Origin of the sequence: Paenibacillus sp. A14, assembly GCF_036864815.1 — a bacterium.
GTDB classification, from domain to species: Bacteria; Bacillota; Bacilli; order Paenibacillales; family Paenibacillaceae; genus Fontibacillus; species Fontibacillus sanfengchensis.
In genome coordinates this window covers 1-57427 of the sequence record NZ_JBAGJD010000011.1, presented here as the reverse complement: position 1 = coordinate 57427, position 57427 = coordinate 1, and the positions used below count along the sequence as shown (strand labels likewise).

At 52.1% G+C, this 57427-nt stretch carries 53 protein-coding genes, 11 tRNA genes, 2 rRNA genes and 2 pseudogenes (1 of these 68 cut by a window edge); 9 read left to right on the top strand and 59 right to left on the bottom strand.

Annotated elements, in window-relative coordinates:
• Positions 1–859: the 3' portion of a helix-turn-helix transcriptional regulator gene (locus tag V4U88_RS22385; RefSeq protein WP_334075466.1), read on the top strand. 107 nt of this gene lie to the left of the window's left edge; only the last 859 of its 966 coding nucleotides appear in the window; the start codon falls outside the window, past its left edge; its stop codon occupies positions 857–859.
• A 31-nt stretch (positions 860–890) separates the two neighbouring features.
• Here V4U88_RS22385 and V4U88_RS22380 read toward each other — a convergent pair whose 3' ends face one another.
• The 17 genes from V4U88_RS22380 to V4U88_RS22300 form a co-directional block, all read right to left on the bottom strand.
• On the bottom strand, positions 891–1514 hold the full coding sequence (locus V4U88_RS22380; protein ID WP_334075465.1) for a TVP38/TMEM64 family protein: 624 nt from the start codon (positions 1512–1514) through the stop codon (positions 891–893).
• A gap of 165 nt (positions 1515–1679) precedes the next feature.
• Positions 1680–2651, bottom strand: coding sequence for a ring-cleaving dioxygenase (locus V4U88_RS22375; protein ID WP_334075508.1), 972 nt, complete (start codon positions 2649–2651; stop codon positions 1680–1682).
• A gap of 23 nt (positions 2652–2674) precedes the next feature.
• Positions 2675–3133: a MarR family winged helix-turn-helix transcriptional regulator gene (locus tag V4U88_RS22370; RefSeq protein WP_334075464.1), complete on the bottom strand. Its 459-nt coding sequence runs from the start codon at positions 3131–3133 to the stop codon at positions 2675–2677.
• 480 nt (positions 3134–3613) lie between these two features.
• A complete protein-coding gene (locus V4U88_RS22365) occupies positions 3614–3841 on the bottom strand; it encodes a hypothetical protein (protein ID WP_334075463.1) in 228 nt (75 codons plus the stop codon).
• Entirely contained in the window at positions 3831–5216 is a 1386-nt protein-coding gene (locus tag V4U88_RS22360; protein ID WP_334075462.1) for a hypothetical protein, read from the bottom strand. The genes V4U88_RS22365 and V4U88_RS22360 overlap by 11 nt, the downstream gene beginning before the upstream one ends.
• A complete protein-coding gene (locus V4U88_RS22355) occupies positions 5213–5845 on the bottom strand; it encodes a putative phage tail protein (RefSeq protein ID WP_334075461.1) in 633 nt (210 codons plus the stop codon). The genes V4U88_RS22360 and V4U88_RS22355 overlap by 4 nt, the downstream gene beginning before the upstream one ends.
• Positions 5838–6896, bottom strand: a complete 1059-nt coding sequence (locus V4U88_RS22350) for a baseplate J/gp47 family protein (protein WP_334075460.1) — start codon at positions 6894–6896, stop codon at positions 5838–5840. The genes V4U88_RS22355 and V4U88_RS22350 overlap by 8 nt, the downstream gene beginning before the upstream one ends.
• Position 6897: 1 nt before the next feature.
• Positions 6898–7311 (bottom strand): DUF2634 domain-containing protein, encoded by a 414-nt coding sequence (locus V4U88_RS22345; protein WP_334075459.1) that lies wholly within the window; start codon positions 7309–7311, stop codon positions 6898–6900.
• The gene (locus V4U88_RS22340) at positions 7311–7778 is read right to left on the bottom strand and encodes a DUF2577 family protein (RefSeq protein WP_334075458.1); all 468 of its coding nucleotides are present in this window, start codon (positions 7776–7778) and stop codon (positions 7311–7313) included. The genes V4U88_RS22345 and V4U88_RS22340 overlap by 1 nt, the downstream gene beginning before the upstream one ends.
• On the bottom strand, positions 7778–8791 hold the full coding sequence (locus V4U88_RS22335; RefSeq protein ID WP_334075457.1) for an XkdQ/YqbQ family protein: 1014 nt from the start codon (positions 8789–8791) through the stop codon (positions 7778–7780). The genes V4U88_RS22340 and V4U88_RS22335 overlap by 1 nt, the downstream gene beginning before the upstream one ends.
• The gene (locus V4U88_RS22330) at positions 8788–9447 is read right to left on the bottom strand and encodes a LysM peptidoglycan-binding domain-containing protein (RefSeq protein WP_334075456.1); all 660 of its coding nucleotides are present in this window, start codon (positions 9445–9447) and stop codon (positions 8788–8790) included. Before V4U88_RS22330 ends, V4U88_RS22335 begins: the two co-directional genes overlap by 4 nt.
• Entirely contained in the window at positions 9447–11402 is a 1956-nt protein-coding gene (locus V4U88_RS22325) for a phage tail tape measure protein (RefSeq protein WP_334075455.1), read from the bottom strand. The genes V4U88_RS22330 and V4U88_RS22325 overlap by 1 nt, the downstream gene beginning before the upstream one ends.
• A 19-nt stretch (positions 11403–11421) precedes the next feature.
• Positions 11422–11583, bottom strand: coding sequence for a hypothetical protein (locus V4U88_RS22320; protein ID WP_334075454.1), 162 nt, complete (start codon positions 11581–11583; stop codon positions 11422–11424).
• A gap of 26 nt (positions 11584–11609) precedes the next feature.
• The gene (locus V4U88_RS22315; protein WP_334075453.1) at positions 11610–12008 is read right to left on the bottom strand and encodes a phage tail assembly chaperone; all 399 of its coding nucleotides are present in this window, start codon (positions 12006–12008) and stop codon (positions 11610–11612) included.
• 126 nt (positions 12009–12134) lie between these two features.
• Entirely contained in the window at positions 12135–12569 is a 435-nt protein-coding gene (locus tag V4U88_RS22310; RefSeq protein WP_334075452.1) for a phage tail tube protein, read from the bottom strand.
• Positions 12570–12608: 39 nt separating this feature from the next.
• Positions 12609–13676 carry a phage tail sheath subtilisin-like domain-containing protein gene (locus V4U88_RS22305; protein ID WP_334075451.1) on the bottom strand — a complete coding sequence of 356 codons (1068 nt, stop codon included), beginning with the start codon at positions 13674–13676 and terminating at the stop codon, positions 12609–12611.
• Entirely contained in the window at positions 13673–14149 is a 477-nt protein-coding gene (locus V4U88_RS22300) for a hypothetical protein (RefSeq protein WP_334075450.1), read from the bottom strand. The genes V4U88_RS22305 and V4U88_RS22300 overlap by 4 nt, the downstream gene beginning before the upstream one ends.
• Before the next feature lie 262 nt (positions 14150–14411).
• Between V4U88_RS22300 and V4U88_RS22295 the strand changes: the two genes are divergently transcribed.
• Positions 14412–14999 carry a response regulator transcription factor gene (locus V4U88_RS22295; RefSeq protein ID WP_334075449.1) on the top strand — a complete coding sequence of 196 codons (588 nt, stop codon included), beginning with the start codon at positions 14412–14414 and terminating at the stop codon, positions 14997–14999.
• Here V4U88_RS22295 and V4U88_RS22290 read toward each other — a convergent pair.
• The 4 genes from V4U88_RS22290 to V4U88_RS22275 all read right to left on the bottom strand — a co-directional run bounded on the left by V4U88_RS22290 (position 14986) and on the right by V4U88_RS22275 (position 20188).
• Positions 14986–16461 (bottom strand): sensor histidine kinase, encoded by a 1476-nt coding sequence (locus V4U88_RS22290; protein ID WP_334075448.1) that lies wholly within the window; start codon positions 16459–16461, stop codon positions 14986–14988. The two genes, V4U88_RS22295 and V4U88_RS22290, sit on opposite strands and share 14 nt — an antisense overlap.
• 34 nt (positions 16462–16495) lie before the next feature.
• Positions 16496–17794, bottom strand: a complete 1299-nt coding sequence (locus V4U88_RS22285; RefSeq protein WP_334075447.1) for an MFS transporter — start codon at positions 17792–17794, stop codon at positions 16496–16498.
• 68 nt (positions 17795–17862) lie between these two features.
• The gene (locus tag V4U88_RS22280) at positions 17863–19026 is read right to left on the bottom strand and encodes a winged helix-turn-helix domain-containing protein (RefSeq protein WP_334075446.1); all 1164 of its coding nucleotides are present in this window, start codon (positions 19024–19026) and stop codon (positions 17863–17865) included.
• Between the two features lie 421 nt (positions 19027–19447).
• A complete protein-coding gene (locus V4U88_RS22275; RefSeq protein WP_334075445.1) occupies positions 19448–20188 on the bottom strand; it encodes a ThuA domain-containing protein in 741 nt (246 codons plus the stop codon).
• A gap of 171 nt (positions 20189–20359) precedes the next feature.
• Between V4U88_RS22275 and V4U88_RS22270 the strand changes: the two genes are divergently transcribed.
• Positions 20360–21259, top strand: a complete 900-nt coding sequence (locus V4U88_RS22270; protein WP_334075444.1) for an AraC family transcriptional regulator — start codon at positions 20360–20362, stop codon at positions 21257–21259.
• A gap of 171 nt (positions 21260–21430) precedes the next feature.
• Here V4U88_RS22270 and V4U88_RS22265 read toward each other — a convergent pair whose 3' ends face one another.
• From V4U88_RS22265 to V4U88_RS22225, 9 genes and pseudogenes are all read right to left on the bottom strand, one after another.
• On the bottom strand, positions 21431–23605 hold the full coding sequence (locus tag V4U88_RS22265; RefSeq protein ID WP_442951907.1) for an ATP-dependent helicase: 2175 nt from the start codon (positions 23603–23605) through the stop codon (positions 21431–21433).
• Between the two features lie 2 nt (positions 23606–23607).
• On the bottom strand, positions 23608–24129 hold the full coding sequence (locus V4U88_RS22260) for a GNAT family N-acetyltransferase (RefSeq protein ID WP_334075442.1): 522 nt from the start codon (positions 24127–24129) through the stop codon (positions 23608–23610).
• Between the two features lie 59 nt (positions 24130–24188).
• Positions 24189–24519: pseudogene (locus V4U88_RS22255) on the bottom strand (YnfA family protein).
• Positions 24520–24695: 176 nt separating this feature from the next.
• Positions 24696–24869 (bottom strand): hypothetical protein, encoded by a 174-nt coding sequence (locus tag V4U88_RS22250; protein WP_334075441.1) that lies wholly within the window; start codon positions 24867–24869, stop codon positions 24696–24698.
• Positions 24870–24942: 73 nt separating this feature from the next.
• Positions 24943–25767, bottom strand: a complete 825-nt coding sequence (locus V4U88_RS22245) for a class I SAM-dependent methyltransferase (protein WP_334075440.1) — start codon at positions 25765–25767, stop codon at positions 24943–24945.
• A 16-nt stretch (positions 25768–25783) separates the two neighbouring features.
• Positions 25784–26149 (bottom strand): MmcQ/YjbR family DNA-binding protein, encoded by a 366-nt coding sequence (locus V4U88_RS22240; RefSeq protein WP_334075439.1) that lies wholly within the window; start codon positions 26147–26149, stop codon positions 25784–25786.
• A complete protein-coding gene (locus tag V4U88_RS22235) occupies positions 26146–27066 on the bottom strand; it encodes a ketopantoate reductase family protein (protein ID WP_334075438.1) in 921 nt (306 codons plus the stop codon). Before V4U88_RS22235 ends, V4U88_RS22240 begins: the two co-directional genes overlap by 4 nt.
• A 22-nt stretch (positions 27067–27088) precedes the next feature.
• A complete protein-coding gene (gene thrS / locus V4U88_RS22230; RefSeq protein ID WP_334075437.1) occupies positions 27089–29002 on the bottom strand; it encodes a threonine--tRNA ligase in 1914 nt (637 codons plus the stop codon).
• A 546-nt stretch (positions 29003–29548) separates the two neighbouring features.
• Positions 29549–30118, bottom strand: a complete 570-nt coding sequence (locus tag V4U88_RS22225) for a cysteine hydrolase family protein (protein WP_334075436.1) — start codon at positions 30116–30118, stop codon at positions 29549–29551.
• A 185-nt stretch (positions 30119–30303) separates the two neighbouring features.
• On the opposite strand from V4U88_RS22225, the pseudogene V4U88_RS22220 reads away from it, so the two are divergent.
• From V4U88_RS22220 to hydG, 4 genes and pseudogenes are all read left to right on the top strand, one after another.
• Positions 30304–30486, top strand: a pseudogene (locus tag V4U88_RS22220) (alcohol dehydrogenase catalytic domain-containing protein); the annotation flags it as partial.
• A gap of 463 nt (positions 30487–30949) precedes the next feature.
• Positions 30950–31774 (top strand): formate dehydrogenase accessory sulfurtransferase FdhD, encoded by an 825-nt coding sequence (fdhD, locus tag V4U88_RS22215; protein WP_334075435.1) that lies wholly within the window; start codon positions 30950–30952, stop codon positions 31772–31774.
• A gap of 122 nt (positions 31775–31896) precedes the next feature.
• Entirely contained in the window at positions 31897–32973 is a 1077-nt protein-coding gene (gene hydE / locus V4U88_RS22210) for a [FeFe] hydrogenase H-cluster radical SAM maturase HydE (protein ID WP_334075434.1), read from the top strand.
• Positions 32974–33090: 117 nt separating this feature from the next.
• Positions 33091–34506 carry a [FeFe] hydrogenase H-cluster radical SAM maturase HydG gene (hydG, locus tag V4U88_RS22205; RefSeq protein WP_334075433.1) on the top strand — a complete coding sequence of 472 codons (1416 nt, stop codon included), beginning with the start codon at positions 33091–33093 and terminating at the stop codon, positions 34504–34506.
• 88 nt (positions 34507–34594) lie between these two features.
• Here the strand turns inward: hydG and hydF are convergent, their stop codons facing one another.
• The 8 genes from hydF to V4U88_RS22165 form a co-directional block, all read right to left on the bottom strand.
• On the bottom strand, positions 34595–35860 hold the full coding sequence (hydF, locus tag V4U88_RS22200; RefSeq protein WP_334075432.1) for a [FeFe] hydrogenase H-cluster maturation GTPase HydF: 1266 nt from the start codon (positions 35858–35860) through the stop codon (positions 34595–34597).
• Positions 35861–35890: 30 nt separating this feature from the next.
• Positions 35891–37297, bottom strand: coding sequence for an aspartate ammonia-lyase (locus V4U88_RS22195; protein WP_334075507.1), 1407 nt, complete (start codon positions 37295–37297; stop codon positions 35891–35893).
• Positions 37298–37319: 22 nt separating this feature from the next.
• Positions 37320–38360: a GTP 3',8-cyclase MoaA gene (gene moaA, locus V4U88_RS22190; protein ID WP_416367287.1), complete on the bottom strand. Its 1041-nt coding sequence runs from the start codon at positions 38358–38360 to the stop codon at positions 37320–37322.
• Positions 38361–38386: 26 nt separating this feature from the next.
• Positions 38387–38971, bottom strand: coding sequence for a 4Fe-4S dicluster domain-containing protein (locus tag V4U88_RS22185; protein ID WP_334075430.1), 585 nt, complete (start codon positions 38969–38971; stop codon positions 38387–38389).
• Positions 38968–40365 carry a [FeFe] hydrogenase, group A gene (locus V4U88_RS22180; protein ID WP_334075429.1) on the bottom strand — a complete coding sequence of 466 codons (1398 nt, stop codon included), beginning with the start codon at positions 40363–40365 and terminating at the stop codon, positions 38968–38970. The genes V4U88_RS22185 and V4U88_RS22180 overlap by 4 nt, the downstream gene beginning before the upstream one ends.
• A 32-nt stretch (positions 40366–40397) precedes the next feature.
• Positions 40398–40988: a 4Fe-4S dicluster domain-containing protein gene (locus tag V4U88_RS22175; RefSeq protein ID WP_334075428.1), complete on the bottom strand. Its 591-nt coding sequence runs from the start codon at positions 40986–40988 to the stop codon at positions 40398–40400.
• Positions 40985–43129, bottom strand: a complete 2145-nt coding sequence (gene fdhF / locus V4U88_RS22170) for a formate dehydrogenase subunit alpha (RefSeq protein ID WP_334075427.1) — start codon at positions 43127–43129, stop codon at positions 40985–40987. The genes V4U88_RS22175 and fdhF overlap by 4 nt, the downstream gene beginning before the upstream one ends.
• A gap of 133 nt (positions 43130–43262) precedes the next feature.
• Positions 43263–43613, bottom strand: a complete 351-nt coding sequence (locus V4U88_RS22165) for a Na-translocating system protein MpsC family protein (protein ID WP_334075426.1) — start codon at positions 43611–43613, stop codon at positions 43263–43265.
• Positions 43614–43963: 350 nt separating this feature from the next.
• Here V4U88_RS22165 and V4U88_RS22160 point away from each other — a divergent pair, with 350 nt between their 5' ends.
• Complete coding sequence (locus V4U88_RS22160) at positions 43964–44143, top strand: DUF3006 domain-containing protein (protein ID WP_334075506.1); 180 nt, start codon at positions 43964–43966, stop codon at positions 44141–44143.
• A gap of 185 nt (positions 44144–44328) precedes the next feature.
• Here the strand turns inward: V4U88_RS22160 and V4U88_RS27075 are convergent, their stop codons facing one another.
• A complete protein-coding gene (locus V4U88_RS27075; protein WP_416367286.1) occupies positions 44329–44565 on the bottom strand; it encodes an IS3 family transposase in 237 nt (78 codons plus the stop codon).
• Here V4U88_RS27075 and V4U88_RS22155 point away from each other — a divergent pair.
• The gene (locus V4U88_RS22155; RefSeq protein WP_334075425.1) at positions 44455–44769 is read left to right on the top strand and encodes a hypothetical protein; all 315 of its coding nucleotides are present in this window, start codon (positions 44455–44457) and stop codon (positions 44767–44769) included. The genes V4U88_RS27075 and V4U88_RS22155 overlap by 111 nt on opposite strands.
• 73 nt (positions 44770–44842) lie before the next feature.
• Here the strand turns inward: V4U88_RS22155 and glmS are convergent, their stop codons facing one another.
• From glmS to V4U88_RS22055, 20 genes are all read right to left on the bottom strand, one after another.
• Positions 44843–46675 carry a glutamine--fructose-6-phosphate transaminase (isomerizing) gene (gene glmS, locus V4U88_RS22150; protein WP_334075424.1) on the bottom strand — a complete coding sequence of 611 codons (1833 nt, stop codon included), beginning with the start codon at positions 46673–46675 and terminating at the stop codon, positions 44843–44845.
• A 659-nt stretch (positions 46676–47334) separates the two neighbouring features.
• A complete protein-coding gene (gene glmM / locus V4U88_RS22145) occupies positions 47335–48699 on the bottom strand; it encodes a phosphoglucosamine mutase (protein ID WP_334075423.1) in 1365 nt (454 codons plus the stop codon).
• Between the two features lie 127 nt (positions 48700–48826).
• Positions 48827–50308 carry a CdaR family protein gene (locus V4U88_RS22140; RefSeq protein ID WP_334075422.1) on the bottom strand — a complete coding sequence of 494 codons (1482 nt, stop codon included), beginning with the start codon at positions 50306–50308 and terminating at the stop codon, positions 48827–48829.
• On the bottom strand, positions 50308–51132 hold the full coding sequence (cdaA, locus tag V4U88_RS22135; RefSeq protein ID WP_334075421.1) for a diadenylate cyclase CdaA: 825 nt from the start codon (positions 51130–51132) through the stop codon (positions 50308–50310). The genes V4U88_RS22140 and cdaA overlap by 1 nt, the downstream gene beginning before the upstream one ends.
• Before the next feature lie 239 nt (positions 51133–51371).
• Positions 51372–51989, bottom strand: coding sequence for a zf-HC2 domain-containing protein (locus V4U88_RS22130; RefSeq protein ID WP_334075420.1), 618 nt, complete (start codon positions 51987–51989; stop codon positions 51372–51374).
• Between the two features lie 136 nt (positions 51990–52125).
• The gene (gene sigW, locus V4U88_RS22125; protein WP_211373383.1) at positions 52126–52701 is read right to left on the bottom strand and encodes an RNA polymerase sigma factor SigW; all 576 of its coding nucleotides are present in this window, start codon (positions 52699–52701) and stop codon (positions 52126–52128) included.
• A 257-nt stretch (positions 52702–52958) separates the two neighbouring features.
• Positions 52959–55754 (bottom strand): phosphoenolpyruvate carboxylase, encoded by a 2796-nt coding sequence (ppc, locus tag V4U88_RS22120; protein ID WP_334075419.1) that lies wholly within the window; start codon positions 55752–55754, stop codon positions 52959–52961.
• Between the two features lie 330 nt (positions 55755–56084).
• A tRNA-Gly gene (locus tag V4U88_RS22115) sits at positions 56085–56158 on the bottom strand.
• A gap of 9 nt (positions 56159–56167) precedes the next feature.
• Positions 56168–56244, bottom strand: a tRNA-Pro gene (locus V4U88_RS22110).
• A 34-nt stretch (positions 56245–56278) separates the two neighbouring features.
• A tRNA-Arg gene (locus V4U88_RS22105) sits at positions 56279–56355 on the bottom strand.
• Between the two features lie 6 nt (positions 56356–56361).
• A tRNA-Gly gene (locus V4U88_RS22100) sits at positions 56362–56436 on the bottom strand.
• Positions 56437–56441: 5 nt separating this feature from the next.
• Positions 56442–56525, bottom strand: a tRNA-Leu gene (locus V4U88_RS22095).
• 11 nt (positions 56526–56536) lie between these two features.
• Positions 56537–56609 (bottom strand) — tRNA-Lys (locus V4U88_RS22090).
• A 21-nt stretch (positions 56610–56630) separates the two neighbouring features.
• Positions 56631–56705, bottom strand: a tRNA-Gln gene (locus V4U88_RS22085).
• 9 nt (positions 56706–56714) lie between these two features.
• Positions 56715–56790 (bottom strand) — tRNA-Val (locus tag V4U88_RS22080).
• Positions 56791–56822: 32 nt separating this feature from the next.
• Positions 56823–56897: transfer RNA gene (locus tag V4U88_RS22075), tRNA-Glu, on the bottom strand.
• Positions 56898–56908: 11 nt separating this feature from the next.
• Positions 56909–56984: transfer RNA gene (locus V4U88_RS22070), tRNA-Thr, on the bottom strand.
• 3 nt (positions 56985–56987) lie between these two features.
• Positions 56988–57063 (bottom strand) — tRNA-Asn (locus tag V4U88_RS22065).
• 9 nt (positions 57064–57072) lie between these two features.
• A 5S ribosomal RNA gene (gene rrf, locus V4U88_RS22060) occupies positions 57073–57189 on the bottom strand.
• Between the two features lie 114 nt (positions 57190–57303).
• A 23S ribosomal RNA gene (locus V4U88_RS22055) occupies positions 57304–57427 on the bottom strand; the annotation flags it as partial.

Here is a 57427-nt window from a genome sequence, read left to right as displayed (position 1 = left end):
CAGGGACATGGATGCCTTGAGTGCGGCAGGTGTCCCCGTCTATGCGGAACGCGGGTCTTTGGGGGGATGGATGCTGGCGGAAAATTACCGGACCGGCTTAACCGGCATGGGGCGGGAAGAGATGCTGGCTTTGCTGGTTACGAGCCACGGGACCCTGCTCGGCGACTTGGGGATCGGCCGGCAGTCCTTGGAGACCGCTCGCCAGAAGCTGATGGCCTCTTCCTCTGCGGCACTGCGGCGGGATGCCGAAATGATCCGCCAGCGGATTCATATCGACGGGGCCGGCTGGCATGCCTCGGATGAAAAATTCGAATGGCTCTCCGTCGTTCAGGAAGCCGTGTGGGCGGAGCGTAAGCTGGAGATGACCTACCGGAAATCGGACGAAGATGCGAGCGGAGACTCCCGGATCGTTCATCCGCTGGGGCTGGTCGCCAAGCGGAACGTCTGGTACCTGGTGGCGGAGGACCGCGGGGAGCTTCGGACGTTCCGGATCTCGCGGATCATGGAAGCCGCGGTGCTGGAGGAGCGCTTTGAGCGGCCGCCCGGCTTCACCTTGGGGGCGTATTGGGAGCGGTCCACCGCGGAGTTCAAAAGCCGCCTGCCGAAGTATCCGGCCGAGCTGCGGGTGGCGGAGCCGCGGCTCGCCCGGCTGAAGCGGGAACGCTACGCGAAAGTGCTCCGCACCGAGCCGGACGGACCGGGATGGGTCCGGGCGGAGGTGGAGTTTCACACGCTGGAATCGGCGTGTGAGCTGGTCTTGGCCTGCGGCCGGGAAGCCGCGGTCCTCGGGCCGCCGGAGCTGCGCGAGCGGCTCCGGGCCGAGGCCGAGGCGGTCGCGGCCCTATACCGGCGGTGCTGAGCCCCTGGAATAGGGGGCGGCACCGCCGGGTTCATTCGGCGGGCTCGGGCTCGGCCGCAGCCGCCGTGAAGTAGCTTTGCAGCTTCCGGTTCAACCACAAGGAAGCTGCGATGAACGCCGCGACGCCGAGGAGCTTGGCGGGCTGCGCGGCAAAGTCGGCCAGATGCGTGCCGATATAGGACACGCAGAAGACCATGACGGCTTTGCCCAGCGCCACCGCCGCTCCGAAGGAGGCGGGCGGCATCCGCGTCAGTCCCGCGGCCATGTTGATGACGACGAACGGGCCTACGGGCAGCATGCTGAGCAGAAAAACGAAGCTGAATCCGTTCCTGCGGGCCCACAACATCGCTTTCTTCACCTTGGGCTTGGCGGCCCAGCGCCGCATCACGGGGGCCTCGGCCGCCTTGCGGATCAGCAGAAAGGTCAGCAGACTCCCGGTCACGAGTCCGATCCAGGAATATAAAAAGCCCAGCCACATGCCGTAAATCGCGGCGTTGGCACCCACGATCACGATCGTCGGCAGAGGCGGGACGAAGGATTTCATAAACGTCAGCAGGATGCCGGGCAGCGGACCCAGAGAGCGGAAGCGCTCCAGGAAAAGCTCTATATTTTGTTCCGTAAAAAAATCCACAACGCTAAGTTCTGCGCCAAACAATCCACTTCACCTCTTCTAAGCCGGGTGACCCCATTATACTATAGCCGGGCCCGGATTCCCGGACTAAATAATCGACAATCTGATGGAAATCAAGAAAGGCCGCCGGAGTTTAGGGCTCCGGCGGCCTTAAGCGGGAAGGATCCCCGCTATTCTAATGGGATGGCTTTACTGCACCGTATCCAGCGGTTTCAAATGTGCCTCGATTTGCGCCCGTTTTGACTCGAGAAACGGAGGCAGCGCCAGGGATTCGCCGAGATGCTCGATATCCTCGTCCGTGGCGAATCCCGGTCCATCGGTCGCCAGTTCAAACAGAATGCCGTTCGGCTCGCGAAAGTACAGGGACCGGAAATAAAAGCGGTCCACAAAGCCGGAGTTCGGCAAACGGACGCTCCGAATGCGTTTGATCCAGGCGCGCAGCTCTTCCTCGTCCGCAACGCGGAAAGCGACGTGATGGACGCCGCCCCGCCCCAGCCGTTCCCGCGGGAGATCGGTTCTCGGCTCAATGTGGACCTCGGCGCCACTTCCTCCTTCGCCGGTCTCGAACACCAGAATATCCGGCTGCCCTTCGATTTGCGAAGAGTACTGCCCTTTCCGGCGGAAGCCCATCAGCTCCGTCAGTACAGCGATTGTCAGCTCCGGCTCGCTCACGGTCAATTGAACGGGGCCCAGGCCGACAATGGCATATTCGGCGGGCACCGGGCTGCGGTCCCACGGTTTGCCGCCGGGAACGCCCGCGTTATGTTCATCGGAAACCAGGACGAGCCGCTGCCCCTCAAAATCCTTGAAAGCCAGTGTGGCCCGCCCCGCCCGCTGCTTCACTTCCTCATGCTCGACCTCAAACTCGGCCAAACGCCGGGACCAGTACTCCAATGCCCGGTCGCTCGGCACGCGAAGCGAAAGCGCGGAGATGCTGTTGTTGCCGTCGACATTGCGCCCGGCATTCGGAAGCTCGAAGAAGGTGAGCTCGGTTCCCGGATTGCCGACTTCGTCGCCGTAAAATAAATGATATACCGAGATATCATCCTGGTTCACGGTCTTTTTGATCAGACGGAGTCCGAGAACTTTCGTGTAAAACTTAAAGTTTTCCGAAGCGGTTTTGGTGATGGCGGAAACGTGATGAATACCCTTGAATTCCAAGTTCATGAGGAACCCTCCGTTCGTTATTGTGATTTTTCAATCTTGCGCAGGAGCGCCAGAAGCTGCTGTTTCTCCTCGCGGCTTAGCCCTTCGAATTGAGACGCCTGAAACCGCTCCTGCTCCGGCACGGCCTGGCGGTAGAGTTCCCGCCCGACGTCGGTTAGCGACAGCCACTTCTTCTTCCATTCCTGTTCCCTGCGAATCCAGCCCAACTCCTCCATCTTCGCCAGAAGCTGGGTGATATTGCCTTTGGACACGAGCAGCTTGTCGGCCAATTCCTGCTGGGTGAGCCGTTTGTGGGCCCCGATCTGGACCAGCGCGTCGAATTGAGCGACCGACAGGTTCCAGGCCTTTAAGTGCTGGTTGGACGCCCGCAGACTCCGGTTATATATGCGTGAAATGCGGTACCATACCAATACCCCGAGCTTTTCCGCATGTTTTTCCTCTAATTGGTCGGGGTCGCGTGTTTCGTTGTCATTCATTTCTTTTCCCCCATTTCAAGGATTGCATTCAGTTTAGTTCTAAACTGATAAAATGTCAAGCGTTCCCCAAACAACTGCTCGATTCACAAGAAAAGCCGCTGAACAGGTCAGCAGCTTTCATGTTTTCGTTTTCTCCTCGGCTGGTCAGGGGGTGAATTTTACTGTTTACCTTTCCTCCATTTACTGTTTACCGCCTGTCCCCTCGAGTTCACAGGTACGGATGCACTACGCCTATAGCTCCCCCGCCAATTAACGGGATTTTCTCCCGTTAATTCGGCGCTATTTGCGCGATCTTACGCATTAGCTGGAATTTCTCCAGCAATTTCCGCCTCTTCGGCGCGAATCGGCCTTCCGGACGCAATATAGCGGGAGTTTTTCCAGCTAATCTCCTCCCGCGGCCGTCCCTCCGCCTGATTAACGGGAGGTTTTCCCGTTAATCAGGACAGAGCGGGCGGGACCAAGCCAGGGTACCCCAGTTCACTAACGGCGCGGCATTGCTCTCAGCAGTTGATCCAGCTTATCTTCCAGCAGCTCCTGGCGTTCCAGCAGGTCCGAGAGCATTTCGTACAGCAGTTCGTTGGTTGCCTCAGCCGCTTTAAGCTCTTTCCGTTCGCTGTGACGGGCGCGCAGCTCCTCCGATTTGACCCGAAGCGGGTCCGTGGGGATATGAAAATGCGCGGTTTTCGGGAGCGGTTTTTTACTTGCCATCCGTTACCACCACCTTTAACCCGGCGTTCCGATCGAGTCCGAGCGTGCTCAGCCGGAATTCCCCCGGTTCTTCACTGCTGACCGTTAGGGCAGCCTTGCCCTTGGAAACGCTGATGGCTTGCTGGATCCCGTTCATTTCCAGTTGTACATCTTCGTTGAAATCCTCTTGAATGTTTCCCTGCCAATCCGTAATCGATAAATCGACCGTCAGTACATCCGACCCATCCGCCGCGATGCTGTCCTTATCCGCCTTCAAACGGGCCATCGTTCCCGTAAACGTTTCGTCCGCATAGCGCATGCTATCTTCAATATTCATATCAGCATCTAATAAATTAGCACCAGCTATTGAGAACATCGGAATGCCCCCGGTTCTCTGCAGTTTCGTATTCAGAGGGAAATTCAAATAGAGCTGTTTGTCTCCCCCCCGGTACATTAAAATCAATCGGTCGCGATGCGCATAGAAACCGAGAGGTTTATTGTAATCAGGCTTGCCGACTTTAGGATATATACCTTGAGTATTGTCACCAAAATAGGGCAGATCGATATACAAATATTCATTATTCACCAATGGATATGTTCCGGCGTATACCGTCAAGTATGCGTTGGCTATCGGGTTCATAATCCACACATGTCCTGAGAGTGTTACGGAAACTTCATTATCGATAATTGGATTAGAAGAAATCGTTATTAGCCCCTGTAGCCGAGCAACCAGTCCCCAAGCTCTTCGATCTTCCAATGGCTCATATTCCACCCCATCAGTCTGTGAACTATATACTGCCAGTCTAGTGATTCTTGTCACAGACACGGCAGGCTCGATGACGGTTATCCGAACATAGCTTGCATTTTCCGGCTTTGGAAGGGAGACAAACCTTTCTCCTTCAAAAGTTCGTTCCGTAACTAACTTCCATTCCGATTGGTTTGTACTTATTTCAAGTTTACACTTAAGCGGTGTTACTGGTGTTATTTCCAATGCGATTGCCTCAATATCGTAAAAGCCTTCTAAATTTATTGTGAGACTTGCCGGATATTCACCTGATGGGGCAAGGTACCAACAGTTCATCTCGGCCGAATCTGCCCTCGGCTTATAATAGGGTGCCGTTGGCAGCCCTATAATAGACCCATCCGTTACTGTAACCGGCTTGAACTTAGCCACATTTTCACTTATTCTTCCATTTTTAAAATGCTGCCGTTCAAGGGCTCCGCTTTCGATTCCTTCCCTACCGATCGGAGGAGCATCTCCCGGTTTCCCCGTATGCCTGTGGCCTTCATTATTGTTAAACAGCCTATCAAGTACTTCAATATTTGCATTCTGCGCCTCTCTCCTGACTGCGTCAGAAGGCTCAAAAGCGTTCAGCCCGCTGGGCAATTTCTTCATGTTTCATCTCTCCCTTCTTTGGGCGTGTTAGGCTTCCAAACCTCCAACTGATCCCAAGTCATGTTCAACGCCTCAAGCTCATCCCATGTTAAATCCGCCGCATCCAGTTCATCCCATGTCAAATAAGTGTACCGGAACTCCAATTCGAGATGGGCCGGGATAATTTCGCGCAGGACCTGACGCATATCCGGTTCGTTCGGCGGCTTGCCCCGCGTACCGATAAACGTGATGACTACTTTGTACTCGGAAAAAATCTCCTCTACCCGGATCTCCCCGTTTTCGAACGAATCCGCTACGTTCTTGATGACCGCCAGGGTTACCGTTCCGGCTCCCCTGAGCTTTGACTTGATGACCGATCGCCTTTGGTCCCAAGGTTTGTTCTCGTCGGCGAGAATCCCGCAGATATTTTCCCAAAAAGCAAGTCCCCAGGTGGCGCGCTCTACAAAAAATTGCTCGAGAACGTCCAGGATTCGTTGGTTCAGTCCGAGGAGTTCTTTCGTTTCCTGAGTGATCAGATTGCTGGTAATCCCAGGCTGGCCCTCGTTGTCATGAAGGGCGTAGTATTTCGGCAGGTAGTCGGCCATATCTTTTTCCAGATCACGTTTAAATTCGAACAAATCGTTAAACAATGAATTCCACCGCCCCGGCCACCGCTACCTGATCTTCTTTGATTTTATAGTTGCCTTTTTCCCCGTTAATCTTCAATTCCTGGAAATCCTCCACTTGGGCAATATCCAGCAGAAGACCGAATATTTGATTATAGGAAACGATCGTTGTTTTAAAAGCAATACCGGCTAAAAAGTGTTCCAGCTTTTTGCCAAACAACGTCTTGATTCCTTCCAAATCCGCTCCCGATGCTAGTTTTAAACTTGCGGACACGTTGATTTTCACTTCCTCCGCTCCGCTAACCGTAACATCCGCTCCCACCGGACGGCGTTCGTCCACTGCGTCTTGTACCTTTCCGATAATTTCATCATTGGGCTCCCGCTTGTCTTCGGACAAGATCGATAACTTTACGGTGCCTCCCCCTTTCCAGGTAGGAAAGACCTTCACATCGCCCACACCGGAAACCTCCAGCGCCCATTGACGATAATGCCAGGCGTTCCCGCTCGTCGCCGGTCTCCGGACCCGATCGTAGTATCTGCCCAGAAGCGACTCGTCGGACTCCCTTTCGGCCCCGTTTTTAAACTCTTCCGGATTCGTTACCGAAACAACGCCGGTCAAATTTCCCAGCATCAGCTTGATCCGTCCGGCATCGACATTTCCCCGTACGCCGCCTACCGCCGCCTCAGCCTTCACTTTAGCGGTTCCTTGATCGATCACGCCCGCTTCGGTCGTTACAAATACAATAGCCTCCTCCTCGTCGGTGGAAACGGATGTCCCCTTGGGAACGACGGTATTGTCGTCTCCTTTGAACACAATTTCCCCTGCCGCTTTCTCGCTGGGACGCCGTGTGATTCCCATTTCAGCCGCCCTTAGATCCAGGTATCCGGACGGTTGTTCGGGACCCGCAAAACCGAATTTCAGCACATTCTCCAACGCTATATAAGCATGGGCCAATTCGATGGCCGCGGGCGACAGCAAGTCGTAGGTGATGGAGCCCTGCCGCGTATCGATGCCTTCCGGCGAGGCGTTCCGCATCCGATCCAAAATGGCTTCCTTCGTCTGATTTTCAAACATGTTAAATGCTCACCTCCTGCTCAATAGCTCCTTCGGCCGTTATCACTGTAAATGTGACGAACAGCTTATCGCTCTCCCTCTCGATCTGAAACTGTTCGACAGCCTGGATGCGGTCATCTTCCTTAAGCGCTTCGGTAATCACCCGGGTGATTTCGCTGTGCAGCAATTGCGGAGAAATGTCCTGTCCCAGTAAAGTTTCAATTTCACAGCCGTATTGGCTGTTATAGATTAAATAGCGATAACGGGCGGTTAGGATCGCCTTCTGAATGGACTGCTTGATCGCCTCTTGACCGTCAATGATTTTCTCCTTGACCTGGCCCGATTCGAAATCAAGCAAATAAGTCCGGGAAGGAAGCCGGGCGGGCTTCACCTCCACAAATCGTTCTTCCCTGCTTCGCAGCGGAGACAATGCCATTAATACATCACCACCCGATCCAAAATCATATAGGTTTGCCCCTGGTTAATACCGACGACGATGACGCGGTCGTCCTTTTTGAGTTCGTCGGTAAATTCCAAGTCAGCTTCTTCAATGGTTTGATCGGCGGCAGCCATATTTATCCCGAAAAACTCCAGTTTTCCTGTACCACCAAACAAATGACTAAGACTAAACTGGTAGGGAGGGGTTTTAATTTTCTTGATATCCGCAAAAATCTTTGTCCCGCCCTCACTCTTCAAATTCACCTTCCGCGTATGCTTCGCCAGCGACTGTGCCACGATCAGGTCGTCCTTCTCCAGCTCCACGTTCATATGATCCACCTTGATTTTCAGTTGAGGCGGTGCGGACGTCACCGTGGCCAACTCAAAAGTAATCTCGGAATTGTACCCGATGGCCCGGATCAGCTGAACCAGCTGACTTGCTCCCGAGCCTTCAATGCGTTCCATTATTTGGCCCCCTTCTGTTCGTTGTATTCCATCTCGGGAATATCATCCGTCGCCGACAAGGTCAGCGACATCGTATGGCTGCCGTTCTCGAACCGGTGTTCATCGGCGGAAATGTAGTATCCGCCTAGAATCCCCGTCACCGATTCTTTGACATATACGCACGAACCGGACACGACATCCGGAATGCCGAGACATTCGATCCGGGCCTGATCCTCAATCGTCGCCAGATCCTCGAGCAATTGCTTGGCCCGCTGCTCCATCTGGGATGGAGTCATATCTTTGTCCGGCTTCTCCACATGCTGCATGATTCCGAATCGCTTAATCAGCTCCCCGTCTTTGGCGCTCGCCGAAATCGCCTTCTTCTCCACGTCCCCGCCAATCACCTTGATCTGGGTGCGGGTTTCTTCAATCGATTGCGAATAGCTGGCATCGAGCAGATTCACCCCGTTTTCCAGGACCCATTTCCCTTCCTGCTCTTTTCGTGCCAGCAGCTGCAGCTTGCCTTCCCTGGAGGTAATCAAAAAATGCTGCCCATTTTGCTTCTGGGTTTCGGTCAGGGCCATCACCATCATCTCGAACAATGTCTTTTCGCGAAAAACCAGCTTCGGAATCACATAGCCCGTATCATGGATTTCGCCCGCCTCAATGGAGAATTCATTACACAGCCGCTTGATGATCGCGGAGGCGGACTGATTCCGAAATATTTTCGTATCCTTGTTTTTGGTCAAATAGATGTTCTCATCGTAGGCCGTTAAAGTCATTTGGCCCTTGGAGTTGATCTGGTCCGCAAACAAAACGCCCCGAAACAGCTCCTGCTTCCCATTCAGAATGAGCCGCAGCTCCGCTCCTTTTTCAAACACCATGTACAGATCCCGAAGATCACCCGTGTTGGAAACTTCCACGACAAGCTTCCGGGCCGCCTGCTTGATATCGCCGGACCAACTGATCGATTTCACGATCGGATCCAGGTACACGTTCTGATTTCGATCTTTGTACGTCACGCTCCAGCTCATGAAGGAATCACCAGCTTCTGGCCGGGAATCAGTTTATCCGGGTTTTTGCCGATCACCTTCTCGTTGGCCGCATAAACTTCCTTCCACCGATCGCCGTTGCCTAAGGTGCGCTGGGCGATTTTCCACAACGTATCCCGGGGCACCACGATATAAAATGCCGGGGGAACCTTGGTATCCGGACGATGCTCCCCTGTGATGACCATGGCCTTTCCCGAACCGGAGGTTTCCACCTGGCGGAACTTGACTTCCTTATACTCCTTGAGCTCCATTTCATAGAAGACATCCCCCGGATTGCCCGCCCGTTCACTATACTGAAAAGACCGGAGCGTAACCGGGCATTCAATAGGCGTGCCGGTAATCACCAGACGGAGGGGTTTTCGCAGCTTCCGCCAGTTCTCAATCTTCCCTACGATGTCCCAAGGTGTTGGGAAATCCTCGTATTCGCAATAACCGGGATGATAGTCGCGCGGAAAAAAAGAGCCGAGGGAAAACTCGCGCAGCGCGGCCTCACCAATCACCGTATACTCGCCAAGCTGGGTGACTTGAACGTCTTCGTAGCCGTATGAGCTTTTTACCGAGATCTGCTCGGGATTGACGGGCAGCCGCAACCAGTCTTTTTCGTCCATGGTCTTCAGCCAAAATTGCAGAGACGCCATTATGCCATCAAACCTCCCGCCGCTTTGATCTCGCGGGCCAGCGCCCGGGCAATGTCGTCGATATCCGACTCCTGGCGCACGTGAAACGTGTTCCCCGTAATCGAAATCGAGGCGCCCCCGCCTCCGCCGCCGGAATATTCCCGGTTCTCGCTCGCCGTCATCACGCGTTCGCCTTTATGCAGCCGGGCCATCATCCCGTCATAAGGGACGTAGTCGAGACCGTGGTAGTGGCTGGACGGAGGGCCCCCTGCGGATGTCACCTGACTCGTGGTCTTCGTGTTTAAATTGACGGAAGCCTCATTCGTGCCGGAAAAGAAGGCTTTAACTTTTTCAATCTTACCCATAATGTAATCCCATGCCGAAGTAACGAGCTGTTTAATATCATCCATGTGATACTTCACCAAATAAGCAACTGCGGCAAAGGCGGCCCCTACGGCCAAGCAGGCCAGAATAAGGGGAGCGAACGGTGCGGCAAGGGCGATAGCCGCAGCGGCGTTAGCCTTCAGCGCTATTGCCGTAGCATATAAAGCAGGTGCAAAAACAGTAAGCAATACGGCACTCACTCCGAGTAAAAAGGCTCCCATAATATCCGCATACTCCATAAAAAACTCAAGCGCCCCAACCATCGCTCCCATAAACGGGAGCAGGAGATCCCCAAGCGGAGCGAGCGCAATCGTTATCCGATTCTGCAAGGCTCCAAAGCGGTCGCCAAAGGTTTCAAGAACCTGCCCCTGACTCAACATCCCTTCCTTGCACTGATTCATGGAGGCGAGAATGCCATTAAACTCTACCTTTCCGCCTTTCAGTGCCGTTACGAGGTCTTCACTGACTTTGTTCCCGAAAATCCCCGTGGCATACTGCATGGCTTCTGTAGCTGTCTTGGCATCCCGGATTTTTGCGGCAATCTCCGTGAACCCGCCGGCCGGAAGCTTCTTGGGATCCTTAAGCGCGTCTCCGATCGGATTCAGCCCGTCTTTTTGCCACTTCGCCATGAGAGCCATCGACTGATTAAATCCGAGGCCCATGTCTTTCAGCGGTTCACCAAACTGACCCATCTGCTTCATCAACTCGACCATATCCACTTTTCCCGCCCGGCTGGCGGCAAAAAATTGCTCCAGCATCACCTCGCCTTGCTTGGCCGTGTACCCCCATGCAGACATGGCCGATGTGGCCGATTCCGCGGCTTGGGCGCTATCGCCGCCGGTTAATCTTGAAGCATCCAGGAGCATCTTGGTCAAACCCTCCAGATCTTTTCCGGTTAAGGAGGTTTCCCGGCTCAAAATCCCCATCGCCTTGCCGACTTCACTCAAGCTTTGGGGTACCTGCCCCCCGACGGTCCGAAAAGACTGGGCAAGTTTGACCAGTTCCTGCCTGGAGGCCCCCGAAGTGGCTCTAAGCACGCCATAAGCATCGCTGTAGGTTTTGGCCGCCTCCATAATTTTATCTTTAGCCGAAGTCAGCAGTTCCATGGCGCCGCCACCACCGCCGCCGTCTTGGGCGGCATTTTGCGTACCCGCGCCTGCGGCCGCCGGATCCTCTTTCTTCCTAAATGGAATCGGATCGGTCGCCAGTTTCCCTAAAGGCGCCCTCAACTTGGTGATGTATCCGGACAGCGCGCCTTTCCACTTTGTCAATTTGCCGCCAATTACCGTAAGCGCACTGCCCGCGCTTTGTTTGGCCGAACTCCAAGCCTTCTTAAACCCGCCGCTCACCATAGATAGTGCAGAACCGGCCGCACCCTCCAGTTTGGAAAGTCCCGCCATCATTCTGCCCAGGCTGCCAGCGTTCCACATCTGCTCGCTCGCTCTCGCCATGCTGTTCAGATCATGGATAGCTTTGGTGCGGGCCTGAAGCTCGCCCATCGCTTTGTTGTATCTTTTCAGGTTGTTTAAACTTTTACTGGTAATATAGTCATTCGTATTGTTCTTATTGTGATAGTTGCTCAGCTTCCTCACCTCCTGGCTAAAAGCGACCCTACGACCTCATCCTGCGGGCGGCCCGCTCCTGCTCTTTCCGCGCCTTCTCCTCCTCTTCCAGCTGCAGCATCATCGAGGCGTACATAAACCGCTTTACGTTCTCGTCCTTGTTGTACACCTCATCCGGAGGAATATGATGCCGCTGAAAAATAAGGTGCACCAGAAAGGCCTCGCCGCCCGCTTTGATTAGTTTTTTATTTCTTCTTCATCGCTGTCGAACCCGCTGATTTCCAGGATTTCCGCGGACAGCTTGGCAATTTCGCCGGCCAGCAGCAGGCCGAGGATCGCTTCCGTCGGTGTGCCGTATTTCTCGGTCAGCTCTTTGGCGGACCAGTCCGGAATGAGGCAGGCTTTTTGGATGACCAGAGCACCGAACTGCTCTTCGTCCATCACTTTTTCCCGTTTGTTTCCTTTGCCCGTATAGTGCGTGCACTGTTCCTGAATTTTGTTGATCGTTTTGCCGTCCAGCGCCTGAATTTGAAAATCGACGCCAAGGCGCTTCATCGGAATATCCTTGGTCGGTTTGCTGTCCGCGCTCAAAAGCGCCTGAAGCACGCTAATTTGTCGGTTATCGGTAACTGCCATGTGATTCATCTCTCCTTAGGGTTTATTCGTTTGGTTTTCGGTCATGAAACAGAAATGACATGGAACCCGGACAAAAGCGCCTTGTTATAGCCGGGTTCATGCCATGCCATTTCCGGAGAAGCGTGATTATTCAGCCACGAGTTTATCCATCAGCTCATAGCCGGTAAAGTTAAAGGGAAGCTCTTCTTCCACGATCGCTCCCACCTCGAAGTGCATCAGCGGAATTTTGTCAAAGGTCACGCCTTTCAACCGCACGCGGTAGGCTCCGTACGATTCCGGGTCCTCCAGCTTCAGGATCAGCTCCGTCGTAAAAGTTCCCTTCTTGTCGTCGGCGATCTGACCGATCAGTTCAACGAACTCGGAAGTCACTTTATACCCCGTCATCGTACCCGAGCCGCTGAGTCCGGTCACTTTATGCGCCGTCCAGCGCGTGCCGGACCGCTTGATCTCCTCTTTCGTAATTTCCACATTCGCCTCGGCCGACTTGACGTTGGTCAGCCATTTGCCATCGTAATACACATATCCGTAAGTCCCATTGATAACGCGGGTTGAATCCAGCACTAAAAATCCCTCCTAGTAATGTTGAAAGCGTTCTTGTTCTTACACCCGGATCGTCAGGAAAATCCGTTCCATGCTGTCGACTTCCGTGAAGGCGACCAGCAGGTAAACTTGATCTCCTTCGGACTTCCGGTCCGGATCCAGCGTCACGACGATGTCGGTCAGCACATTGTTCAACTGCAGCCGCTCCAGGTAGGCTTTGATCGCGGAGATCAACGCCGCTTGCCCGTCGGCGTTATTGTCCAGCTTGCCGATATAAGAATCGGCAGCGGCCTTGGTAATATCCGTGGAAATGGCTTGACGGGCCCGCATGGCGCGGATTTTCTTGCCGCTGGTGACCAGCCCCTGCTCCACCTTCACCTTTTCGCCGTCATGAACAAGTACCAACGAACCTTTTTCCAGCGCCGCATTGATTTCGGTCTTTCTCAGGCGCTTCGTGACATCGTTGGCGTAAACCGGCGCATACGTAATCGATTTGTTAATGCCGGTCCCCGCGATCAAGCCGGCGACGTAAGGCGCATAGCGGGCCGAGTTGTACGGCTTTCCGTCGATCTCAACGCCGGTAATCAGGTTGACGACATAATCATCCTTCACGGCAACGCTGCGGGTATTGCCCGTGTCCGGCTTCTGATCTTCGTCGGCGGTTCCCCCGATCACGGTAATGAAGTGTTTGCCTTCATCCTCCCGATTGTCGGCGCACCACTCTTTGGCGGCCTTTTGCTCCGCGGCCGGAATTTCCGCAGGATACACGAACACATTAAAATGACGCGTACTGAAAGCATCCCGGATCGCCGTGTAATCCACCACGGCCTCTTTCCCCTCGGCCGGCGCCGGTGGAGCCGGAACCGTGTAGACGAGCACTTCCTTCGCTCCGCCGAGCAGTATCAGCCGGATCGGATCGATATTTTCTTCCCCGAACCAATCGGCGGCTTCCTTTACTTTTTCCACCGTAAAAAACTTCTTGGCATCCGCCGCATTTTTGTACTTGAGCAGCGGCAATGCTACCGTTCCGCGCGTACCGCCCTTGATCTGCGCCGCTGCGGCCTCTTCAAATCTGATGTACAGCCCCGGACGCACCGGCAGGCTGGTTGGTTCCCATGATCCACTCATTCGTTCATGCCACCTTTCAAATTAATGGTCGTGCGATACTCCACTTTGTTGATCTTCTCGTACTGCCGGATCGCCACCGGCTCCCGCGTGTTGATCACCACGGTGCCCGTGCCTTTATGCAGTCCGCCTTCAAGCTTCTCCGGGGTTGAAATCGCAAACGATTCCGCCCGGATGCTCCCCGCCCCTCCGGTTTTCCCGGTGTCCGCTTCCGCGCGCTCATTCATCAGGTAACGGCTCAGCGCTTCCAGGCTAAGGACTACTTCCTCTACCTGCTCCGCGTAATAAACGACCGCGTACTGTCTTTCCGCCAATGTATGGCTACGCGAATCGCTCCGCCGCGTCTCCTGCTTGAGTTCAATGACGAATTCCCCTGCCACAGGTAGGGCGGGACCCTGGAAACGGTGAACCGTCACCGCCGGAAACTTCGCTTGAATCAGTTCCGTCAAACCGCTGATCTCTCCAGCTATCGACATACTCCATCACTCCCTTCAGCCGGCCGGCAAACCGTCCATACCGAAAAACTCAGTGCTTAAGTGCTAAATCCCCCGCTTCCGTTTTCATAGTTTCCAGCCGGTCTCTCCGGCCACATTTCGGATTATAGAGCAGGCCCAAAACGGCGAACAGGATGAACTTTCTTCACCCGGGGGTGAAGGGATTTCATCCTACCTTTACGGGGTAAACCTTGATATACTAAGGCTAAATGCAACCTTTTCCAAGGTGTGAGGAGTTATAAAGATGGAGCGAATTCGTGTCATGCTTGTGGAGGACGATCCCTTCTGGAGGGAGCATATCAGTGCGGATTTGGCCGATGAGGCCGATATTGCGGTCGACAGCGTGGCCTCCACGAAGGAAGAAGCGGTTGAGCTCGCAACGCGTCTGGATCTGGATGTGATTCTGATGGATATCAATCTGACGGGGAATCATCTGGATGGGCTGGACGCCGCCGAGGAAATTTTACGGCAGGAAAAAAACAACTCCGTAAAGGTCATTATGCTGACCTCTATTACGGAGTCCGAAGTGATTATGAAATCTTTTCGCCTGGGGGCGATGAATTATATCAATAAATCGAGCTATCAGGATATCCTGCATGCGATCCGCGAAGCCCACAGCGGCCGGGCGTCCATTCATCCCGACGCCGCCCGGGCCATGCGGAGCGAAGTGCAGCTTATGGAGCTCTCACCGACCGAACGGGAGGTCTTCGAGCTCCGCCGGAACGGGCTGAGCAAGCGGGAAATCTCCGAACGGCTTCACAAGTCGACGAATACGATAAAATCCCAACTGCGCAGCATTAAGAACAAGCTGACCCATTTCAAAATGGATTAGCCGGAGGGTTCAAACGCCCCTCCCTGGACCATTTGAACCGGCTCCTGGCAGGAGATGCCGGCTTGAACCGGTATTTCGGGAAGTGCAGAACGATCGTCGTTCCCTTGCCCGGGACGCTCTCGGCCACCGACAAGCTTCCGCCGTGCTTGCTCATCACGCTGGTGCAGTAAGACAGGCCGAGCCCGTAATTCAACGCGTTCTTCTTCGTCGTAAAAAAAGGCTCGAATATTTTGGCCAGATACTCCTGCGGGATTCCGGCCCCGTTATCCTTCACCTCAATGATGAATTCCTTCCGGGTCACCGACGTGGCCAGTTCAATCATCCCCCCCTCGGGAGGCAAAGCGTCGATGGCGTTGCGAATCAGATTGGAAAGCGTTTCTCTCACATGAACCTCATCACAAATGAGCTTGCCCTCCGCTCCGTAAAAAGCGGATAAAGCGATCCCCCTGGCTTCCGTAATCCCTCGCGAGGAGGAAATGACGTCCTCCAGCAGCTCGCGCAGTTCGTTCTCGCTTTCGTCAAGCTGTACATCCTCGGCCTTCTCCTTGATCCGGTTGACCATGTGCAGCAGATGATCCGTCAAGCCGTGCACCTGGCTCATCGTTTGGATCGCTCTTTCCGTATGACCTGCTTTCATGAGGGAACGGCTCTTTTCGGCCAGGTAATCGATCTTTTGAATCTCGTTCTTGATGGAGTGGTTCAGAATGGACACGCCCATCGTCAGCGTGCGTATCGAATAATCAATCCGCTCCCGTTCGATCCGCAGCTTGATGCCGAGAAAGCCGTACCGGATCGTAAAGAACAAAACGGCGGCGACCGTTCCGAGGATGACGATAAAGTTGGCCTGCCACATCCCGTTGCTGCGCAAGTCAAAAGACCACCAGCCGAGCCCCAGATAATTAAAGCCCAAGTAATCGGAGGTATAGGCCCAAATCATGACAAGCGGGAAGAGCAAGGTTCTCCGTTGGCCGCGCCGGCTTAACTCGTTCTTCTCTCCGAAATAAGCCAGGATATAAAAGAAACAACCGATCGCGACATACATCCCGTCCCACCAGCGAAACTCAGCCATCTCGAAAATATGCCAGGAGCCCTGCCGCGCTCGATCCAGAATCAATAGCACCGCGGCCGGAAGAAGCAGCACCGACCAAATCCATTTCCAGCGGGAGGACATCCGCTCGTTCAGCCACAGCCCGCCCAAACTGAATACGTAAGGCAGAACAAAATAATAAATATTCATGCTCACCACAGTCGATACATACAGCGCCCGGCTAAAAAACTCCGGCATCCAGGCTGCGTCTCCCAACATCGGTATAATGGACAGATGCATGCTGAACGTATAGCTCGCCGAACCGCCCAGCAAGATCGTTAACCCGATCCAAATATTGGACCTTGTCCTATGAAATAAGACGAACAGCCCCAAAGACCAGAGCGACAGGAACATTAGGATATAAATAAGCTGCACTTTTCCTACTCCCTCAGTTTCGCAAAATTACCTTTTACTGATTATTCCATCCCTTCTTAGTGAATTCCTGCCTTGACAAACAAAAATTGTCCTGTCCCCAAAGCCTTTGGCGAAACAGAAGCCCGCTGAGGCCGATCAAGGTCATGGCTGAACCGATCCACAAAAAGGCCTGGCCCGCCGAAGCCGCCCGAATCAATAATCCCCCCGCCAAGGGAGCCGCCAGCATGACCAGGCTGGTCAGCATGTTTTGGATGCCGAATACCCGGCCGACGAGTTTCGGGGTTGTTTCTTTTTGCAGGATATAGTTCTGGGTAAGAATGTACATCCCGTTGCCGATGCCGATCAGAAAGCCCAGTCCCCAAAGAAGAAAGGAACGGCTTCCGGGAGGACTTAAGCCGAGCAGGGCGATTCCCGTGCCGATCAGCGCGCCTCCGCCGCCGAGCCCCCAGCCGTAGCCGATCCGGTTCAAGCGGTTCAGCAGCACGAGCACCACCACCGCCCCCGCGCCGATCGCCGCCACGACCTGGCCGGTCAAGGCTTCATCCGCGGGAGAGATGGACCTTAATAGCGTCGGAAACTGATAATCGATCATCAGGATCACTGTCATGCCGATAAAGCCGAAGATGACGGTATTCAAGACCTTTTTGTGATGCCAAAGGTAAACCCAGCCTTCCTTCCACTCGGTCCAGAATACACCGGCACCGGAGGAAGGCGCTGGCGCCCCGGGCGATTCCGTGTCCTGCGGCGACGCCGCTTTTGGCAAATGGCGCAAACCCAACAGCAGCAGCGCCGAAAGTAGTCTGGCCGCCATGTTAATCACAATGCAGGCCTGCGGGGACAGCGCCACCAGCGTAACGGCGCCGAGCAGCGGCCCGGCCACCTTCGAACCCTGGTTGACGAGGCCGTTATACGAAGTGGCCTGCAGCAGCAAATCGGCCGGCACCACCCGGCGGGTCAGCGCCTGCTGGGCGGGCACGTGAAATACGCCGGTCAGGGAACGCAGCGCCAAAAAAGGCAGGAGCCAGTACATATTCGGGGCGAACAAGACGGCGACGGAGAGAATGACGGTTAGCAGATCGCAAACCATCATGAGTCTGGCCTGTTGTGCGCGATCCGCCAGCGTTCCCGCAAAGGAGCTGAACAGCACGGACGGCAGGGCCATGGAGACCGGAATCAAGGCGATCATCAACGGATCGGCCCCCCAGCGGTAGGCGACCAGCACCTGAACCGCCAAGGCGTCGAACCAGTCGCCGAACGAAGCCAGCGCATATGCGGAGAACATGCTCCTGTAGCCGCGGATCGACCACAGCCCGGAGCGGAGCGTGAATGACATGATATTAATTCCCTCCAACCTATAAAGTCCTGTTTTCGGCAGTTTATCAGGACTTTATCAGAGGAAGATCAGACGGAACAATCGCCGCCGTTCAGCAGCGACTCGATGTGGCGCTCCATTTCCGGCCGGACTTCGGAAAACCGGTGCTTTTTGTCCAGCGAATCATACAGAGCGGCGTATTTATGCCGGAGCCGGCTCTCGGGTCGATGCCTGTGCAGAAACAGCCGGATCTGATGAACGGCCGCGAAATACAACGGCATATGCAGAGCCATTCCCAGCACTTCGAGCCCCTCGTCGAGTCGCTCCTCCGCTTCACGCTCCGCCCCGTCGGCCAAGAGCCGCAGGCCTTTCATGATGTGGAATCGGCCGATCTCGCGAATATAAGGATCGCTTTGCAATAATCTCTCCAAACGCGCCGCGGTCCGGTCGGCTTCCGCCCAGTTCCCGGCCGTCAGGTGAACATACATTTCCATGATGGCAACGGGCATGATGAATCCGGTTAAACCATCACTCTCCATGACGCGGCGGGTATGGGGAAAACGCGCGATCGCTTTCTCCGGCTGCCCGGCATCGGCATATACCTCAAGGATATTTAAAATCTCCATTTCCCGGTGCTGCTCGGGAGTCATCATTTTTTGGCTTAGCGCGGTCTCGCAATACTCCAGCGCCAATGCTGAATCCGCTGCAATGCCCCCGTAAAGCAGGAGCATCCAGTATAAGCGTTCGTTTGCCGGAACCTCATCCGTCTCCAAAAACCATTGGAAATTCCCTTGGATAAACCGGATATACCGGCGGTAAAAAACATCGACCTCAAATCCCAGCACCTCGTGCTGAGCGGCTAACGCCACGATGGATTTGCCCTGTCCGAGCAAATGATATTTCTCAAACAACCCCCGCACCGCCGACTGCATTTCCTTATCATGAATCGAAGGATTTTCAATTTTGCGCGGCTCCTCGACGGTCAAGCTGTAGCCGTATCCCCGAATCGTGTTAATGCGGATATGACTCCAGCGGGCCAGCTTTTTTCTAAGCCGGTAAATATGGTCATCCACCGTCCGCTCCACCGGGTATTCCAACGCCCACACCCGGTCCAGCAGCTGTTCGCGGGAAAACGCCTGGTTGCGGTGCTCATATAGAAACTGCAGCAGCGCGAATTCCTTCGCCAGAAGTTCGACGGTTTCCGCTCCTACGGTCACCGTATAGGCGGCCGGATCCAAAATCAGGTGCGCCATGGAGGCCGTTCCTCCCTTTCGTTTAACATCGTACAGCGAATGCATTTATCATAGGCTGCCATCGAGATGTTGTAAAGGCAAAGCCGGGAGGGCCCATGACGGCTGACAATCCCAATCAGACGCTGAATATGATTAACGTTAACGGGAATTCCTCCCGCTAATTTGACCAAAAGGAAGCGCTTCGCGCCCTGATCCCGAGATTAGCTGGAGGAATTCCAGCTATTTTGTATTCATTGGCCGCTTGGTCCAAATTAACGGGAGGTTTTCCCGTATACTCGCCTCGATGAACCTTAGCCAATCAAATCCGCTCTAATCTCTGACCTGGACAGGTGAGGCAACGCAGTGTCCGGCCGATCCATTCCCAAGGGAAATAAAAAAGCCGGACGGAGCGCGTAAAACCCGCTCCATCCAGCTCAAAAAATTACAGCGTTGGCGCCTTCACCGCTTCCAGCGGGGCCACCCGTCCGTACGAAACTTTGGCGCTTTCGGTCTTGGCCGCCCAATAAACGCCGTTCGCAATCACCTGAAGCACTTCGGGGTGATGGTACACCGGGAAGGTTTCGTGGCCCGGACGGAAATAGAACACCTTGCCCAGCCCTCTCTTATAGCAACAGCCGCTGCGGAAAACTTCGCCGCCCTCGAACCAGGAAATGAACACCAACTCATCCGGGGCCGGAATTTCAAACCGTTCGCCGTACATTTCTTCCTTAGGGATCTCGATATACTCCCCAAGCCCCCGCGCGATCGGATGACTCGGCTCAATGACCCAGATGCGTTCTTTTTCCCCGTCATCCCGCCATTTCAGCGCTCCGGTGTTCGTCCCCATCAAGCTGCGGAAAATCTTGGAGGCATGCCCGGAATGAAGCACGATCAGGCCCATCCCGTCCAGTACCTTTTGCCGGACCTTCTCGACGACCGCATCGCTGACTTCATCATGCGCTACATGTCCCCACCAGAGCAGCACGTCCGTTTGCTCCAATACCTCGTCCGTCAAGCCATGCTCCGGTTCATCCAGCACCGCGGTTCTCACTTCCAAATCCCCGAAGCCCTTAAGATGATTGGCAATCGCCGTATGAATGCCTTCCGGGTATATCGCCTTGACCTGCTCATTATGGCGTTCATGACGGTATTCATTCCATACCGTAACTTTAATCTTGGACACTGACTAAATCCCCCTATTCCTGTTCACGGACTCTAACCGCACGAAAACACGATATTAAAACGTTTGCATTCCTCCTACAGTATAGGACGTGTTACAATGAACGGGAATGGCGAAAACATACACTTTTTGTACAAAAACGACTTTTTCAGTTTGTCCGGGGAGGGTTGAAATATGCTGGCCATGAATGCGGAGCTGCTGCCGAGAATCAAACTGATGGGGTTCGTATCTTACACCCACCCCTGGATGCATTTCCGGAGAACGACATCGGAACACATCCTTTACGTTGTTAAAAGCGGTGAACTGCATCTTCGGGAAAACGGGGTTTCCTATTGCTTAAAAAAGGGGGATTTTCTGTTCCTCGAGCCGAACCTCGAACATGAAGGGACGGAGAAGCACGTTTGCGACTATTACTACATCCACTTTGAGCATCCGGATTTGAAGGCCGCCCAAGTGGACGACCTCCCGGCGCTGGCCCGGAGCCTGATGGTCAAGGAGGGCGCCGAACCGGCCGTGCAGGACCCGCCGGTATGTTATTTTCCCAAATACTATCGGTTGCCGAAAAAGAATCTCCCTCACTCGTTCCATACGTTGAATGAAATGCTTCAATTGTACCGCCGCCATTATTTCAACCGCGGTTTGTCCGCGCTGAAGCTGACGGAATGGCTCATCGAAATCTCCCGCGAGTACTTTATCGACACCCTGAAAAGCGGGGAAAAGGGCAGCTCGCGGGCCGTCATGAAGGTGCACGCTCTGCTCGACTATATCCACAAACATTACACCGGCAAAATTACGAGCCGCGACATCGAGCGGGAATTTGGCGGAAACTACGATTATATCAACCGGATCTTTAGGCGGATGACAGGCCAGAGCATTATGCGGTACGTGAACCAGGTACGGATCAACCATGCCAAGGAACTGATCGAAGCGACCCACCTCAGCTTTAGCGAAATCGGATATTTGAGCGGGTTGGAGGATCCTTTTTATTTCAGCAAGGTATTTAAAAAATATGAAGGCATCTCCCCCAGCCAATATTACAAGCACGTGCGAAACCGGGAGGGATCGGATCGGTAACCACCCATCGGTTATCCAAGTTATCCACAAAGTTATCCAGATGTTATTCTGAGTTATGCAGTTATTCGAGAGCTGTCCACAAACATAGTTGTGAATAATGTGCATAAAACGCGCAAAAATTGGGCACAACCCCTCCTTTACGGATCAGGTTGTGCCCAAATTCATTTTTTTTCACAACATTTCGCGTTCCAGCAGTCCCATTTGTACACAGGTATGCAAGGACAGCGTTTTGGTTCCCCCGGCAAAAGCGATATCGACCAGATCCCCGTTCCGCGCCCGTACTTCCCCCCGGCCAAACACCCGATGACGGACGGCATCCCCGGCCGCGAGGGCCAAACCGTCTGCCGCGTGCCCCGCGCCGGCCGCCGCCTGATCGCTCTCCGGCTGCACGATGGATCTGACGTGGGAGACGAATCGGGATTCGGCGACCTTTTCCCCGTCCCGCTCCTGATAAGTCAGCAGTTCCAGCTCCCGTTTCGCCCGGGTCATGCCGACATAAAACAGCCGGACCGCCTCTTCCATCAAGGCATCTTCTCCGCCGGCGTGCTTTTTGATGTCCTCCGAGGAAGGGATTACGCCATCGGCCAGGTCGATCATAAACACCTTTTCAAACTCCAGACCTTTGGCGCTGTGGAATGTGGATAACGTGACGGCGTTCTCTCCCCTTCGCTTTTTGGACGAGGTTAATGCCGATTCCAACACCTTCAAACGTCGCGCGAAATCCTCCATCGTTTCCAGCGTTTCCGCGATTTCCTCCAGCGTGTTGAGGATTCCGATCAAAAACTCCTTGCGAAACCCCATCCATTCGCACATTTTATCGAGCGCCTTCTCGTAACCGAGCCGCTCCCGGATCACGCGGATCGCCTGCAGCGGCGGCATGCCCTTCATCTCGCGGAAGGTGTCCCGGCTGGCTTGCAGCGGCTTCAACTGATAATCTTGGAGCTTCACGTATTGAAGCAGATTGTCGAAGACGGATTCGTTGTTGCGGATTTCTTTTAATGCGGCCATTTGCTGCTTGCTGATGTACCCGTTGAATTTCAAATGAATCTTCTCCAAAATATCCGGCCGCTTATCGGTAAAGGTCATCCGCATAAAATTCAAAATATCCTCCACCACCCAATGGGAGAAAAAGCGGTTATCGGTATCCTTCATATAGAAGGGAATCCCCGCCCGGTCCAACGCGTTGATCAGAGCGACGGAAGAGGAGTTGTTGCGGTACAGCACCGCAATTTCCGCCAGCCGCTCCGATTTTTGAATTTCCCCGACGACATACTTCGTCTGCGCCTTGTAATCCGGAAAGGGGCGGAAGCTGACGCCCCCCTTCTCCTCCTCGGGTCGAGCGGTGAACATGTTCTTATCGTAACGGTTCGGATTTCGCCGGATAAACCGATTGGCCGCGTGAACAATGGCCGGGACGGAACGGTAGTTCTGCTCCATGAACAGGATTTTGGCCTGAGGATAAACTTGGCTAAAATTCAGCAAATAAGTGGGCTCGGCCCCTCTCCAGCTGTAGATCGACTGGTCGTCATCCGCGACCACGCAAAGATTGCCGTGCCGCCGCACCAGCTTTTCGATAATCGCATGTTGAACGAGCGAGGTGTCCTGGCTTTCGTCGGTCAGTACGTAATCGTATCTTCGCTGGTATTTTTCCAGCAGGAAGACGTCTTGCTCCAGAACCTCGTTGCCGAGCGTCAGCATATCGTCAAAATCAAGGAGCAGCTTGTCCGGCCGGGACCGTTTGAATGCCTCGTACTCGCGCAATATCCGTTCGGCCTCCGCCACGCCGGCCTTCACGGTCCCCCATCGCTCGGGCGGAAGCAGCTTGTTCTTGACGTAACTGATATAAGTCGTCAACTCGTCCATCTGATCATCCGTCATATTTTCCCCGGTGACCGATTTGAAGATCTGCCGCAGAATGGCCTGCTTGTGCAAGGGGGCCCGGTCCGGATCTTCGCTCCCTTCCTGGCCGGCATCTCCGCCGCCTTCGATAATTTGGTAAGCCAATCCCGCCCTGCGGAAGTGCTCCCTCACCACCTCAAAGGCCAGACTGTGAATCGTAGAGAAGTCCACCGGCGTCAGTTCCGGAAAAAAACGCCGATACCGTTCCTTCATATCGTTGGCCGAAGCCCGGCTGAAGGTGACCGCCTTGATCCGCGAGGGCTTTACGCCCTTTTCCTCAATCAGGTATCCGATCCGCATAATCGTCGTCGTCGTTTTCCCCGACCCCGGAGAAGCAAGAAGCAGGACGGCTCCTTCGGTATGAAGGACCGCCTGCTTCTGGATCTCGTTTAGGGCAATGCCCAGCTCTTGTTGTTTTCGCTCAAAAAATCGTGTTTTGCTGTCTATGCTCATTTCTCGCCCTTTTGTCTCCATTCGGATTCCAGCAATCCCATCATGTAAGTATCGAAATATTCCCCGTTCACGAAAGCATGCTTTCTCAATTGACCTTCCACTACAAAACCGATCTTCTTGTACAGAGCGATCGCACGCTCATTAATCCCTCTTGTGGTCAGATAAATTTTATTCAGGCGAAGCTGATGGAAGCCCCATTCGATCATTTGTTCCATCGCCGGTTTTCCGTAGCCTTTCCCGCGCGCCTCCGGCGCAAGCAGGATGCCGATGCAGGCCCGTCCGTGCTCCGGTTCGATGTCCTGCAGAAAAATCCAGCCGATCGGCCGGTTCTCTTCATTTTCGATCGCCATCAGAAAATCGCCGTTCCGCCTCTTCTTCTCCACCTCTTGTTCCATCTGCTCGTAGGTCTTTGGAATTCTTCCGGCCATTGCGATGGATACCGGGTCATTCGTCCACCGGTGAAGCTCCTTGATATCTTCTTTCTCAAAAGGGCGTAAGGTTACTTGTTGTTCAGACATGGGACCTCTCTCCTCTCGTATTCATGTTCAGAATTCATGCACATTCGAAATCCATGGTCTCATGAGTGCCGTTGCCACCACAGCATGATCGAAACGCCAATCAGGCATAGAACGGCTCCGGCCCAATCCCACAGGTCGGGCGTTTTTTTGTCCACAGCCCATCCCCAAAGAAGCGAGAGAACAATAAACACGCCCCCCGTAAGCCGCGTAAACTTTGCCAAAAGACGGGAATTTTTGCAGAGTGGGAAGAATTCCGTACAAAATCAGCACGATGGCTCCGACTATACCGTAGCCGTAAGACTTTCCTTCGCGGAGCCAGAGCCAAATCATGTATCCTCCTCCGACTTCGGCAAGCCCGGCCAATATAAAAAGAACGACGGATTGAATCATAGCTCCCCCAGTTACCTTTCTTTCGACTATAATTCTATCTCTTTGATTATACCTTTCCTTAACTCCGGCTTTCCACCCGAAAAAAACCGTCAGAATCAACTTATGGATTCTGACGGCTTATGAGGTAATCATTTGGCAATTCGTCTGCACGTGGTTCAACCTTTCGCGATTATAGGCTATACGCTTTCGGCGTTCTTTAAGGCATGCTCCCAGCTGGGGAAGTAGAACAAGGCGCTCCTCATCAACTCGGGATCGCTCTGCTTCACTTGCTTTTTGCTGATGGAGACTCCTGTTTCTTGCAATTGCCGAATACGTTCGAGAACCTGGTCGGCGTTGAGTGCGACATCCATAGGCTCACCCCCTTTTTCCTAGGTTTTCCAAAGGGAAGGCAAGCTATGCCGCGGCTAACCAAAACGAAGTACTTTATTTAATGCCGAGGCGAAGTCGGTAGCTGAACCAAATTTCCCGGGAACCATCGTGGAAAAAGTCTTCCACGTGTTTGCGGAAAGTCTCCAGTTCGGAATCCAGGGTGGTGAGCCCCATCTTAAACACGGTCTGAATGCCGCCCTGGCTCAAGGCGAGGCCTATAAATCGTTCGGCATCGCAATGTTCCGCGTTGTGAAATACAATCTCCCGGGTAAAACGGAAGGCCCCGCTATCCCGCAAGGCGTCCAGATGGCCGTTCTTGTCCCGCTTCACAGCCTGCTTGGCTCGATCCATGGCCTGTTCGACCAGGGCATCCGCTTTACCGACCAGCTCGAGATATTCGTTCTCCAGCTGCCAGTTCAGCACGGGCGGCCAGTCGCAATCATAGACGGCAAAGACACCGCCCCGCTTCAGGACGCGATGCGCTTCCTTCAATGTGCTTACGGGTTCCATCCAGTGGAACGACTGTGAACACGTGATGATATCGACCGACTCATCGGAGGTGTCCAGATGATTGGAATAACCCGGAACGAACGAAATCCGCTCCGCCGGCACGGCCGCTCCCTTGAGCTTTCGGTTTGCCTCGTTCCTCATATCCGCGTTCGGTTCAACGCCCATCACGCGCTCCGCGTGGCCGCTCCAGATCAGGGTGGAAAGGCCCGTGCCGCAGCCCAGGTCCATGACCAGGTCGGGTTTCCGGCCCAGATAGTTGCCGAGCAGCTCTACGACAAACTGCGGCGCCTCGGGACGGTAGCGGTCATAGAGCTCCGCAAACCCGGAAAAACGTTCGATATTCTCTCTCGAATTGCCTTCGGGAATCATCTGCTTCTCGCCTCCTCTATCGGATAAGGGCTGAAATCGCTTCGCGAGCCGCCTTGGTCAGACTGCGGAACACCAAATCATACGAGTGGTCGATCATTTGTTGCAAATCCTCGATGGATAGGCTGTCGTCCACGATCACCGTGTTCCAATGCTTCTTGTTTAAATGGTAGCCGGGCTGAACGGAGGCATGCTGTTCCCGTAAATTGACGGCGATGACCGGATCGCACTTCAAGGAGATATGCACCTGGTCGTTCTTGCCGTCGACGGAGATCAGCGCGAACATTTTCCCGCCCACCTTGCATACGAGCGGTTCGGGCCCAAACGGATAATCGGGCGCGGCCCCCTTTTTGCTTAAGCAATATTCAGTAAGCAATTCCTTCATGAGTTCTCCCTCCCATACACCCTCAGGTTATGGTAAATCGCCTGAAGGCGGGGGGCTTCCAAACCGTGCTGCTCAGCAAGCCCGAGTAAATAGCCGTGCAGATGCTCGCCTTCCACGGCATAGCCTTTCTCCATGTCCCGGAGCATGGAGGATTTCATTTCAAACGACATCCGGTGCGTCGTCTCCATATGACGTTCAACGATGTCCTTGTCCAGCGGAGCCCCGTGCGCTAACATAATCGCCTCGGTTTCCCGGAAAACGCCGCGAACGAAATCCGCTCCGCCGGCGGTCTCGCGAATCGGACCGACCGGGGCTCGCATCAAGGTCGTAACGCCTGCAATCGCGGCAATGAACAGGTATTTATGCCAGATATCCCGCTCGATATGATCGCTAAGGAGGAACGAGGATTTCGTCCCCCCGAGCGCTTGCTCAATCTCGCGGATCCGCTCCGTTTGGGCTTGCCCGAATTCCCCGAATCGGACGAAATGGTCTTTGCTGGTCTGGAGGACATGTCCTTCCTGATTCAGGATAGTTTCGATGAAGCACAAGCCCCCGATCACCCGGTCCGCTCCAAATTCCCGCTGCAGCAGCGGATAATGCGCAACCCCGTTCAACAGCGGGAGCACGACCGTCCGCTCGCCGACATAAGGCTTAAGATCCCGGACCGCCTCCTCAAGATGGTAAGCTTTCGAAGAAAATAGCACCAAATCATATGGCGCATTTGTATGATTCTCTGCCGTAATCGTCTTGGGACGGATCGTCACATCCCCATGAACACTACGCACGACCAGGCCGTCTCTCTCCAGTTGCTGTTTTCTCCGGCTGCGCACCAGAAACGTGACGTCCGCTCCCTTTTCCGCTAAACGGCCTCCGAAATAGCCACCGACTCCGCCGGCGCCAAGCACCAATATCCGCACACCCGTTCCCTCCGCTTTTGGCTTATTTTTTGCTGCGAATTTCTTCAACTAGTGTCGTAATGATCTGCTCTATCGCCAGTGTCCCCGCATCGCCTTCGTTGCGTTTCCGGACGGCCGCCGTGCCGGAGGCTCTTTCCTTTTCTCCGAGAACGAGCGTGTAAGGGACTTTCTCAAGCTGAGCTTCCCGAATCTTGTATCCCAGCTTCTCGTTCCTCGCGTCGACGGAGACGCGGATGCCGGCCTCCTCCAGTTGCTTCTTCACCTCGTAGGCGTAATCGACGTAATTTTCGGAAACCGGCAGCAGCTTCGCTTGAACCGGCGCAAGCCACAAGGGAAACGCCCCCGCATAATGCTCGGTGAGCATCCCGATAAAACGGTCGATCGAGCCGTAAACCGCACGATGAATGACTACGGGTCTATGCTTCTGATTATCCTCGCCGATATAAGCAAGGTCAAATTTTTCGGGCATTTGGTAGTCCAGTTGAATCGTTCCGCACTGCCAGCTCCGTTTGAGAGCATCGAGGATATGAAAATCGATTTTCGGCCCGTAAAACGCACCATCGCCTTGATTGAGGCTGTACTCAAAACCGCGTTTCTCCAGTACACGCTGCAGCGCCGACTCCGCTTGATCCCAAACCTCCGGATCTCCCATGGAATCTTCCGGCCGGGTGGACAGCTCGATTTTGTATTGGAAGCCGAAGATCTTGTACATCTCGTCGATGAGGTCGATGATCTTTCCGATTTCCTCCTCGATCTGCCCCGGCATCACAAACAGATGAGCGTCATCCTGACAGAAGGTGCGCACGCGCATCATGCCGTTCAGGGCGCCCGAGAACTCGTGTCGGTGCACCTGGCCGAACTCCGATATACGGAGAGGCAGATCGCGGTAAGAGCGCAGGCTGTTCTTAAACACAAGCATATGTCCCGGACAGTTCATCGGCTTGAGCGCAAAGGTCGAATCGTCGACCTTCGTAAAATACATATTGTCCTTGTAATGATCCCAATGACCGGACTGTTCCCAAATCCGGCTATTCATCATCAGCGGGGTACGCACTTCCTCGTAATCCCGTTTCCGCTGAAGCTCACGCGCAAAATCCTCCAGTTCCGTACGAATCGTCATCCCATGGGGCAGATAAAACGGCATGCCCGGCGCTTCCTCGGAAAACATAAACAGCTCCAGCTCTTTGCCGAGCTTGCGGTGATCGCGCTTCTTGGCCTCCTCGATCAGGTGCAGATGTTCATCCAGCTGCGCCTTTTTCGGAAAAGCTGTGCCATATATCCGCTGCAGCATTTTGTTCTTGGCATCCCCCCGCCAATAAGCGCCCGCCACATTCAGCAGCTTGAACGCCTTGATCCGGCCCGTGGACGGAAGGTGAGGTCCCCGGCACAGATCGAAGAACTCGCCCTGATCATAGATGCTGATCTCGGCCGCCTCGGGAAGATCGCGGATCAGTTCCATCTTCAGCGGCTCCTCCAGGTTGGCGAACAGCTCGATAGCCTCTTCCCGGCTTACGACGCGCCGGATTATAGGATGATCTTCCCTGGCGATCCGCTCCATCTCCTTCTCAATGGCCGCCAGATCCCCGGCGGATAAAGGTGTCTCCATATCGACGTCATAGTAAAAACCGTCCTCAATCACCGGCCCGATGCCCAGCTTGACGGCCTTCTCGCCGTAAATGCGCTTGATCGCCTGAGCCATAAGATGGGCCGTACTGTGCCGGTAAATATCCAGGCCTTCCTTGCTGTCGAGGGTCAGCACTTCCACGGCGCAATTTTGCTCAATCGGGACATTGAGGTCGACCGGTACCCCGTCGATTTTGCCTGCGATCGCATTTTTCCCCAGACCGCTGCCGATCGACTCCGCCACTTGCCGTATCGTGGTCCCTTGCTGGAACCTCCTGATGTTGCCGTCCGGTAAAGTAATTAGAATTTCCATGTTTCGGGCCTCCACTTCTCTATAGTGATCTGAACGCAAAAAAACGCATCTCTTCCCAGAAGGGACGAGTGCGTTCAGCTCGTGGTTCCACCCTAAATTCGACCTTCCCGTCCGGCACCTAAGGCCATAACAGCCATAACCGCGGATGGAAGATCCTCATTCGGATCCGGTAACGGGGATCATTCCGGTGACGCATACTGCCGCGGTCTCGGACCGATGGTCTCTATGACTCTAGCGGGTTCAACGCCACGGCTGCAAAGGGGTAACTTCGCCTCCGTAACTGGAGAAGCTTTCAGCTTGCGCCTCTCTCTCTGGACAGTTCGTGAAGGAAATCATGTCTTTGGTCAACGCCGGGTATTTCTTATTGGTACTTTATAACACAGGTGCATCCTGTTATGCAAGCCTTAATTATCCGTCCATCCGGGAAGATGTCCTCACACAGTAGACGTTTTGCTTCAATTTGTCTTTCCAAATGTGGACAACACTACTATGGTTCCTATCCTCCATCACGTCGTAAAGGCTCCCTATATCTGGTATGCGGCTCTCTTATCGAATCGATATCTTATACTCCATATGTTTATGTTCAAAAATGTTCTCCGCTGAATTCCGGACCAGAACAAAGTGGTCGATGTTGTCGAATCCGTGCAGCGTTTGATTATGATGGGCAATCATCTGCGCCGCACTCAGCACCTTGCTGTCGGTGGTCGAGTGGGCATCCGCAACCAGGGTCACGTCATAGCCCAATGCAGTGGCCGCACGGCAGGCCGTGTCAATACAGTACTGTGTTTTTGCACCGATGACGACGATATGAACGATGCCGAAGTTGTCCAGCGTTTCTTGAAGATTTGTTTGCAGAAAGCTGTTTGTCGCGATTTTCTGCACGACCGGATCGCCCGGCAATGGAGCAATAGCCGGGTGGATGTCCTGTTGTTCCGATCCTTTCTCGCCAACTCCCACATCCTGTACATAAATCACCGGAAGTCCTAAGGCCCTGGCTTTTTCGATCACCTGTACCATCACCTTCAGAACTTCATCCTTGTTATAAACCGGTCCGTCCGTTGGCCCCTCGATAATTCCGACTTGTGAGTCAATGACAAGCAAGGCTGTGTTCGACATGCGTTTACATTCCTCCAAAAATAGCAGTTTATTTTACCAGCAGAATTTATCATAATCGAATAGTGACTACAATTCCTAAAACGGCTAATTGTTCGTTCTTCATTTCATCATCTACTTTCAGGAATGATTTCGTTCAAGCAATGGAGTGCATTCAGGGTTCTCGGAAAGCCCATATAAGGAAGGCAGTGAGTGATGTGGGACCTGACGTCACCAAATACAAGGTCGGTGACCGGGTGGGAGTAGGATGTATGGTCGACTCCTGCGGCGAACGCGAGAATTGCCGAAAAGGCGAAGAACAATACTGTCTGAAAGGTAATGTTCCAACTTATGCCGGCGTCGATAAATACGGCGAACCTACGCAAGGCGGATGTGCCAGCGCCGGTGCGATAAACATGGCTGCAAAATGGTTAAGCTTGTTCTATTGGGCTTGCAGCAACACGTGATAAACACTAAAAAAAGAAAGTGTGGAACCACTAAAAATCACCATGAAAAGAATATTGGAAACCATTTATGACCTAATAAAATGAACTTTGAGCCGAATTCATCTGGATTTCAATAAATCATTTCAACTTTTTTGAAACTTCCTTGTCCCATAGTTCAATCTTCCCCTGCCCGTATAATATTCCCCTTCAAGTCCGTTCATTTTGATACTCATAGTTTAATAGCGTTCAACTCCTAAAATAGCTCTGATTCATGAAGAACGCAAAGGCTATATGTGAGATATTAAATTGACACTTTTTATAAAAAGTGATGTAGTAATAACGTGTTTTAAGATGGTATTATTTATCATTTAAAGGAAATGTTGAGATATTCAATTTCTAACGAAAAAGGATGATTGCATTGAAACTCGGATCCGAGCGGCATGGGGAAATCATACGTTACCGCAGCGGCCATATCACGATGGAAGAGGATATTATCGTTACGGAGCATCCGATCACAATCAAAATAAACGGTGATGAATTCGTCACTCTGGTATGCACGCCTGAATATATCGAGGACATGGTTATCGGTTATTTGGCATCCGAAGGAATCATTAGAGGGTTCCAGGATATCAAGGCGATTTGGAGTCAGGAAGAAGAAGGTTTCGTCCACGTAACTATAGACCACTTAAGCCCATTGCACCGTCAGCTGTTTGCCAAGCGATATGTAACTTCCTGCTGCGGGTCTAGCCGGCATGGCTTCGTCTACATTAATGATGCCAGAACGGCCAAAATTGCGGACGGGGTACATGTGTCACTTTCTTTCGACGATTGTTTCCGCTTAATGGAGGAAGTGCAAACCGGATCAGAGCTGTTCCACCGCACCGGTGGCGTCCATTCTGCTGCAATTTGCGATGCCGGGGGAGTGCTGCTGGCCCGCAGCGACATTGGGCGTCATAATGCACTGGACAAAATTTACGGCTACTGCCTGAAGCAACATTTGAAACTCAATGACAAAATTGTTGTTTTCAGCGGACGGATCTCTTCGGAAATTTTATTGAAAGTAGCCAAAATAGGCTGTGAAATGATTTTGTCCAAATCTGCCCCCACCGGACTAGCGCTTGAGCTGGCTGAGCAGCTGGGCATCACCACCGTTGGTTTCATTCGTCAGAATTCATGTAATGTGTATACCCGTCCGGATCGTATCTCCGGTTGTCCCGCTTTCCCCCCTCCATGAACCTCAAATTTCAAGTACAAAACTCACTGTTCTCTATTTTTACTTTTGTTACAATTTTTTCTAGGTAATCGCAATTGTTATTTTTTGGTTATCTGGTTTAATCCTCTCCAGGATAGGGAGTGATGTCAACGGAACAATTGCTGGATCGATTATATGAAGAAGAATCACTGGAAGCTCAAGAGATCATTGCTGTGCTGAGGAACCCGGACCAGAATCTAAAAAAGCGGCTTCATCATCTGGCCCATCTGAAAAGAATGGAATGTTATGGCGACCGTGTATTTTTGCGCGGGCTGATCGAATTCTCCAATATTTGCAAACAGAACTGCCTGTATTGCGGCATACGCTCCGGCAATAAGACAGTCCGCCGCTATCGGCTCCAACCTGAAGAAATCTTGGAATGCTGCCGGGAAGGGTATGAGCTGGGTTATCGTACCTTTGTTCTGCAGAGCGGAGAAGACGACTGGTACACCACTGAGAAGCTGACCAAGCTCATTACACGCATTAAAACACTCTATCCGGATACCGCGGTAACACTGTCGATTGGTGAACGGGATGATGAGACTTACGCTGCACTGCTCGCGGCCGGAGCTGACCGTTACTTGCTGCGCCATGAGACAGCCTCCCGTAAGCTGTACCAAGCCCTGCACCCGACCATGACCTTTGACAGCCGCCGGAATCGGTTGAAGGCGCTCAAGTCCCTCGGCTATCAGGTGGGTGCAGGCTTCATGGTCGGTTTACCAGGACAAACTCCCGGGGATTTAGCTGAAGACCTGCTGTACCTAAAGGCGCTTGACCCGGATATGATCGGCATTGGCCCTTTTTTGCCGCATCAGGCCACACCTTTAAAGAACGAGCCAGCCGGAACCGTTATAAACACACTTGATATGATTGCTCTGGCCCGGCTCTTCGTGCCGAATGCTCTAATCCCTGCTACAACAGCCATGGGAACCGCTCATCCGAACGGCCGGGAGCTGGCGTTACAAGCAGGTGCCAATGTGGTCATGCCAAATCTCTCTCCTTTGAATGTACGAGCGCAATATACGCTCTACAATAACAAAATCTGTCTGGGTGACGAATCCGCCCAATGCAGATTCTGCCTGGAACAGCGGATTGAAGCTGCCGGATTCCATGTGGATATGGGCCGGGGAGATAGTCTGAATCATCTATCCCGCTCTTCTGCACAGCATATCCCTCTTTAAGGAAGCCACTGAATCAGCCTGTTGTTATCTCGCAATCGAGTTGTAAGGTCAGATCACAACTTCAAAGTCCAAGTCTGCTTGTCAATCCAATAATGAACCAGAAAGAAGTGGATGTTCGTGAGCCGAGTAAATGAAAGTCGTCCGGCGGATTTCATTCAGGACGAAGAGATCAAAGAAGCGCTGCAATTTGGAGAAACAGCCGGATCGGATCGGGCCAAGGTGTCCGCAATTCTTGAGAAGGCCAGACAATGCAAAGGGCTGACCTCACAAGAAGCAGCTGTTCTCTTAAATGTGGAAGATCAGGAAACACTCCATGAGATTTATCAGGTATCCAGAGATATCAAGGAACGGATCTACGGCAACCGGATTGTATTGTTCGCACCACTCTATGTCAGCAACTATTGTGTCAATAATTGCGTGTACTGCGGTTACAAACATTCCAATTCAGAATTCACACGCAGCCGCTTAACCTCAGATGAAATTGCCCAGGAAGTTACCGTTTTGCAGTCTCTGGGACACAAACGGCTTGTGCTGGAAGCGGGAGAGGATCCCCGCAATTGTTCCATCGACTATATTCTCGACTGCATAAAGACCATCTACGATACGAAGCTGGACAATGGCAGTATCCGCCGGATCAATGTCAATATCGCCGCAACCACTGTCGATGACTATATCAAGCTGGCTGAGGCGGGAATCGGAACTTATATTTTATTTCAGGAGACTTATCATAGACCTAGCTATAAGCAATACCACCCGCAAGGACCCAAAAGCGATTATGATTGGCATACGACCGCCATGGACAGGGCCATGAAAGCCGGTATCGAGGATGTCGGCATTGGTGTTCTGTATGGGCTTTATGATTATAAATATGAAACGATAGCCATGTTAAAGCATGCCGAACATCTGGAGCAGACCTATGGCTGCGGACCGCATACGATTTCCGTCCCCCGCCTGCGCGAAGCGGAGAATGTGAATCTGGACAATTACCCTTACTTGGTCAGCGATCCGGATTTCGCCAAAATCGTCGCCGTTCTGCGCATAGCCGTTCCCTATACAGGAATGATACTCTCTACACGCGAAGACGCTGAATTTCGTGATCAGATCATCAAACTCGGCATTTCCCAGATTAGCGCAGGCTCCGCCACAGGTGTTGGCGCATACAGTGTGAACAAAGATAAAGATGACAAACCGCAATTCATGGTAGGCGATCACCGCTCCCCTATGGAAATTATCAAAAATCTCTGCCAGGACGGGTATGTGCCGAGTTACTGCACCGCCTGTTACCGGGAAGGCCGCACGGGAGACCGTTTCATGCAGCTGGCCAAATCCGGCCAAATCCATAATGTCTGTCAGCCGAACTCCCTGATGACGTTTCAGGAATACCTGCTGGATTACGCCGATGAGGAGATGCGGGCCATTGGAGAGCAGACGATTCATGACAATCTGGAGCGCATCCCCAAGGAATCGGTCAAAAAAGCGACCCTAAAGCAACTTCAGCGTATCCATAACGGCGAACGAGATCTACGGTTTTAGGCCGCACCCCATGTACGCTGTCACAAAAAGGGGGTGTTCCAGCAGCCATTCAGATGGCTTTTGGAACACCCCCGCTTTAATATACGTATTAATGGCATACCCCCTCCTCCCAGGCCAGCATTGCAGACGGAAACATTTCGATGGCTCTTGGGAACACCCCCTGCACGTAGGCAATAAATACACCATAGTTCACAATCGGAACACCCGCTTGTTCCGCCTCTTCAAGCCTTCCCAGCATCGCCCTGCGGTTCAACACACACGCTCCACAGTGAATGATCAGTGAATAACCGCCGAGTCCTGCGGGGAAATCGCTGCCTGCGGCATGTTCAATTTGAAGCTGCCTGCCTGTCAGTTCCCGCAGCCAGCGGGGAATCTTCACGGAAGCAATATCATCGGATTGCCGGTGATGCGTGCAGGCTTCCGCAATGAGCACCCGGTCTCCGTCCTGCAGACGACCAATAGCGCGAACCCCGCGTACAAGCTGAGGAAGATCCCCCTTATACCTGGCAAACAATATGGAAAAGGACGTGAGCGGGATATCCTTTGGGGTATCTGCCTGAACCTTAAGAAATGCCTGTGAATCCGTGATGACCACATTTGGCTTGCGCCCCAGCATCTTGAGCGTGTGTCCAAGCTCCTGTTCCTTGGTGACAACAGCAACTGCATCACATTCCATGATGTCACGAATGGTCTGCTGCTGGGGCAGAATCAGTCTTCCTTTAGGTGCTGCCTTATCGATCGGCACTACCAGAACAGCCAAGTCTCCGGGATTCAGCAGGTCTCCCACTAGCCGGAACCGGTCTTCGTCCCTCGGCAGCTCCCTAATGATTGCGGCTTTAAGATCCGTAATCCCAGTCTTCCTGAGCGCACTGAATAACATTGGCTTCAAATGAAGCTGCTCTTCTACCCTTGCTTTTGCCGCCACTACAGTGTGTTCCTCACCGTTACCATGTTCCTCGAGCAAGTCTATTTTGTTCAATAGTAGGATGACCGGAATCTTCTTGACTGACAGGTCCAGTAAAAGCTTGTGCTCCAATTCGTCTACTCCGTGGACAGCGTCTATCACCAGCAACGCCAGATCGGTTTTGGTCAGGATCTGATTTGTTTTGCGAATCCGCTGTTCGCCCAAACTTCCGCTATCATCCAATCCGGCGGTATCAATAAGCACTACCGGCCCCACCGGCAGCAGCTCCATCGGTTGATAAACCGGATCTGTCGTTGTCCCGCTTACCGGAGAAACAATGGACGTCTCCTGACCGCCTAAAGCGTTAATCACACTGGATTTGCCGGCATTACGCCGTCCAAAGACTGCAATGTGCATTCGTTCTCCACGCGGGGTATTATTTAAGCTCATAACATGCGCTCCTTCGTTATCCTAGAACCTTTATAAATCACTTGATCTTCCAGGGATGCCTGGTTTGGTAACCTCCAGCGGGTGCAGAATGGCATCGATCTGCTTTTTCGTCATCAGTCCTTGTTCCAGCAAAATCTCTTTTAACGGCCGGTCCGAGGCCACCGCAGACGTAGCCAGTTCAGCTGCGGCGTCATAACCCAGATACGTCACCGCTGCGGCAGCCATGACGCCGGAGCGTTCCAAATGCTCGAGACAATGCGCAGTATCGACTTTCAACCCACGCACGCATCGCTCATGAAAGAGCCGTACAGCCTCAGTAAGAATTTCAAGAGATTCAAGTAGAGATTCTGCGATTAAAGGGGCAAAGGCATTCAGCTCCAGCTGTCCGCTGGCCGCCGCTAAAGTGACTGCTGTATCATTGGAGATCACCTTCATAGCGACTGACCCGGCCATCTCTGCGATGACCGGGTTCATTTTACCGGGCAGGATCGAAGAACCTACCTGCATAGGGGGCAGGATGTATTCTGCAATTCCGCCGGAGGGCCCGGCATTAAGCAGCCGGAAATCGCCGGATATCTTCAGCAAGTTCACCGCAGCAGCTTTGAGCAAACCTGAAACTTCCACAAATACATCCATATTCTGTGTGCCATCCATCGGAAAATCGCTGCGGCACAGCCCCATTCCGGATAGTTCCCGCAGCTCCTCTGCAATGGCATAAATATAAGCAAGGGGGGCATTCATTCCTGTGCCCACTGCCGTTCCTCCAAGGTTAATCTCCCGAAGCCGTTCCTCCGCCTTGTACAGCCGCCACCTGTCCCGTGCAACCGCTTTGGCATAAGCACCAAAGCTTTGTCCGGCCATGATGGGCAGTGCGTCCATGAGTTCCGTCCGTCCTAACCTTAACACATCGGCGTATTCCCGCTCCTTCTCCTGCAATGCCTCCTGAAGAGAGGCAAACTCTTCACTAAGCGAGCGAAGCAACGGAATCATCGCAATTCGCATGGCAGTGGGATACACGTCATTGGTAGATTGATAGAGATTCACATGATCTATTGGATGGATCAGCCGGTAATCCCCCTTATGTCCACCAAGTTTCTCGATGGCCAGATTGGCTATCACCTCGTTAACGTTCATGTTCGTACTCGTTCCCGCTCCGCCCTGATACGCATCCACAATAAAGTGTTTATCCATCTGGCCTTGCAGAATTTCATCGCAAGCGGATAAAATACTCGATGCCACCTGCTCGGAAATAGCCCCTTGCTTGCCATTTACTTTGGCTGCCGCTTTCTTCACCATTACAATGGCCCGCGTGATCCGCGGATTCACCGGCCGACCGCTGACCGCAAAATTATCCCGCGCCCTTACCGCGTGAATTCCATAATAAGCCCCACTAGGAACCGTTTCACTCCCTAGAGCATCCGATTCCACCCGAAACATTGGATCGTCGTTCAATTGTTTTTCACCCCCCAATTTGAGACATCAGGCGCATTGTGGCCTTCAAGGGTGGCTTGGTACCCGGTTGGTCCATCATTATATGCTGACCAGGTTTGGCTTCCAAGGCGCGCAGAAACAATTGCTTCAGCAGCTCTGATTGAGCGATGTAAGGCCGGATATACAGCTCTTCGTTCCAGAAGAGACACGGCTTAACGTGACCGTTTGCTGTAATACGCAGCCGGTTACATGAATTACAAAAATGCTGGCTGACCGGATGAATCAAGCCAAATTGCCCTGCCGCACCTTGGATGCGAAAATAAAGGGCCGGGCCGGAATCTGCTGCTTTTTCAATCGGCTCATCAGTTGTCCTACCCGAGTCTGGACCTGCTTCAAGACTAAAACCAGCCTTGACACAGCGCTCCAGTATTCCATCCAAAGGCATATATTCCGCTTCCCATCCGTTGATATCATGACCCATGGGCATATATTCAATAAAGCGGACGTGCAGCGGATATTTCTGAGTCAGCTGCAGAAAGGATTCAATTTCATCATCGTTTACACCTTTCATCAAGACCATATTCAGCTTCAGTATCTCGAAGCCAGCCTTAAAACCAGCTGCTAAAGCATGCAACACCTTGCTGACATCGCCGCCCCCAGTGATTCTGGAATAGCGTTCTGGAATTAGAGAATCCAGGCTGACGTTGAGATCTGTAAGCCCGGCATCATGTAGCTTCTGTACTTTGGGAGCGAGCAGCAGTCCATTCGTGGTCAGACCGACACGTTCAATCCCGGAGATAGCCCTTAACCTGGCAACCAATTCTTCCAGGTTCGGACGCATCAACGGTTCTCCTCCGGTAAGACGCACCTTGGTTACCCCCATCTCAGCGAGTACACTTACAATCCGTTCAATTTCGTCAAAGGTAAGCGGGTTACCCTCCACAGCCTTTTCTACTCTGCCCGGATTGCAGTACTGACAGCCCAAGTTGCAGCGCTCAGTAACGGAGATACGTACATAATTATGTAAACGACCAAAGTGATCGACCAAGATCTCGGACAAACGCTCCACCTTGCTTTCTGCGTATAGTGACTGAATCAGAGGCGCGAAAAACCGCCGAATTGCTGTAATGACTGGGCACTGGCCAGTCTTTTCCGGGAAATGGAATCCTCAATCTGGCTTGGAACGATGAATTGGAGTGCATTTGTGGGGCATACCCGCACACATTCCGGACCCTTGCCGCTGTCTTCACACAAATCACATTTGTTCGCCACAATTCTCTCCTTGCGGCTCCATGAACCCGCTGTATTGGAACAAAGCCCGGATTGAAGCTGCTTTTGGCCACCTTTATGTGCCGGAACCATTGTAATCGCCCCATAAGGACATACCAGCATACAGGTCTTGCAACCAATGCAGCTATCCTGGTTGATGAAAATGCTATTTTCTTTGTTCGTAATAGACCCGTTCGGACACACATTGGCACAAGGAGCATCCTCGCAATGTCTGCACTGCACCGGTGCGGTAACTTCATCAGTCTCGACGACAGTCAGCCTTGGATAGAAGTCAGCCCCGCTCTCTTCCTGAAGGAACATATTATTCCCGGCATGTGCTACTACGCAGGCCACTTCACAAGTATGACAACCTATACATTTATCGGGATCGGCAATGACAAATCGGTTCATGACATCTCCTCCTTAAGACTTCTGTCAACAAATTTGGTATGCAGCAAATGATGTGAAGTATGGCCTAACGGTTCACCTAAGAAGTCCTTATACAATTTGATAATATCTGGATTCTCATGAGATTTGCGGACCTTCTGATGAGAGTCGTGGCGGTAAACGGCGCTCTTTCTGGCCTGATAAGCAATTTTCCGTTGCGTTTCCAACAGGAGCTTGGGCTGTCCGCCGCCGCTGACACAGCCTTCGGGACAAGCCATCACTTCAATGAAATGATACGGGCAGGTGCCCTCTGCAACTTTTGCCAAAACAGCATCCACATATTTCAGTCCTGCAACTACTGCCACTTTAAGCTCCAATTCGCCAATCTGAACTTCTGCCGTCCGGATGCCTTCCTCTCCCCTGACAAAATCCAATTGCAGATTGGGAATCTGCTCATGGGTGATCAGTTCATACCCCGTTCGTATCGCAGCTTCCATCACACCGCCTGTGACGCCGAAGATTGAGCCCGCTCCTGAGTATTTGCCCAGCGGTGAATCAAACGGCTCGTCGGGAAGATGAATGAAATCGATGCCTTGATCCTTGATTAAGCTGGCCAGTTCCCTTGTAGTAATAACTACATCCACTTCACGGCAACCATCCACATTCATTTCTTCTCTGCTGCATTCAAATTTTTTACAGGTACAGGGCATAACCGCGACGCTGAAAATATCCGAAGGTGCAATTCCATCCAGCTCCGCTCCGTAGGTCTTGAATAAGGCTCCGGCCATTTGCATCGGGGACTTGCAGCTGGACAAATGCTCCAGCAGCTCCGGTGCGACCGTCTCAGCATGCTTCACCCAGGCCGGACAGCAGGAGGTGAACATGGGCAGCCGCTCTCCTGACATCACTCTGCCAATCAGCTCTGAGCCTTCTTCCATAATCGTCAAATCCGCAGCAAAATTCGTATCATAAATCCGGTCAAACTTCAGCCGTCTCAGTGCCGCCGCCATTTTCCCCGGGGTTAAAGTGCCGAAGGGCAGCCCAAACTCCTCCGCCAGAGATACCCGGATCGCAGGGGCGCACTGCACCACCTTGAACCGTTTCGGATCAGCCAAAACAGCTTTAACCCTCTGGATATCGCCTGACGAATAAGCAGCGAACAAAGGCTCACTCACGTTGGGGAGCTGCCCTCTTTCCTGTAACTTTACCGCCCGTGAGGCTGCCGTCAACTCGTTGTCCGCAGCATAAGCGGTACAAATCTGCACACACTGTCCGCAAACGACGCAGCGATGAGCATCAATCGTCTGCGGTTGGCCCGGTTCGCCGATAATGGCGTCTACAGGACATACAGCCGCGCAACGTCTACAGCCGGTGCATAATTGCTCGTCAATATGAATGATTGGATCCTTATACGACATAGCGCAACCTTCTTTTCTGAATTGAAGTGGTATTACAGTCGCATAGCCGCAGCTGTCCGCGACCTGGATACACTGGTATCCGGATAAACCAGTGACAGTGCCTCTACCGGACAGACCTCTACACAAGCCGGAACGTTTCCCAAAGCTCCATCCCTTTGGTCCCTGGTCCGGCATAAGTCACATTTATAAGCGATCACTTTGGCGCTATGTACCATCGCATTATGCTGCCGCTCCTTCAGGTGAATCTGCGGGACTACCTTGCCGTTGCTGAATGCTTTGTTCAGACTGATAGCTCCAAACGGACAAGCCATAGCACAGCCTTTGCAGCCTATGCAGCTCTCTTCATGAATAACTATCGTCCCCTCCACCCGCCGAATCGCCTGAACCGGACAAGCTTCCGCACAGGGCGCATTTTCGCACTGGCGGCATTGGACCGGCAATGTGAAGCTCTCTGTTCGAACGACATGCAGGCGGGGAATAACCGGTACCGTAACGGTACCCACCGCCGCCCCAACCCCATTGTGATCGTTATGAACCGCGAAACATGCCAGTTCACACGCCTTGCAGCCTATACATTTGCCCGCTTCGGCAATGACAAACGGATTCGGCTGTACATTATTCATACCGGTCTCGCCTCCACATGCATCTGCGCTCTGAGCGCTTCATATTCCTGCTGAACCTGTTGTTCCGCACGCAGCTGATCTGCAATTTTCTCGATACGGATCGCACAATACTTGTATTCCGGGGTTTTGGATACCGGGTCCAGATAGTCACCCGTCAGCTCATTGCAGGCCCCAATCCAGAAATGGTAGGTCATATAGGTGGCCCCGGTTTTTACACGGTTGCTGATCTGTGCCCGGGCTAATACTCTGCCCCGGCGGGATACCACATGTACAAGCTGGCCGTCTTCAATCCCTAAGCTTGACCCGTCCTCCGGACTCATTTGGATAAAACCAGGTTCATCCGACAGTTGACTGAGGGCACGGCAGTTGCCGGTCATCGTCCGAACTGAATAATGCCCTACCTCACGCACGGTGGACAAGGACAACGGATATTCCTGATCCGGCTGCTCCAGCGGTGCCCTCCATTCGCAGGCAAACAGCTGTCCTTTACCGCTGGAAGTGGTAAACCGGTTACCCTCATATAAATACGGTGTGCCCGGATGGTCTTCAGACGGACATGGCCACTGAACACTGCCCTGCTCTTCCATCTTCCGATAACTGGCTCCGGCAAACGATGGGGAGAGCCCCCTCATCTCATCCCATATTTCTTCCGTATTCCGGTAGGACATCGGGTAGCCCATCGCTGTGGCAAGCTCGCTGATAATTTGCCAATCGGGTTTCACTTCACCCGGCGGCTCGATCGCCTTTCTAATCCGCTGGAATCCACGGTCGGCTGAAGAGTAGACCCCGTCATGCTCACCCCAGGAGGTGGCCGGCAAAATCACATCGGCATGCAGGGCCGTCTTGTTCATGAAGATGTCCTGGACAATTACAAATTCTAATTTATCCAGTGTCTCTCTCACTTCTGAAGCATTCGGATCGCTCTGCACCGGATCTTCGCCAAAAATATAATAGGCTTTCACCTTGTCTTCCTTTAGAACGAGATGAGGAATCTCGGTAATCCGATACCCGACTTTGCGGGGCAAAGCCACTCCCCAGGCCTTTTCAAATTTTTTGCGGATCTTGTCATCCGTAACAGACTGGTACCCCGGGTAGACATTTGGCAATGCCCCCATATCGCAGGAACCCTGTACATTATTTTGGCCGCGGACCGGACCAATCCCGACGCCAGGTCTGCCTAAGTTACCGGTCAGAAGCGCCAGTGAAGCCAGGCCCTTTACAACGTCCACGGCTTGGGCAAATTGACATACCCCCATACCGTACAGGATCATCGCCTTGTTCGCACTCGCATATTGCCTCATTACTTTGCGGATTTCAGCCGCTTGCACACCTGTAATGCTCTCCGCATATTCAGGTGTATATTTCTGTACAGTGGCTTTATATTCCGCAAAACCTTCCACATATTTCTCAACATACTGCTTGTCGTATAACTCCTCAGCAATTAACACATGACCAAAGGCATTGACAAGCGCCATGTTCGTGCCGCCTTTAAGGGGCAGCCAAGTATCTGCAATACGGGCCGACTCCGTCTTGCGGGGATCGGTTACGATGATCGTTGCGCCCTTCTGCTTCGCACTCACAATTCTTCTCGCCACAATGGGATGGGTAACCGCTGCATTGTATCCAAAAATAAACAACAGATCCGTGTCCTCAATTTCAGGAATTGAATTGGACATTGCGCCATCCCCAAGCGAATAGGTAAGCCCTGCTACGGACGGCCCGTGACATACCCTAGCGCAATGGTCAACATTATTGGTTCCGATAACAGCGCGCATAAATTTTTGCATGACATAATTGGCTTCATTTCCCGGGCCACGGGCTGAACCGGTTCCCATGATTGCATCCGGTCCGTACTTTTCCTTGATTGCTGTTAGTTTCTCGGCCGTATACTGAATAGCTTCGTCCCAAGATACCTCTACCAGTGACCCTGCTTTACGAATCATCGGCTTGCGGATTCGGGCGGTAAGAATCTGCGGATCATTCAGAAAATCCCATCCATAATGACCTTTCAGGCATAGGTTCCCTTCGTTCGTTCTTCCATCCGCTGGTTCAGCGCCTACGATTTTCCCCTCCTCAACTATTAAATTCATCTGACAACCACTTCCACAATACGGACATACAGTCAGCACTTTATTCTCCATAGTTCCTCACCTCTACTTGTGATTTTTTGCACAATTATAGCAACAAAAAAATAAGCCAATACAAGGTATAATCAGAAATACACAATGTACTGGCTTATTAAAAAGCTAAGGAGCAAACGTCCATTCTCTCTAATCAAACCGATTTATTCAATTGAATAATAATTGCCCTATCCCCTGGATTCGGGTCTTCGATCTTCCAGGTATATGTAAACGGGCTGCCAAGCGTTTCTACGATTTCTGCCATAAACTCTCTCTCCAAATAAGGCTTCAGCACCTTCCAGTATTCTGTAACTAAATGTACTGCACCTTCTTTGAGCAAAATTTCAGATAAACTGGAGAGAATTCCACGAATCTCTATAATGATTAAGGAGTCATCCTCCATCCTAACCTTTACATTCTCCGGACCTTTTCCGCGATAATGCTTCACAATCTTAACGGCAAGTCTTCGCACCTTCTCCTGGCATTCAAAAACAGTCTCAGACATCACTACATCCCAGCCTTAACATCCCTATTATGGTAATTTATTTAATTAATTACATGTTAAGCCTACCCAATAAAGATTGTCAAACCACAAAAAAGGTCAAATCCTTTCATTTCAACGTGATTTCATCCACTTCTTACATGATATCCGTAAATTCCTAAAATGCTTGTTCAATCTAACGATATTTAAAAAAGAGCAGCAGAGTTCTAAATTCCGCTTTTCCTTCCGGGTTCAGACCTTTACTGCTCTTTGCTAGCTACCTTATCTAAGTTCTACACATTGTAACCATATTTAATTGAATGAGGGGGCCAAAGAAATGCGGAAGGGCATAATTGATCGCTTCGAAGGTGAATATGCTGTTATTGAGATTGACCGAAAAAACCGAAGATATCCTGAAGTCAGAGTTACCTGCAGAGGTTAAGGCCGGTGATTCTCTTATATTCCAAAAGAACAAGATCACGATTGATAATGAGGATACAAAGTCACGTAAAGAAGAAATCAGCGAATTAATGGAGGAGCTATTCGAAGATTAATTTTATTGCCCCCCGGTGAAAATCCGGGGCATTTTTTATGTAGTTACCTGACTCACATCGTCGATCTATTCAAAAATAGTCATACCCCATTTGGTTCTTGATTCGACATAGTTGTTTTTATCTGACCAGTATTACCTCTCAATCCGTACTCCTTGAAGCGGACTTAATGAAGTGTTTCCTCCTGTCTAATACTTTCTTTTCTCAGTGTATAGTTTATTTCTTTGGACGGAAAAGGGCGCAAATGAAAAAAGAGCAGCCTGAGTGCGGTATTCATACGGACTCAGGTTGTTTAGTTTCGTCTGGAAACGTGCATGGTTGTAAAAGCGAATGTATTGCTGGGCAGCATGCTTCACCTGCTTGGCAGAGTGAAAAGAGTGGAGATGGAAACACTCGGTTTTAAAATGGCTGAAAAAGTTCTCCATGGAGGCATTATCCCAGCAGTTTCCCTTTCTGGACATACTAGCCTTTATACCGTATCGCTTAAGCAATCTCGCTCAGGTTCCCTTGAGAAATTCCTATGCTTTTTGCAAATTGAACTTGGTTTAAATTGTTTTCTTTACGGATACATTTTATTTTATGGCCAATGTCATTCAACATTTTCACCACCAATTATAAAGTATGTATAATGTTTTTTTAGCATTTTAAAAGGGAGCCACGAATCGAACGCTCGGGCTCCCTGTCTTTTACGACTTCTAACGTTTACTCAACCGTCACGCTCTTCGCCAGGTTGCGCGGCTTGTCGACATCGTTGCCGCGGGCCAGGGAAGCGTAGTAAGCCAGAAGCTGCAGCGGCACGACGGACAGAGCCGGTGTCAACAGCGGCAGTGTCTTCGGAATGGCGAAGGCTTGATCGACGGATTTCAGCAAGCCGGCGACATGCTCTTCATGCGTAATTGCCATAACGTCGGCGCCGCGCGCCTTCACTTCCTTGATGTTGCTGACCATTTTTTCCAGGACGGATTCTTGGGTCGCCAGAGCGATGACCGGAATTCCCTCTTCAATCAGCGCCAGCGTACCATGTTTCAACTCACCGGCCGCATAAGCTTCGGAGTGAATGTAAGAGATCTCCTTCAGCTTGAGCGAACCCTCTTGCGCAACGGCAAAGTCCAGACCGCGGCCGATAAAGAACAGATGCTCATGCGTGGAAATTTGCTCGGCATAGGCTTTGATCGCATCCGAGTTCTCCAGCATGCTCTCCACTTGCTCAGGCAGTGCCTGCATAGCGGCAATCACATGGGCAATTTCCTCTTCGGTTTGCGTACCGCGTACTTGCGCCAGGTAAAGGCCGAACAGGTAGAATGCAATCAACTGGGAAGTATACGCTTTGGTCGAAGCCACGGCAATTTCCGGACCAGCCAGCGTTGCGATAACATCGTCCGCGTCGCGAGCGATCGAACTGCCGACCACGTTGGTGACGGCCAGAACATGAGCGCCGTTCGCATGAGCTTCACGGAGGGCAGCCAGTGTATCTGCCGTTTCACCGGATTGGCTCACGACGATAACCAGCGTTTCCGGCGTAATCAATGGCGAACGGTAGCGATATTCGGAAGCGACATCAAACGCCACCGGAATGCGAACCAGACGTTCGATAGCAGCTCCGCCAACGAGACCGGCATGATAAGCCGTACCGCACGCGATAACATGAATACTGTTGATGGAGCGGATTTTCTCATCGGACAGATTCAGACCAGGGAATACGACCTTGCGTCCGCTTTCGTCGATCCGGCCCAGCATCGTGTTCCGGTAAGCATTCGGCTGCTCGTGGATTTCCTTCAGCATGAAATGGTCATACCCGCCTTTTTCTGCAGTGACGGCATCCCAATCGACAGAAATCATTTCCCGAGAAATAAAATTCCCCTCAATGGTCATCAATTCGACAGCGTCTTCGGTCAATACGGCCATTTCCCCATCATTCAAAATATACACATTCCGCGTATAGTTCAGAATTGCCGGGATATCGGAACCGATAAAGTTCTCCCCTTCGCCCAGACCGATAATCAACGGGCTTGCTTGACGTACGGCTACCAGTTTATTCGGCTCGTACTCCGTTAATACGCCCAGAGCAAAAGCGCCGCGCATATAGCTGATCGCTTTCTGAACCGCTTTGACGATATCCCCCTCGTATTCGCGAGCCACGAGATGGGAAATGACTTCCGTATCCGTCTCCGAAACGAACTCATAACCTTGGGAAATCAGCTCTTCTTTCAGGTCCAGGTAGTTTTCGACAATGCCGTTATGCACGACCGAGAACTTCTGGCTATGGTCGGTATGCGGATGCGAATTGACATCCGACGGTTTGCCGTGCGTTGCCCAACGGGTATGACCGATTCCGGCCGTACCTACCAATGGAGCTCCTTCCAGCTTGGACTCGAGGTTAGCCAGGCGGCCGATCGATTTGGCAATTTGCAGTCCGTTCTGCGTAAACACCGCAATCCCCGCCGAATCATACCCGCGGTACTCCAGCTTCTTAAGTCCTTCCAGCAAAACCGTCTGCGTGTCTCTCTTCCCGATATATCCAACGATACCACACATAATATATATATCCTCCGTTTCATCTCACCCAAATTTTTTAGGGCAGGAGAAAACAAGCGGAGAGATAAGCGCGGCTCCACAGAGAAAGAACTATTCAATTTTTATGAAAAATCAGAAAAGTTACACGTAACAATGCCTACTTTCATGAATGTCCATGCTTCTCCGTTCACCGCGATATTTCCGCGTCTCCTGCAAACACTCATGAATAAACGACTCGATGGATCCAACTATGGATCCTAACATCGGCCCGTAAGGTTTGTGAGAACGGTCGCCCATTCCTTTTGCCCTTGCGGTCACGGTGCGATGCATCACCGGGAGGCCCCCGCCGAACAACTCGAACACCTCCACCTCGTCAGCTTCCCTTTGCCGATTCGCCCTGATTCCGGATTTCCCGCAGTTACAGGCAACTTGCCTACCTGCCGCTACCCGGAGAACGTTCTCGCGCGAAATGAAGCTCTGGCGCTTTTCACTTCCGACAACCTCACTGCCCTCACTTTCTTTTATTGAATATGCTTATTATATGCATCCTTGAGACATTTGGCAATGATCATGTTGTCCTGATCAACATGACCCGCCCTTTTCAGGCTTACCCAAAGAATAAGCCGCTGAAACTGGAAATTCCCAGTGCCAGCGGCTTATTTTTGAAATTATGCAAAAAGTCACAGAACAACCGATTCATCCTTATTGGACAGTTCCTTCTCCACCACGGAAGCGATATGGGCCACGAGCTGCTCGAGCTCCGCCTTTTCAGGGCCTTCCGCCATGACGCGGATCAGCGACTCCGTACCGGATGGACGCACCAGAACACGGCCGTTGTCGCCAAGTTGCCGCTCCACGCTGGCAATGGCCTCTTCAATCGCCGTATTGCCCGCAAACCGGCTCTTATCCTGAACGCGCACATTAACGAGCACTTGCGGATACTGTCTCATTACTTTTTTCAGCTCGCTAAGCGGTTTTCCGGCCGCCTTCATCGTGTCCACCAATTGAATCGCCGTGAGAATGCCATCGCCCGTCGTATTGTAATCCAGGAAGATCACGTGGCCGGACTGCTCTCCCCCGAGGTTATAGCCGCCACGGATCATTTCAGCCATGACATAACGGTCGCCGACAGCTGTCTGCTGCGTATTCAGCGCCAGCTTGGCCGTCGCCTTATAGAAACCGAAATTGCTCATCACTGTGGATACGATGGTGCTGTCCTTCAGCTTGCCCGCCCGGTTCATGGCGTCGCCGCAAATGCAGAGGATATAGTCACCGTCGACTTCCTCTCCCTTTTCGTCAATCGCGATCAGACGGTCCGCATCCCCGTCAAAAGCGAGCCCCAAATCCGCTCCCAGCCGGATCACTTCCTCTTTGAGCTTCTCCGGATGCGTGGAGCCGCAATGGTCGTTGATATTCAAGCCGTTAGGCTCCGCCCCGATCGTATGGATTTCGGCGCCCAATTCCCGGAATAATTTCGGTGCCAATTCATAAGCTGCGCCGTTGGCGCAATCCAGCACGATTTTCAATCCTTCGAAGGAAGTGCTAATCGTGGTTTTCAGATGAGCCAGATATTTAAATTTAGAGTCATTATCTACCGTTACCGTACCCAATCCCCCACCGACCGGACGAGGAAGCTCGTCTACCTCTTTATCCATCAATTCTTCGATCCGCAATTCAGTCTCGTCGGAAAGCTTGAACCCGTCGCTGCCGAAGAACTTAATCCCGTTATCCTCTACCGGATTGTGCGAAGCCGAGATCATAACGCCGGCGTCCGCTTTCAGCAGTCTGGTCAGATATGCCACCGCAGGCGTTGTAACGACCCCCAGACGAATGACATCCGCGCCAATGGAAAGCAGCCCGGCGACCAGAGCGGATTCAAACATGACCCCGGAGATTCGGGTATCCATCCCGATAACGACTTTTGGCTTCGGCACCTGACCAGCCAGAACATAGCCCCCGCAGCGGCCGATTTGATAAGCCATCTCTGCGGTTAATTCCTTGTTTGCGATTCCTCTTACTCCATCCGTGCCAAAATACTTGCCCATGATTTCACTCCTTCGACATGTTCTGAAGCTTCGCCCGTTTCTGTTGTATAGCGGCAGCTTCATGGTTTTTCTCTTCCCGCTGGTTCTTTATTTTCTGCCTGGTATTTCGGATTGACTTGCTCGAATTTTATGAGTCCGCTTCCGTTTTATCACCGTTTTCACTGTTCCCCGCACTTCCTGTACTTTCGGCATTCCCGGAGTTCCCCGCATTCCCGGCATTTCCGGTCTCACCGCTGCTTCCGCCGGTGCTGCCGGAAGAATTCCCCGCGTCGCCGCCCGAGCTGTTCTGCCCCGGCTGCTCCTCCGCTGGAGGCGGAATCTCCGGCGCCTCAGTCCCTGTGGATTTCTCTTCCTCCGGCACTGTCGTTGCAGGCTTCCCCTTCGGCGACAGCTCAATTTTAGCCGTCAACGATTTCCCCGGTTCCGACAACTCCAAAAACTGCGGGAGCTTCACGATGACGGGAACCGTATGGACTCCCTGGCCCAGCCCGGATAGATCGGCTGTCGCCGTAAGATCCTCGGCACTCAGCTTACTCAGCAGTTCCTTCGCTCCATAAACCGTCAGCGAAACCTTCGCATTGGCCGGATGAAGGAACTTCTCCGTGAGTGTATCGTTCACGTTCAGCAAGGTGACCGGAACGTTCTCGATCAGCTTCTGCCCGGCAGGTTCAATTTTGACGGTGATCTCAACAGAGCTCGGCTCGATTTTCTCAAAACCGTCTGGAGGAGTCAAGTCCACCTTGTACCTGGTCTCCGTAGTGCCTTGAAATTGGCTCAAATCTACTGTGACCGGATAGGAAGAAATGCCCTCAAGCATTTCTTTCGACCCATAAATTGCAGCCCCTTCCACATTTGAATTCACACTGGCCAGGACATAGCCGTCGGGCAGCTTCCCGACTTCCCGAATCTCCAGAGGCACATTTTTGTAAAGCTTGTTAATCGGGACACTCACATCCACGGAGCCCGGCGATATTTCCGCGTTCTTCATGACCTGCCCCTGTTTATCATATGCAGTGAGCTTGACGCTTTTGCCTTTTAACGGGGCTGTAAGCCCGGTGATATCCACGGTTCCCTGCACCATTTGAAGCTCGCCGATTTCGCTTTCCGGCAGCGTCACCTGAACCGTACCGGCTCCCTCGACTAACGGAATGCCGGCCTGCACGCCTCCCCCCGGGCTCCCTTTGGTTACGATCGTCACCGGGACCTCTTTGGTTTCCTTGGCTTCAATCGTTACTTTTATAATGGAAGGCTCCATGGAAATCAGCTCAACTCCGGGAGGAAGTTCATGGGTCAATGGAAGGGTAATCGTCCCCGGTCCTATATTTTTCAAATTCAGCTTCACTTTATAATCAGAAAAATTGGTGGTTAAGTCCGTCCGCTTCCCGCTGACTTCCAGCCTGACTTTGTCCGGTTCCAGATCATAGAGTACATATTTATCACTGTCGAAGCCGGTCACCTGTATCTTCACATTATCGATCACCTTGGATTTGATCATAGTGGTGGGAGCAACCGGTGTTCCGCTATCGATATGAACCATAGCCCAAAGAATAACGCTGATAATAAGAGCGATCACTTTGGCAAAATTGTTATGGTTGATCCACTTATCCATTACTTCAAGCCCCCCTTCTTCTTCCAGAAGGGCTTGCGCTTTTCGTTCTGTCCCGAATTCGGGCCGAGCTCCTCATAAAGTTTGGAAATCAGCGATTCTTCATTAATATCTCTAACCACTTGTCCCTCTATCGCTAAAGAGATTTGCCCGGTTTCCTCAGACACTACGATTGAAATGCCGTCGCCCACTTCGCTGATCCCGATAGCCGCACGGTGTCTGGTCCCCAACTCTTTGCTGATAAACGGGTTTTCCGACAGGGGGAGGTAGCATGCCGCGGCCGCTATTCGGTGCCCCTGAATGATAACGGCTCCGTCATGGAGCGGCGTATTCGGGATAAAAATATTGATCAAGAGCTCGGAGGAGATCATCGATTGCATTTTTATACCTGATTCGGTGTATTCGTTCAGTCCCGTGTTACGCTCAAATACAATTAATGCCCCGATTTTTCTACGGGATAAAAAGTTTATTGCCTTAATGACCTCACCGATTTGCTTGCCGAATTCCTCCTCATCCGCGGTGCTCCGGCCGAATAGTTTGCCCCGTCCCAGCTGTTCAAGAGCCCTTCTCAGCTCCGGCTGGAAAATGATAAAGATTGCCAGGACGCCAAACGTAAACATTTGATTCATGAGCCACTTCAACGTATACAAATCAAACCAGGTGCTTACCGCCCAAATGACCACAAGGACTAATATCCCTTTGAGCAGTTGAATCGCCCTGGTTCCCCTAACCAATAAAATCAAATGATATATTATATAGGTAACGATCAGGATATCGATAATGTCTTTGATGTAATCCTGCCACGTTAAGTTTGCAAAATAATCCATGGTGCAACCCCCAAAAAGTTTCCGTTTGACGACCCGTCGAAAAAGAAACGTTTATGTACATCCCTTTGTTACCTCGTCTTTATATGTTCCCCTTAACTTCTAGGTTATAACGTTCCCCAAGCAGATGCAAGCACCCGAGAAAATTAGAATGATTCGTCACTACAAGAAATTTTTTCCTAAAGTTAAAAAAACAAACGGCCCCCCGTCCCTTAAGGGAGGCGCCGCTTGCGTCCTTACCGCTATTTGTAGGCGACTTCCGTAAACAGATTGGTAATTCTGTACCATATCCAGTCCAAAGCCTGGTCAATGCTCTTGACCTCTCCGGCAATATGTGCCGTAGAGGCCTGATAATAAGAACCGTCAATGACCGTTAAATTGCCCTGCACATCGCCGTAAATTTCCGCCTTCCCGTTCTCTACCGTCAGATTTCCCGCAATGGTTGAACCGCTCGGTACGGTAACCGTATCTCCGTTAATAATCACTTGATCCAGATCCGCAGTCTTCACAACTAACTGATCATCGCTATCCCATAAAGAAATCGCGCTGAAGAGCATCACTACCAGGAATATGGCCGCAGACGTCAAAGCCGGGTGCCGGCGTATCCAGCCGATCCAGGCCGCTTGCTTTCGCTGCTTCGGAATGTTCCCCATGATCCGGTCGACGAGTTCATCCGATGCGGAAACAGCGTTGTGTCTGAGGGTTGCAAACAACATCATATCGGTTTGCTCCAGCTCATGAAACCGTGCACTGCACGCCGAACAGCCTGATAGGTGTCCTTTCAGCTTCAGGGCCTGTTCCTGCGTTAAATCGTCGTCCAGATAATCATGTATCATGGAAGAGGCATGTTTGCAATCCATATCCGCCAATCCTTTCAGTTCAATCTATGGATAACCAATACTCTCTATTGGCATAGTCGTCCTATCTTACATTACGTTCGACCGAACAAAGCGTTTCATAAAAAAATCGCAACAATAGTTAAATTAAACGAGCCCCTCAGTTCATCTTGTGTTCAAGCTTCTTCCGTAAAAATTCGCGCCCGCGGTGAACTCTGGTTTTTACCGTTGTCACCGGCATGTCCAATACGTCCCCGATTTCCTGCAGCGACAGATCCTGCAAATACCGCAGCACGATGACCGACTTATATTTCGCGGGCAAGCCTTCAATCGCCTGATGAATCATCTGTTGCGTCTCGGAAAGCAAATACTCCGATTCCGGCGTTCTCTCGTCTCCGGGAATCAACGTATAGCCGTCCATCCCCTCCTGATCGTTGACCTCGGCGTCCAGATAGTAGCTGGGCTTTCTTTTGCGCAAGCGATCAATGCACAGGTTGGTTGCTATCCGATAAATCCATGTCGAGAATTTCTGTTTGTCGTCGTACCGATGAAAATTTTTGTAAACGCGAAGAAAAGCCTCCTGAACGATGTCCTCCGCTTCATGCCGATTGGACAACATCCGGTATGCCAAATGAAAAATCTTATCCTTATATAAATCAACGAGCTCGGCAAAAGCGCCCTGATCACCTTTACGGGCCAGCTTTACCAGTCTCGCTTCGAAATGGTCCACCACCATATGTTCCCCCAAATCCTTGGATGGGCGTATTCGGGACACTTGCTTATCCGGCCTTCCGTTTCCCGAGCCCTTTAACGTAACTCCGGCCGTCGGCACTTCATTCAAATGTTAATTCAACTCTATGTAAATTGCAATACTATTCCCGCATCTCGCCATTATCAAAATCATCGAAGATAAAAAAAGCAAGCCGTATCCTCTCCTATCGGAAAGGACCGGCTTGCCTGCTTTTAAATTCCCTCTAGTCGCCCTGGAGAGGATCAGCCCGTATTCCGGAGCCCTGCGGCGATTCCGTTAATGGTAAGGAGCACCTCGCGAAGCAATACCGGGTCATCCTGCCCCGCATCGCGAATGGCGCGCAGTTCAAGAAGCAGCTGTACTTGCAGATAACTTAGCGGGTCAACATAGGGATTCCGCTGTTTAATGGATTCCTGCAGCGCCGGGTTGTTGTCCAGAATTTCCGATACCGCGGTAATCTTTAGAATCATGTCCTTGGTAAGGAGGAATTCCTGTTCGATCTGCCCGAAAATCCGTTCCTTCGCCTCCGCATCGTTGCACATTTTGGCGTATTCCTTGGCAATGACCAGATCGGCCTTGATCAGGGCAAATTGCAACGTATCGATCAAGGATTTGAAGAACGTGGAATTTTGGTACATCTCCTGAAGCACCTTCAGGTTCTCTTCCTTGCCTTGATAGTAGTTAAATAAACCTGTTCCGGCAGCGTACCAGGCCGGGAACAAGTAGCGGCTTTGCGTCCAGGCGAAAACCCATGGGATAGCCCGTAAATCCTCAAAGCGGTCGCTATTCTTGCGTTTGGACGGTCTGGAGCCGATATTCAGTTCGCCGACTTCCCCAAGCGGTGTCGATTCTTTAAAGAATTTCAGGAAATCCGGCTCACGGAATACCAAATCCTGATATTTGTTCAGCGAGGTTTCCGAGATCCCGGCGATAATCGCGTCCCACTTATCCTCTTCCGGATGGTGGTCCGTATGCAGCTTGGCCTGAATCGCCGATGTAATCAGCGCCGATGTGGCCGTTTCGAGGCTGCGGTAGGCAATGCCTTTCAACGAATAACGGGAGGAGATCACTTCGCCCTGCTCGGTGATTTTGATACCTCCGCCGATCGTTTCGGGAGGTTGGACCAGAATACTGCGGTTTAGCGGCATTCCGCCGCGTCCTAGCGCACCGCCCCGGCCGTGGAAGAATTTCAGCTTCACGCCGAAATCTTTTGCCGCTGCCGTAATTTGCTTCAAAGCAACCCGAAGCTCCCAGTTCGCGGTCACTACGCCGCCGTCTTTGTTGCTGTCGGAGTAACCAAGCATAATTTCCTGCAAGTCATTCATAGCTGTTACGGATTGGCGATAGATCGGCATATTGAACAGTCGGCGCATAATACCTGGCGCTTCATGCAGATCGTCGATCGTTTCAAAGAGCGGGACGGATTGCAGCGTGCATACGACCGTGCCATCGGCTTCCTTGTGGAATAGTCCGACTTCCTTCGCGAATACCATAACCTCCAGAATATCGCTGGCCGCTTCGGCCATACTGATCAGGTAGCTTGTGATGCACTGCTTGCCGAACTCTCTTTGCGCCTCGAAAACCGTCCGATAAACATTCAAGCACTCCGTCGTGCTCTCGCTGTATTCCTGATAAGGGGAGGTCAACGGACGCGGATCGTTCAAAAGACGTTCCAGCAGTGCCACCTTCTCCTCTTCCCCCAGCTCCGCATAGTTGCTGACGATATTCATGTTTGCCAAAACTTCCGTCATGGCGTTCTCGTGTTCCTTGCTGTGCTGACGTATATCCAGGGTAGCGGTATGGAATCCGAACAGCTCCACCATACGGATCAACTTCTTGATGTGCGTATCCGCAACGTAATCCGCATAATGATGACGCAAGCTGCGGTCAATAATTTTCAGATCCTCAATTAATCCGTTCACATCGGCGTAACGTTCGGAAGTATTTTTCTTCGCCTCATCCAGCACGTTGTGAAGCTTCTCCGTCATGTAGGTAAGTTTGATGCGATACGGTTCCTTCTCATTGTTCCATTGCGGCGTTTTCTTCAGCGTGACTTGCAGTCGGTCTCTTTGAATCGAAGCAAGCAACTCATCCGTTACGTCCACGATGGAAGTGCTGAAGCTGAGGTATTTGAACAGTTCCGACAGTTGACCTTGATACTCGCGGATCGCAAGCTTACGCTGCATTTTCAGCGTCTCCCAGGTTACGTTCGCCGTTACAGAAGGGTTACCGTCCCGGTCCCCGCCGATCCACGAGCCGAACCGCAGGTACGTAGGTACGTGCCACAAGTGCTCCGGATAGTACTTCGAAAGGCAGCGTTCCAGTTCCTGATAAACCTCGGGCAAGACATGAAATAAAGTTTCGTGAAAATAGTACATCCCATTTCGCACTTCATCAAGCACGGTCGGTTTACGATCACGCAGCTCGTCGGTTTGCCAAAGGGTGATGACTTCGTTCAATAGCTTCTCCCTAAGCTGCTCGCGCTCGCGGAACGTCAGTGTCGGGTTATCGAGCTGCATCACATCGTCGGCAATCCGCTTATGAATATCCAAGATCGCACGGCGCATCGCTTCCGTGGGGTGAGCTGTCATGACGAGCTCCAGGGACATGCTCTCCAAAATTTCCTGCGCCTCACTAAATGAAAAGCCCTGCTCTTTCAAGTCTCTCACCGCGGCTTCGATGGATCCGGTTTGTACCGCTTCGCCCGCGGAACGCTCATAATCCCGTTTCCGACGAATCCGGTGATTCTGTTCAGCAATATTAACCAATTGAAAATAAATGGCGAATGCTCGGATTACTTGGTGTCGGATTTCCGGCTCGAGGGAATTGATCATTCCCTTGAACTCTTCGTGGAGTTCCGGCAAAAATACGGCACGCAATGATTTACTGGCTTCACGAATCTTCTCGACAATATCCAAGAGTTCATTGCCGCCCTGATGAACCAGGACCTCTCCTAGAATATTGCCCAAAAAACGTATATCGCGCCGAAGAAGGTTATTGGTGTTTGTTTTGCCGGCTGCTACCGTTAATTCCGTCATATTTCTCCCCCATTTCATCCCTATTCCGTCTCTAAAAGCTTTCCTACCATAATACAATAAACTTCCCTGAAAATCTTCACTTTATTTGTAAGGAATTTAAAGGAAAGCGGAAGAGCCTTGACGAGTACATGCCGCAGCTCCAATTGAAGTAATCCCCAGAAGAAGACGCTTGGCGTCCTGCTCGGCGAAATGGATAGGTAACATTAAGTTAACTGCGAGTGATAACCCTCTAATTACCCTAACACGGTGAAGCAATAAAATGCAAGATTAAAAAAAACCTCCGGTTATAACAAAAAACATCATCGACCGGATGATGTTACTGTCATAAAATGGAGCGGGTGATGGGAATCGAACCCACGCTACCAGCTTGGAAGGCTGGAGTTCTACCATTGAACTACACCCGCACCTTATAATGGTCGGGACGACACGATTCGAACATGCGACCCCCTGGTCCCAAACCAGGTGCTCTACCAAGCTGAGCTACGTCCCGAAATAAGATGGTTATCCATTATGAAATTGAAAAGTGGCGCGCCCTAAGAGATTCGAACTCCTGACCTTTTGATTCGTAGTCAAACGCTCTATCCAGCTGAGCTAAGGGCGCATAATATGGAGCGGACGACGGGAATCGAACCCGCGACCCTCGCCTTGGCAAGGCGATGCTCTACCGCTGAGCCACGTCCGCATTAATGGTGCGCGTGGAGGGACTTGAACCCCCACGTCAAAGACGCTAGATCCTAAGTCTAGTGCGTCTGCCAATTCCGCCACACGCGCATTTCAAAAAGTGAGCCATGAAGGACTCGAACCTTCGACACCCTGATTAAAAGTCAGGTGCTCTACCAACTGAGCTAATGGCTCATACAATCACAAGAAAAAAGATGGCTGGGGATATAGGATTCGAACCTATGGATGACGGAGTCAAAGTCCGTTGCCTTACCGCTTGGCTAATCCCCATTAACAATATGGTGGAGGCTGAGGGGATCGAACCCCCGACCCTCTGCTTGTAAGGCAGATGCTCTCCCAGCTGAGCTAAGCCTCCATATGTATTTGAAGCTTTTATTAAATGAAGGGTGGTGACCCGTAGGGGATTCGAACCCCTGTTACCTCCGTGAAAGGGAGGTGTCTTAACCCCTTGACCAACGGGCCAGTCAAGAAAATGGAGCTCTCAACCGGGATCGAACCGGTGACCTCATCCTTACCATGGATGCACTCTACCTACTGAGCTATGAGAGCAAATGGCTCCCCGAACAGGACTCGAACCTGTGACAACTCGATTAACAGTCGAGTGCTCTACCAACTGAGCTATCAGGGAATAAAGTTCGCTTGGCAACGTCCTACTCTCCCAGGACCCTTCGGTCCAAGTACCATCGGCGCTGGAGGGCTTAACGGTCGTGTTCGGGATGGGTACGCGTGGAACCCCTCCGCCATCGCCACCAAACGTGTTCAGATGTTTGATCACCTGAAAACTGGATACGAAACGTGCTTTGCGTTTTAGTCTCCTCAAGTGCTCAGATCGGCTTGTTCAGCCTGACGCCACTTTTTGGAGTTGTTTTTGGATAAGCCCTCGACCGATTAGTACCTGTCAGCTCCATGCATTGCTGCACTTCCACCCCAGGCCTATCAACCTCGTCGTCTTCAAGGGGTCTTACTAATTGGGAAATCTCATCTTGAGGGGG

Excerpts from the sequence above, each read along its gene's own strand:
- V4U88_RS22370 (WP_334075464.1), bottom strand. The coding sequence starts at position 3,133 with ATGAATGACAACGAAACACGCGACCCCGACCAATTAGAGGAAAAACAT.
- V4U88_RS22365 (WP_334075463.1), bottom strand. The coding sequence starts at position 3,841 with ATGGCAAGTAAAAAACCGCTCCCGAAAACCGCGCATTTTCATATCCCC.
- V4U88_RS22360 (WP_334075462.1), bottom strand. The coding sequence starts at position 5,216 with ATGAAGAAATTGCCCAGCGGGCTGAACGCTTTTGAGCCTTCTGACGCA.
- V4U88_RS22350 (WP_334075460.1), bottom strand. The coding sequence starts at position 6,896 with ATGTTTGAAAATCAGACGAAGGAAGCCATTTTGGATCGGATGCGGAAC.
- V4U88_RS22345 (WP_334075459.1), bottom strand. The coding sequence starts at position 7,311 with ATGGCATTGTCTCCGCTGCGAAGCAGGGAAGAACGATTTGTGGAGGTG.
- V4U88_RS22340 (WP_334075458.1), bottom strand. The coding sequence starts at position 7,778 with ATGGAACGCATTGAAGGCTCGGGAGCAAGTCAGCTGGTTCAGCTGATC.
- V4U88_RS22335 (WP_334075457.1), bottom strand. The coding sequence starts at position 8,791 with ATGAGCTGGAGCGTGACGTACAAAGATCGAAATCAGAACGTGTACCTG.
- V4U88_RS22330 (WP_334075456.1), bottom strand. The coding sequence starts at position 9,447 with ATGGCGTCTCTGCAATTTTGGCTGAAGACCATGGACGAAAAAGACTGG.
- V4U88_RS22315 (WP_334075453.1), bottom strand. The coding sequence starts at position 12,008 with ATGGCAGTTACCGATAACCGACAAATTAGCGTGCTTCAGGCGCTTTTG.
- V4U88_RS22305 (WP_334075451.1), bottom strand. The coding sequence starts at position 13,676 with ATGAGTGGATCATGGGAACCAACCAGCCTGCCGGTGCGTCCGGGGCTG.
- V4U88_RS22300 (WP_334075450.1), bottom strand. The coding sequence starts at position 14,149 with ATGTCGATAGCTGGAGAGATCAGCGGTTTGACGGAACTGATTCAAGCG.
- V4U88_RS22295 (WP_334075449.1), top strand. The coding sequence starts at position 14,412 with ATGGAGCGAATTCGTGTCATGCTTGTGGAGGACGATCCCTTCTGGAGG.
- V4U88_RS22285 (WP_334075447.1), bottom strand. The coding sequence starts at position 17,794 with ATGTCATTCACGCTCCGCTCCGGGCTGTGGTCGATCCGCGGCTACAGG.
- V4U88_RS22280 (WP_334075446.1), bottom strand. The coding sequence starts at position 19,026 with ATGGCGCACCTGATTTTGGATCCGGCCGCCTATACGGTGACCGTAGGA.
- V4U88_RS22270 (WP_334075444.1), top strand. The coding sequence starts at position 20,360 with ATGCTGGCCATGAATGCGGAGCTGCTGCCGAGAATCAAACTGATGGGG.
- V4U88_RS22260 (WP_334075442.1), bottom strand. The coding sequence starts at position 24,129 with ATGTCTGAACAACAAGTAACCTTACGCCCTTTTGAGAAAGAAGATATC.
- V4U88_RS22250 (WP_334075441.1), bottom strand. The coding sequence starts at position 24,869 with ATGGATGTCGCACTCAACGCCGACCAGGTTCTCGAACGTATTCGGCAA.
- V4U88_RS22245 (WP_334075440.1), bottom strand. The coding sequence starts at position 25,767 with ATGATTCCCGAAGGCAATTCGAGAGAGAATATCGAACGTTTTTCCGGG.
- V4U88_RS22240 (WP_334075439.1), bottom strand. The coding sequence starts at position 26,149 with ATGAAGGAATTGCTTACTGAATATTGCTTAAGCAAAAAGGGGGCCGCG.
- thrS (WP_334075437.1), bottom strand. The coding sequence starts at position 29,002 with ATGGAAATTCTAATTACTTTACCGGACGGCAACATCAGGAGGTTCCAG.
- V4U88_RS22225 (WP_334075436.1), bottom strand. The coding sequence starts at position 30,118 with ATGTCGAACACAGCCTTGCTTGTCATTGACTCACAAGTCGGAATTATC.
- fdhD (WP_334075435.1), top strand. The coding sequence starts at position 30,950 with ATGATTGCATTGAAACTCGGATCCGAGCGGCATGGGGAAATCATACGT.
- hydE (WP_334075434.1), top strand. The coding sequence starts at position 31,897 with ATGTCAACGGAACAATTGCTGGATCGATTATATGAAGAAGAATCACTG.
- hydF (WP_334075432.1), bottom strand. The coding sequence starts at position 35,860 with ATGAGCTTAAATAATACCCCGCGTGGAGAACGAATGCACATTGCAGTC.
- V4U88_RS22195 (WP_334075507.1), bottom strand. The coding sequence starts at position 37,297 with ATGTTTCGGGTGGAATCGGATGCTCTAGGGAGTGAAACGGTTCCTAGT.
- V4U88_RS22185 (WP_334075430.1), bottom strand. The coding sequence starts at position 38,971 with ATGAACCGATTTGTCATTGCCGATCCCGATAAATGTATAGGTTGTCAT.
- V4U88_RS22180 (WP_334075429.1), bottom strand. The coding sequence starts at position 40,365 with ATGTCGTATAAGGATCCAATCATTCATATTGACGAGCAATTATGCACC.
- V4U88_RS22175 (WP_334075428.1), bottom strand. The coding sequence starts at position 40,988 with ATGAATAATGTACAGCCGAATCCGTTTGTCATTGCCGAAGCGGGCAAA.
- fdhF (WP_334075427.1), bottom strand. The coding sequence starts at position 43,129 with ATGGAGAATAAAGTGCTGACTGTATGTCCGTATTGTGGAAGTGGTTGT.
- V4U88_RS22165 (WP_334075426.1), bottom strand. The coding sequence starts at position 43,613 with ATGTCTGAGACTGTTTTTGAATGCCAGGAGAAGGTGCGAAGACTTGCC.
- V4U88_RS22160 (WP_334075506.1), top strand. The coding sequence starts at position 43,964 with ATGCTGTTATTGAGATTGACCGAAAAAACCGAAGATATCCTGAAGTCA.
- V4U88_RS22155 (WP_334075425.1), top strand. The coding sequence starts at position 44,455 with ATGGTTGTAAAAGCGAATGTATTGCTGGGCAGCATGCTTCACCTGCTT.
- V4U88_RS27075 (WP_416367286.1), bottom strand. The coding sequence starts at position 44,565 with ATGGAGAACTTTTTCAGCCATTTTAAAACCGAGTGTTTCCATCTCCAC.
- glmS (WP_334075424.1), bottom strand. The coding sequence starts at position 46,675 with ATGTGTGGTATCGTTGGATATATCGGGAAGAGAGACACGCAGACGGTT.
- glmM (WP_334075423.1), bottom strand. The coding sequence starts at position 48,699 with ATGGGCAAGTATTTTGGCACGGATGGAGTAAGAGGAATCGCAAACAAG.
- V4U88_RS22140 (WP_334075422.1), bottom strand. The coding sequence starts at position 50,308 with ATGGATAAGTGGATCAACCATAACAATTTTGCCAAAGTGATCGCTCTT.
- cdaA (WP_334075421.1), bottom strand. The coding sequence starts at position 51,132 with ATGGATTATTTTGCAAACTTAACGTGGCAGGATTACATCAAAGACATT.
- V4U88_RS22130 (WP_334075420.1), bottom strand. The coding sequence starts at position 51,989 with ATGGATTGCAAACATGCCTCTTCCATGATACATGATTATCTGGACGAC.
- sigW (WP_211373383.1), bottom strand. The coding sequence starts at position 52,701 with ATGGTGGTGGACCATTTCGAAGCGAGACTGGTAAAGCTGGCCCGTAAA.
- ppc (WP_334075419.1), bottom strand. The coding sequence starts at position 55,754 with ATGACGGAATTAACGGTAGCAGCCGGCAAAACAAACACCAATAACCTT.